We start from the raw sequence: 57,671 nt of genomic DNA, 5'->3' as shown, positions 1-57,671 counted from the left end.
TCATAATTCAATTTCAAATGGGGATCATTGATTTTGATAGTGCCTTTGTAAAGTCCTTTTACAAAATTGCCATTTAAGTCTATGTTTTGATAATTGTACTTATTATAATACAGTTGTGAAACAGTTCCCTTTAAACTCGTATTCAAATACTTTTCAGAAAATCCTGTACCCTTCAGCTCGAGATTTGAACTTAGTCGTCCCAAATCTTTTTGGTCTATAAAAGCGCCCAAATCAAAATTATCGAACACTACATTTCCTGCATAAGAAGCTTTGTCGGTCAAATTCATATTTTCGAGGCTCAAAACAGCATCGACATTTCCCAACTGAGTATTCATTTTAAAGTCAGCGTCCAAGGCTGTGGTGGTGACTTGCGCATCGCCCACCAAATTGATTGTTCCCAATTTCTTCAAAATAACAGGTAATCTCGTCCCTAATACCTTCGGCAAAATCGCCACTAAATCATCATAGTTGGTCGAAAGTTTGGCGAACTTGCCATTCATATAAAATTCTTTCCCTTCACTTGGAAATAGATTTTTAAAATTGATCGTTCCTAAAATTTGCGAACTTTTCGTATCATTCAAATTTAAACTGGATAAAACCAAATTATTCAACGGACCTTTGATGCGACCTTTGATTTTAAATCGTTGGTTTTTTCCCAATTCAGCATAAAATCCTCGTAGATCATTGGTGCCCAAATTGGCTTTTTCTAATTTGATATCGAATTCGACTTTATCGGTAAAATGGGCAAAGTCTTCCAATTCATAATTCATCACCACAGCACCTTTCAAGTTCGATTCCTTGGTCAATAACTCAAGATTTTCAAGCTTGATGTGCTTCGCATTATAACTGAATTTGGTCGACAAATCTTCTACAAAAATACCGCGATGGTCCTGAAATGACAAGGCATTGACAGTTGTACTGACTTCGGCACCATAAATTCTGAGCGCTGTGGCAGCCAAATTAATTTTGGTAAAATTGACATCCGTCGGATTCGCTCTGTTTTCATCGATAAGACTATAGTGACCATTGGTAATTTTAACTTTGGAGGCAGTCATCAAAAAATGGTCTTTCGATGGTGGGGCTCCCGTATCAAAAGCGGCTACAAACCTATCGAGATTGGATTGTTTTTCCTTTTTATAGGTTTTCATATTGAAATACAAGCCATCGGCATCGATATCACCAAAAATCAAATCGACATTCAATAGTTTATCAAAGTCTAAAATGGAGGTTTTTATGCGGTTGGCATAAACCAAAGTGTCATTGTGATGATCCAGAATAAGGACTTTCTTGAATTTAACGCCACCAAAAATGGTCAGTGACACCTGCTCCACATTAATGCTGATTTTATATTTTTCGTTGAGCGCATTGGTAGCATAATGGCCAATAGCAGTTTGAACAAATGGCAAAGCCAGAGCGATACCAAGCAGCAATAAAAGTAGGATTAGTCCAAGAACCGAACGAAATACTATTTTTTTAAATTTTTTGATATCTATTTTGGTTTTAATTTTTTCTAAATTCTAATTTGGCAACACAAACAGCAACTGCTTAACTAAAAATTCTTTAATTTTGGGTCCTCCGTAAACGCTATAGTACGGATTGTCAAATATAATTCAAAATTTGTGCCTTTTTATGCAAAATTCCGAGGTTTTTATTCTTGCGATCGAAAGTTCTTGCGATGACACTGCCGCAGCGGTTTTAAAAAACGACCAAGTCCTATCGAATGTTGTTGCTAACCAATTGATTCACAATCAATACGGAGGCGTTGTTCCGGAACTGGCCTCGCGAGCACACCAACAAAATATTGTACCTGTTATCGATGCTGCTTTGCGAAAAGCAAATATAACAAAAGAGCAACTATCTGCCATTGCATTCACTCAAGGCCCCGGTTTGATGGGTTCGCTATTGGTGGGAAGCTCCTTCGCCAAATCCTTATCTTTGGCTTTGCAAATACCGTTACTAGCTGTAAATCATATGCAAGCGCATATTTTAGCGCACTTTATTGCCGAAGAAGGCTATAACAAACCAACATTTCCGTTTTTAGCACTGACCATCTCCGGTGGGCACACCCAAATTGTAAAAGTCAATGATTTTTTCGATATGGAAATCATCGGCGAAACCACTGATGATGCGGTGGGAGAAGCTTTCGACAAAAGCGCCAAAATCTTGGGTCTTCCCTACCCAGGAGGTCCACTAGTCGATAAATATGCCCAATTGGGCGACCCAAAAGCCTTCGAATTTACCAAACCGAAAGTGCCTGGATTGGATTTTAGTTTCTCAGGATTGAAAACGGCCATTTTGTATTTTATCCAGAAGAAAAAGCTTGAAAATCCGAATTTTGTGGAGGAAAATCTCAATGCTATTTGTGCCTCCATTCAGCATAACATTATCGAAATCTTGATGGATAAATTGAAATTGGCAGTAAAAGAAACGGGTATCAAACAAATCGCTATCGGCGGAGGCGTTTCGGCCAATTCCGGAATTCGAACTACGTTGAAAGCAGCCGAAAGTAAATACGGATGGACAACCTACATTCCTAAATTTGAATACACCACCGATAATGCCGCTATGATTGGAATTGTAGGTTATCAAAAGTTTTTATCCCAAAATTTCGAAACTTCAGCTGTGGTTTCCAAAGCACGAATTCAATTTTAAATTATGCAATTATTTTACAATCCAAATATCGACGAAGCGACCCAAAGTTTTTCCTTTGACAAAGAAGAAAGCAAGCACATCGTGAAAGTTTTACGCAAAAAAGATACCGATATTTTATTTGTCACCAATGGTGCGGGCTTGTTGTTCAAAACCGAAATCACTTTGGCCTCGGACAATAAATGTACGGTGCAAATTCTTGAAGTAGAAAAAGCTACACCTTCCAAATTCCATTTGCATTTGGCTGTTGCCCCGACCAAAATGAATGACCGTTACGAATGGTTTTTAGAAAAAGCAACTGAAATTGGTATTCACGAAATCACACCGATTATCTGTGATCGTTCTGAACGAAAAGTAGTAAATAGCGAACGTTTTGAGAAAATTTTGCTGACGGCAATGAAACAATCCAATGTGTTGTTTCTGCCCAAACTCAACGAAGCCATCAGTTTCAAGGAATTTATAAAACGCAAAAACGAAGGCTTACAACTGATTGCGCATTGTGAAGAAACCGATAAAAAATCATTGAAATCGGTATTGGAACCCAACGAAAATGTTACCTTATTGATTGGTCCCGAAGGCGATTTCTCAGAAAAAGAAATTGCATTGGCATTGGAAAATAATTTCATCCCGGTATCATTAGGAAATACTAGATTACGAACCGAAACCGCCGCTGTTGTGGCTTGTCATAGTGTGGTTTTTGTGAATGAAAGCGCACTAACCCAGCAAGGAGGAATTACAGAATAAATTATAATTTTATTTAAACCTCATAGGTTTTGACAACCTTTGAGGTTTATTTATTTAAAAAAATATGAAAAAAATCTTTTGCTTTTTTCTATTGGTTTCAATGTATGGTTTTTCCCAAGAAATAGCCTTGCTCAAATACAGCGGCGGCGGCGATTGGTATGCCAATCCGACCTCATTGCCCAATTTAATAAAATTTTGCAACGCCAATATCAATACAACCATCAAAACAAAACCAGCTACAGTCACACCCGGCAGTCCTGAATTGTTTTCCTACCCGTTTGTGCATCTCACCGGACACGGCAATGTAGTTTTCAGCGATGCCGATGTTAGTAATTTAAGAAATTATCTGACCTCAGGCGGTTTCCTTCATATTGACGATAATTATGGGATGGATCAATACATCCGCAAAGAAATCAAGAAAATATTCCCCAATACCGATTTAGTCGAAATTCCGGCGAATCATCCCATTTTTCAGAAGCCCTTTCTTTTTGCCAATGGCTTACCTAAAATTCACGAGCACGATGGAAAACGCCCTCAAGCATTCGGTATTTTTCTTGACAATAGACTCGCGCTATTGTACACTTTCGAATGTGATTTGGGCGATGGTTGGGAAGATGCCGAAGTACATAACGACCCGAAAGAAGTTCGTGAAAGAGCCTTAAAAATGGGCGCCAATATTTTGAACTACAGCTTCAATAATTAAATCTCCGAGGCAGTTGTTTTGAATCCTTAAATTCTCCTACCACCCCAAAAGTGGTTTCGAGTCCTGCATTCGACCACAATCAGACCGTTCATACATACCAAGTTCACTGCTAAAAAGCAAAACTAATTGATAATCAATTATTTTATATTGTTAAAAATTTGCTTATCTGCCATTTTATTGTTAAAATTGTCAACACTTTAACTAAACCAATAATTTAAAAACCGTAGTTTATGAAAAAAATCTTATTATCTGCAGCAGCTGTTTTAATGCTATTTTCGTGTCAAAACGAAACCACAGAGACCAACGATCTAGCAGCTAGTGCCACCGGGCGCCGTATGTGCGCCGCACAAGATGTTCTCGAGGCTCAATTAGAAGCCGACCCAACTCTAGCGATCCGCATGAATGAAATTGAAACGTTTACCCAGGCTAGAATTTCGAGACTTAATTCAAATTTCAAATTAGTAAATGGTAAAATTGTCATACCTGTGGTAATAAATGTGTTATACAGAACTGCAACCGAAAATATTTCCGATGCTCAAATCCAATCTCAAATAGATGTGTTGAACAAAGATTTTACCGCAACAAATGCTGATTTTGGCAGTGTTCCTGCAGAATGGTCTGGCATAGCGGCAAATGTGGGAATCACATTCGAATTAGCAGGTATCAATAGAAAAGCTACTACGAAAACGTCTTGGGGAACTAGAGATGCAATGAAAAGCACCAAAAAAGGTGGCTTAGACCCGACTTCGCCAAGCACAACTCTTAATCTTTGGGCCTGTACTATTGGTGGCGGAATTTTAGGTTATGCCCAATTTCCTGGAGGGTCATCTTCAACCGACGGTGTCGTAATTGATTCTAAATATTTTGGATTATCAGGTGCTGGAAGTGCTCCCTACAATCTAGGAAGAACAGGAACTCACGAAGTGGGACACTGGATGAATTTACGCCATATTTGGGGAGATGCTTCATGTGGAAATGACTTAGTAGCAGATACTCCAGTGGCCAAAACGGCTAATTATGGAGATCCAGCATATCCATTTGTAAGCACGTGCTTACCAGTTCACAACGAAATGACAATGAATTATATGGACTATACCGACGATCGTGCAATGTATATGTTTACTAATGGACAAAAAGCAAGAATGGCTGCTATTTTCACTTCGGGTGGACCGAGAGCTGCCATAGGCCAATAATTTTTTAAGTTGCTATCTCTTATAAACTCGCTACATTTAGCGAGTTTTTTTTATCTTTAGCCTCAAATTACAACCACAATGATTACATCCAAAATTATAGCAAATGGTATCCTTAGGGCACTATTTTTTCTGGCGTTAGCTGCCTTGTTCTTGTATTTCATATACCTGACCCAATCGGTATTGATCTATTTGGTTTCGGCCTTAATTCTAACCTTGATTGGGAATCCTATTGTAGATTTCCTAAAAAAGAGATTCAAATTCAAGCATACCTTTGCCACCGTTACGACTCTCTCGCTTTTTATCCTCTGTATTGCGGGTCTGATTTTGATGTTTGTGCCCTTGATTGCCTCACAAGGTCAAAATTTATCCTTACTAAAAACGGTCGAAATTGAAAAAGACATAGCCGAATTGAAGGATCAAGCCTTCCTTTTTTTAGAGAGCCATAATATCGATACTTCTGAACTTATCAAGGAAGCGAAGCTCGGTTCGAAAATAAACTTAAATTTTATTCCTGATTTCTTAAATACCGTTTTAGGAACTATCAGCAGTTTCGGAATAGGTCTAGGCTCGGTTCTATTTATTACCTTTTTCTTCCTCAAAGACCGCGTTCTCTTTGTTACAAGCGCAAAAAAATTGATTCCAGACACCCACGAAGAACAAATTTTAAATTCCATTCATAAGATCAACCATTTATTGTCTCGCTATTTTATTGGCTTATTACTACAATTGAGCATTGTTTTTGTATTGTATGTCATTGTGCTCCTTATTTTCGGAATTCCCAACCTATTTATCATTGCATTTTTATGCGCTGTACTCAATATTGTTCCCTACATCGGCCCATTGATCGCCTCAGTTTTGGCAGCCATTTTAACGATGTTGAGTCATTTAGGTTCCGATTTTCAAACTGTATTATTGCCTACAACCGTCTATGTTTTAATTGGTTTTTGGATTGTGCAACTTATTGATAACAATGTATCACAGCCTTTGATTTTTTCGAAGAGTGTCAGTTCGCATCCTTTAGAAATTTTTTTGGTCATTCTCATAGCCGGTTTTCTTTCCGGAATTTTAGGCATGGTAATCGCTGTTCCTATTTATACCATTTTGAAAGTAATCGGAAAAGAATTTTTGCCCGACAACAAACTGATTCAACTATTTACTAAAAACATCTGATTTTGGATTTCAAACTCTTACATCCCGAAATTCAAGACTTTATCGATAAAAATAGGGATGCCACAATCACAAAATTGGCCTTGCAAAAAAATCCGTTTCCAAAAGTCGATTGGATTGCAATCCTACAGCAAATAGAAGCCAAAACTAAAGTAAAAGACAAATTACCAACTTGGTTTCGTGCGAAAAATATTTTGTATCCGAGTAAAATATCGGTCGAACAAACCTCATCTGAAAAAACCGCTTCGTACAAATCGCAGATTGTTTCCGGAGAAAGCCTCATCGATCTGACCGGCGGTTTTGGCGTGGACGATTTCTACTTTTCAAAAAGAATAAACAAAATCGCCCATTGCGAAATAAACGCTGATCTTTCGGCGATTGTCCAGCATAATTTTGAGCAACTCGATGTCAGGAACATTCAATGTTACACTGGGGATAGCTTAGCCATTTTAGTCGAACTTAGTGCCATTTGGGACTGGATTTACATCGATCCTTCCAGAAGAAATGATGCCAAAGGCAAAGTGTTTATGCTCCAAGACTGTTTGCCCAATATACCCGAAAACCTTGGTAGATTATTTAATTTTTCGAATCAGATTTTAATAAAAACGGCTCCACTCCTCGACATTACAGCTGGTTTAGCTGAATTGACAAACGTAAAAGCCATTCATATCGTGGCTCTCGACAATGAAGTCAAGGAACTGTTGTGGGAAATTCAAAAAGGATATATTGAAAAAACCACTATTAAAACAGTAAATATCGCTAAAGAAAAACAAGATGTTTTCGAATTTGTTATGGACGAGAATTTAATAAGTCCTGACTATGGCTCACCCCAAAAATACCTCTACGAGCCCAACAGTGCCATCATGAAATCAGGAGGATTTGACGAAGTAAGCATTATTTTTAAATTAAAAAAACTCCATAAACATTCACATTTATATACCAATTCTGAAATCATTGATTTTCCTGGCCGAATTTTCGAAATTGAAAACACTTTAAACTATAACAAAGCAGAAATGAAAAATTATATCGAAGGCAAAAAATTCAATATAACAACGCGCAATTTTCCCGAAACAGTCGAGAACCTTCGAAAAAAATGGAAAGTAAAAGAAGGTGGAAATCAATATTGTTTTTTTACAACAGATGAAAATGACAATAAAATAGTTTTAATTTGCAAAAAAATTAAATAATCAATGAAACATTCCATTTTATTACTAATTGCTCTAATCAGTAATTCGATTTTTGCCCAAAAAAACTGCGAATACAGCACCAATGTCAAGGATTCTATTGGCACTTATAAAGCGACTAAAGAATATATTATCTATGAAAAAAATTTCGCTGGAAATAAAAATTACATCTTTTTTTCCTTGTCATCGACCGATGGAACACCTTATTTGAATTTGCAATTTATTCAAAAAAGTAAAGAGTTTATGAAAGCGAATTGTTTTGATAAAAATTCTAAGATTTTCTTCCAATTGAACAATGGGAAAATTGTCACCTTACTTCATATAGACCGAATGGACTGCGGTACTTCGGTGCGAGACAACGAAAATTTTGACAACAGGATTTTGAGTGGAACTTTTATGTTTTTGAAAGGTTCATTCGAAGATTTAAAAAGTGCTCCGGTCAATTTGATGCGAATAAAATATTTAACCGATATTGAAGATTACATTTTTAGAAAAGAATTCACCTCAGAAATGGACAATCAAGTGTACCAACCCGAGACGTATTTTGTCAATTATTTGCATTGTATAGAGAACTAATCACAGTTCCATTTGGCATTCGAAACTGTATCATTTAAGGCGGATTTCAAATTATAATGCCACCATTCTGAATCTAATGCATTAAACCCATTTTGAACCATTGTAGTTTTCAATAAGGTTCTGTTGTCCTTAATTTCCTGTGAAAGATTTTGATAATTATGACTGGCTTCAATACCAAAAAAGTCGAAACTTGTTCCCATATCGAGCTCCTTTCCTTTCGCGTTGACCAAAGTGATATCGACCGCTCCACCTCGATTGTGTATAGAGCCTTTGCTAGGATTGGCTACATAATCGGGATTGGGAACTATCTTCCACATTCTTTTTTGAATATCTAACGGTCTATAACAATCGAATATTTTGATTTTGTAGCCCATTTTCATAAAATCGGCATTGGCGGCCACCATCGCTTTTATTGTTTTCAATCGCAAAAAACACTCAGCACAATCATAGACTTTGGCTTTCAAGAAATTATCAGAGGTTGCGTATTTCATATCATACACAAAATCTTTGGAGTAATCTTTCAAATTGACAAAGGTGGTGTCATTGGCAACAGATTGTTTGGTAACATTATGTGCCGATTGGGATTTGCAAGAATATAAACTCAGAATTGTACAGAAAATAAAAATGGTTTTGGAATACTTCATACAGTATTTGATTTGGATATCAAATACAAAAGTAGGATATATTTGTTAAAAGTAAATACAAACAAAAAAACCACTCGATGGATTGGTTTCTGTGAACGCAGAAGGATTCGAACCTTCGACCGTCCCGATTAAAAATCGGGATGCACTATCCTGAAAAACTATCGATTGAACTCGGCAATTAGTCTTTCAACTCTTGTCCTACTTTTCCATTTCTTGACTTCCAACTCCCTTTTGTATGCCAAGGATTTCGTAGCAAACTCTTCAAAATAAACTACTATCCAGTCTTTAACTTTTGCAGTAAATCCTGAGTGATTAGACAAATGCTTACGCAAACGTTCTTGCAAATTCTCAGAAGTATGACCAATATAATATTGATTTAATTCCTTTGAATATAAAATATAGAAGTAATTCATTTCTTTCTTTAAATGCATACAAACAAAAAAACCACTCGATGGAGTGGTTTCTGTGAACGCAGAAGGATTCGAACCTTCGACCGCCTGCTTAGAAGGCAGGTGCTCTATCCAGCTGAGCTATGCGTCCATTGACAATAAGAGCTGCTCCTAAGAGACAACTTAATATCAGTCGGGGTGGCAGGATTCGAACCTGCGGCCTCCTGCTCCCAAAGCAGGCGCGATAACCGAGCTACGCTACACCCCGAATATTTTATCTAAAAAATATTTTGATTTAATTTCAATATAATAAGAACCTTGCCGGCCTTCCCGCCTTGCGGGACGCGATAACCGAGCTACGCTACACCCCGAAGTGCAAAAAAAGCGGAGAGTAAGGGATTCGAACCCTTGGTACAGTTTCCCATACGCATGTTTAGCAAACATGTCCTTTCGGCCACTCAGGCAACTCTCCAATATAAGAACTTATATTCCTTTTAAGCGGTTGCAAATGTAACTTTCTATTCTATATTTCACAAATAAATACCGCCTTTTTTTAAATGTTTTTTCAATGTGAAATTAAAATCATTAACAATCAAATGTATAGCTTAGATAAAACAGCGTCATCTATTGAATTTATTTACAACGAAGCGAGCACTGATCCATAAATTATTAACTAAAAATCATTCCTGAAAATACAATATTATCAATTTTGTAATTTGGTATTTGCTCAAAATGATTAAATTCGCAACATAAACAAAGAATCTAAGCAATCATGAGCAAAAAAGTCGTTATTGTATCTGCAGTCAGAACTCCAATCGGGAGTTTTATGGGGGGACTATCTACCGTTGCGGCCCCACAATTGGGTGCTGTGGCCATAAAAGGCGCTCTCGACAAAATTCAGCTCGACTGTAATTTGGTCGATGAAGTATTTATGGGACAAGTCATTCAGGCAGGCTCAGGACAAGCTCCTGCCAGACAAGCTGCTATTTTTGCTGGCTTACCCAATACTGTGGCTTGTACTACTGTAAATAAAGTTTGCGCCTCCGGAATGAAAGCGGTGATGATGGCTGCTCAAGCCATTCAAAGTGGCGATGCCGAAATTGTAGTAGCTGGCGGAATGGAAAATATGAGTTTGATTCCGCATTATATGCATTTGCGAAATGGCTATAAATTTGGCCCCGCTGCTATGGTTGACGGAATGCAGAAAGACGGGCTTACCGACGCGTACGACAACAATGCAATGGGCGTTTGTGCCGACTTATGTGCATCTGAATATAAGATTAGCCGTGAAGAACAAGATGCCTTCGCCATTCAATCCTATACACGATCGGCAAAAGCTTGGGAAGAAGGAAAATTTGATGCTGAAATAGTTCCTGTCGCTGTTCCTCAAAGGCGAGGCGAACCCATTATTATTTCAAAGGACGAAGAATATACGAATGTCAATCTTGATAAAATCCCAGCATTGAATGCTGTTTTTACAAAAGGCGGAACGGTCACTGCTGCCAATGCTTCGACCATCAACGATGGCGCTGCCGCAATGGTATTGATGAGCGAAGAAAAAGCTCTTTCCTTAGGATTAAAACCTTTGGCTTATATAAAAAGTTATGCCGATGCTGCTCAAGAACCAAAATGGTTCACCACAACTCCAGCGATGGCTATTCCTAAAGCTTTAGAAAAAGCCAACCTCTCAATAGAAGAAGTGGATTATTTTGAATTTAACGAGGCTTTTGCGGTTGTAGGCTTAGCCAATTCGAAAATACTTGGATTGAATGATACAAAAGTAAATGTAAATGGTGGTGCGGTATCATTAGGTCATCCGTTAGGTTGTTCGGGAGCAAGAATTATTGTTACGCTATTAAATGTTTTAGAACAAAATAAGGGCAAAATTGGTGCGGCTGCAATATGTAATGGCGGTGGCGGAGCTTCGGCTATTGTTATCGAAAAATATTAAATCAATACCAACACAAATCATAACCCTGTTGGAAATGGCCATCCTTTTTTTCTTTAAAAATAAAAAGATTATAGCGAACAGCAGAACTCGAGCGTAGCGAACGGACGAAGTAAAAAGCTCCAAAAAAAATAAAAACCTTAAAACCTAAACTAGTTTAAATGTTCGGAATTTGTAATCTTGCCATCATCCCCCTTCGATTTGATCACAGCGACAGAAGCGAAATTGTTTCACAAGTTTTATTTGGCGAACATTTCGAAATCTTGGAGCAGTACAATCAATGGTCGAGAATAAAATTAGAATTCGACGATTATGAAGGCTGGGTCGATTCGAAACAATACCAACTTATTTCTGAGGCTGAATTTCATCAATTATCCAAAGATGTAATTGTTTTGAATGCGGATTTATTAGAATACATTACAGGTCCAAATAATTTATTACTCCCCATTCCGCTTGGTTCGTCTTTGTCTTTTTTGTCCCACGCTGACATTAATAATGCCAACTTTAATTTTGAAGGAACAAGAATCAGCGGGATAAAATCGAAAAATTGTATTATTAGTACGGCTTTTATGTACCTCAACGCTCCCTATCTCTGGGGCGGAAAAACACCTTTTGGCATCGATTGTTCGGGGTTTACTCAAATGGTTTACAAACTCAATGGCTATCGACTTTTGCGCGATGCTTCGCAACAAGCCTTACAAGGGGAAGCTTTGAGTTTCATTGAAGAAAGCGAAGCTGGCGATTTGGCTTTTTTTGATAATGAAGAAGGCAATATTATTCACGTTGGCATCATTATGGAAGACAATTATATCATTCACGCCAGTGGAAAAATAAGAATCGACCGATTAGACCATCTGGGAATTTTCAATGCCGAAATCAATAAACACACCCACAAACTTCGGGTTATCAAAAAAATAATATAAAAAAAATCCGTCTCAATTTTCAATAATTAAGACGGATTTTTAAGTTAGAATCAGCTGCGCTTTATTTTCCTTCTAACACTTTAATTTTTTCTTTCAAAGCTTTGTATTCAGCACTCATTTCTAATGCGTGATACACGTTCATCAAGGTTTTTGCAACATCTATATTAGTTGAATCTAACTCTACCGCTTTTTCAAGATAAGGAATAGTGCTTTTGAACAAGTCTTCTCTTTGTGTTTTCAAAACATCGTAACGCTTCATATCCTTAGTAGAAGTTCCTAATTTGTTCATTTCATCAATAATTGGTTTTTCGTCTTCCAACTTCAAAGCCGCTAAATTAATATACGCATTCGTATATTTAGGATTGATTTCCATTACTCTTTTGTAATATTTCTCTGCCTCAGCTTTATTTTTGGCATTGGCACTTAGCACTCCTAAATTGAATACTAAATCAGCATCGTTTGGATTTTTCTCTAATGCTTCAGCCACTAATTTTTTGTAGGTTTCAAAGTCTTTGGTTTCCAAATACAAATTAGCTTCAGTCAAAATCAAAGTAGTATCTTCTGGATTTGCTTTTCTAGCGTCAGAAATGGCTTTTTTAGCCTCCTCTGTTTTTCCTTGATCCACTAAAATTAGTGCGATGTTTTTGTAAATTTCACCTCTTTTCGAAGGGATTTTTTCTGTTTTTGGTTTTTCGTGAGTTCCCAATTTCACAGCCAAATCACGTTCTTTAGCGGTATTAAATAAATCTTCTTGATTGGTTAATTTATTCATTGCCAAATAACTTGTCCCTTTGCCAGAATAGTTTAAAGATTTTAGTTCCGCATAGCATTGCAGCGCTGTTGTATAATCTTTACCATTTACATAAGTCGAGGCCGCATAATACAAATTGATGGTGTCTTTTTTGTCTAACAAATAGGCATCGTATAATTTTTTTGCGCCGTCAATATCTTTATCGGCTTTTGTGTCAGCGATAGCACTGTTCAATAATTTGTTTTTAATATCAAAAATGGAAGCCGTAGCTTGAGAGGAATATTTATCTTTTCCAGAAGCTTTTTCCACTGCTAATAAGTCTTGAAATGATTTGGCAGCCAATGATAAATTTTTCCCTTCATCTACTTTTTTATTGGCCAATTCCAAATGAGCGTTTCCGTTTACTGAATAGAAGTGCGCTTTTTCAGCAGCTTCGGCATTGGCTACTAAAGATTCAGCACCATTCAAAATAGTGACTGCTTCTTGCGGATTGCCAGCCTTTAGCGCTTTTTCAGCGGCTTTGATTTGATCTTTTTGAGCAAAAGCAATTACTGAAATCAATAATGCTGACGCTAGAATTACATATTTACTTTTCATGATTTTTGTTTTAAATTTATGCAAAATTACTAAGAAAAACATTTAATGTTTATGATAAAAATCATATCGATTAAATGTTTTCGATTGTTTATTTTTTAATTGTCAGTTTCGTCGTCGTCCTCAGCCTCATCTTCGTCATCTTCAACGATATCGTCCTCCTCGTCTGAATCATCATCCTCGGCAACACCATCCTCTTCGAGCACTTCAAGAACAGGTTTCACTCTTTCGATAGCTTCCGTTTCAATAACATTTCCGTCTTCGTCGACTACTACTTCGGCAACATCGTCTTTCATTACTTTGGTCACCGCAGCAATCGAGTCAGAACCTTTAAGATTGATTAATTTAACCCCTTGAGTAGCGCGTCCCATAACCCTTAGGTCTTCGACAGCCATTCTGATGGTTAATCCTGATTTGTTGATAATCATCAAATCATCGGCATCGGTTACAGCGCTAATTGAAATCAGTTTTCCTGTTTTTTCGGTGATATTCAAAGTTTTCACTCCTTTTCCACCACGATTGGTAATTCTGTAAACGTCTTCCCCATCTTCGTCAACCAATTTGGTTCGTTTTCCGTAACCATTTTCGGTAACTACTAAAATTTGTGAATCGTTGATATTGTCTTTATCTACGGTAACCATTCCGATTACTTCATCGGTTTCGTCTTTCAAAGTAATACCGCGAACTCCCGAAGCTGTTCTTCCCATCGGACGTGTTTTGGTTTCTTCGAAACGAACTAATTTACCCGATTTAACAGCCAAAATAATCTGACTTTCGCCATTGGTCAATTTGGCTTCTAATAATTCATCGCCTTCCTTGATCGTAATAGCTGCAACACCATTGACTCTCGGACGAGAATATTTCTCTAACGACGTTTTCTTCACCTGACCTTGCTTGGTTACCATCACCAAGTTATGACTCTTGATGTAGTCTTGATCTTTTAGGTCTTGAGTGCAGATGAATGCTTTTACCTTATCATCACTTTCAATATTGATTAGGTTTTGAATCGCTCTTCCTTTGGCCGTTTTGCTACCTTCAGGGATTTCATAAACACGCATCCAAAAACATTTTCCTTTTTGAGTAAAGAACATCATATATTGGTGATTCGTGGCTACGAACATATTCTCAAGGAAATCTTGATCTCTTGTTCCGGCACTTTTTTGTCCTACTCCACCTCTATTTTGTGTTTTGTACTCCGATAAATTGGTACGTTTGATGTAACCAGCGTGCGAAATGGTGATGACCACATTCTCATCGGCAATCAAATCTTCGATGCTCACATCGCCACCTGAATATTCAATCATAGAACGACGCGCATCACCGTATTTGTCGCGAATTTCTACCAATTCTTCTTTAATCAAGGCCGTTCTCAAATTAACATCTTCCAATAAAGCTTTCAAATGTTCGATTAATTTCATCAATTCCTCGTATTCCGCTCTTAACTTGTCTTGTTCGAGACCTGTTAATTGACGCAAACGCATTTCGACAATGGCACGAGCTTGAAGATCGGATAGCTGAAATCTTTCGATCAATTTTTCTCTGGCTTCATCGGTATTTTTCGAACTTCTGATTAGCGCAATAACTTCATCAATATTGTCCGAAGCGATAATCAATCCTTCTAAAATATGGGCTCTTTCTTCGGCTTTACGCAATTCGAAACGTGTTCTGCGAATCACCACATCGTGTCGGTGTTCTACAAAATAATGAATCATATCTTTCAGATTCAACATTTGCGGACGCCCTTTCACTAAGGCGATATTATTGACACTAAAGGAAGATTGTAATTGTGTGAATTTATAAAGGGTATTCAACACTACATTAGGCGTTGCATCGCGTTTTAAGATATAAACGATGCGCATCCCGTTTCTATCCGATTCATCACGAATATTGGCAATACCTTCAATTTTTTTCTCGTTGACCAAGTCAGCAGTACGCTTGATCATATCGGCTTTATTGACTTGGTATGGAATTTCGGTTACGATAATACACTCTCTGCCATCGACTTCTTCGAAACCCACTTTGGCACGCATCACAATACGTCCTCGACCAGTTTTAAAAGCTTCACGAACGCCTTCGTACCCATAAATTGTACCCCCTGTTGGAAAATCAGGTGCTTTGATATGCGTCATCAATTCGTCTACTTCGATGTCGTTATTATCGATAAAAGCCAAGGTTCCGTTGATGACTTCGGTCAAATTGTGAGGCGGCATATTGGTTGCCATACCTACTGCAATTCCTGTAGCTCCGTTGATCAACAAAGTAGGAACTCTGGTGGGCATTACTTTTGGCTCATACAAAGTATCGTCAAAATTCAATTGAAAGTCAACGGTTTCTTTTTCGATATCGGCCATAATTTCTTCCGAAATTTTGCGCATTCTTGCTTCTGTATAACGCATGGCAGCAGGACTATCTCCATCGACCGAGCCAAAGTTACCTTGACCATCGACTAACAGATAGCGTAAACTCCATTCTTGAGCCATACGAACCATCGCATCGTAAACTGAAGTATCGCCATGAGGGTGATACTTACCTAAAACTTCACCGACAATTCTGGCAGATTTTTTATGGGCAGATTTTGAAGTCACTCCTAAATCATACATTCCGTAAAGTACTCTTCGATGCACTGGTTTCAAGCCATCTCTAACATCCGGAAGTGCTCTTGACACAATTACTGACATCGAATAATCGATGTAAGCTGATTTCATTTCATCTTCAATGTTAATAGGAATTAACTTTTCTCCTTCAGACATAAGTTGTAATATTTAATAAATTTAATTTAATTTCAAAACGTGCTAATATACGTCATTTCGAAGTTTTCACGCAAACTTTTCGCTACTTATTTCAATGATTTATTAACAAAATGTTCTCGTTTTTTGGTTAATAAATTATATAAGTTTTAACGTTTATTTGTTCTTTTTTTTGTCAATTAGCAAACAGAACCTAGAAGTAGGTATAATTTTTGTTTTACACAGAACAATTCACTAATTTTACAATAGAAATACGAGATAATATGGATGATAATTTTTCGCCAAGAGTAAAAGATGTTATTACTTACAGCAAAGAAGAAGCCTTGCGTTTGGGTCACGATTTCATTGGTACTGAACATCTTATGCTCGGAATTTTGAGAGATGGCAATGGCAAAGCAATTAATATACTGAACAATCTATCGATTGATTTGAATCTTTTGCGCAGAAAAGTAGAGGTTCTAAGTCCGGCAAGCCCAACAATGGATGCCAACAACGAAAAAAAGAACCTTCATCTTACCCGACAAGCAGAGCGCGCCCTGAAAACTACTTTTTTAGAAGCCAAAGTGTTTCACAGCACCTCAATCAGCACCGCACATTTACTATTGTGCATCCTAAGAAACGAAAACGACCCCACAACAAAGCTATTGAATAAACTCAGCATTGATTATGATATAGCCAAAGAACAATATTTAAATATGACACCATCCGAAGAAAATTTTATCGAAAATTTACCCCGAAATGACGCTTACAACGAGGATTCAGGACAAGATGACAGTCTGAAAGAAGGTAGTTTTAATAATCCAGCCAATAAATCGAACAAAAAATCTAAAACTCCTGTTCTAGACAACTTTGGTAGAGATTTAACAGAAATGGCCGAAGAAGGAAAATTAGACCCTGTAGTCGGACGTGAAAAAGAAATTGAACGTGTTTCTCAAATTTTAAGCCGTCGCAAAAAGAACAATCCACTGCTGATAGGAGAACCTGGCGTAGGGAAATCTGCCATTGCCGAAGGTTTAGCCTTGCGCATCATTCAAAAGAAAGTTTCTAGAATATTATTCAATAAACGAGTGGTGACACTTGATTTAGCCAGTCTTGTAGCCGGTACCAAATACCGCGGACAATTCGAAGAGCGTATGAAAGCCGTGATGAACGAACTAGAAAAAAACGACGATATCATCCTTTTCATTGATGAAATCCACACTATTGTTGGCGCTGGCGGAGCAACAGGCTCGTTGGATGCTTCCAATATGTTCAAACCCGCATTGGCCAGAGGTGACATTCAATGTATCGGTGCCACAACCTTGGACGAATACCGTCAATACATCGAAAAAGATGGGGCGCTCGAAAGACGTTTCCAAAAAGTAATTATCGAACCGACCTCGGTGGAAGAGACGATCATTATTTTGAACAATATCAAAGACAAATACGAAGATCACCACAATGTGACGTATAGCCCAGAAGCCATCGAAGCCTGTGTTAAATTGACCAATCGCTATATGTCTGAACGCTTCTTGCCAGACAAAGCCATTGATGCTTTAGACGAAGTGGGATCGCGAGTACACATCACCAATATTGAAGTTCCTGTACAAATTTTAGAATTAGAAAAACTATTAGAAGATGTACGCGAACTGAAAAATGCGGTGGTCAAAAAACAAAAATACGAGGAAGCGGCTAAACTTCGTGACGACGAAAAACGTCTCGAAAAAGATTTGGCTATAGCCCAAGAACAATGGGAAGAAGAATCAAAAAGCAATCGTATCGAGGTGACCGAGGACAATGTGGCCGATGTAGTTTCGATGATGACGGGAATTCCTGTAAATAGAATTGCACAAACCGAAAGCAACAAACTCGCTATTCTGCCGCAATTGATCGAAAATAAGGTCATTGGACAAAAAGAAGCAGTGCTAAAAATTGCCCGAGCTATACAGCGAAACCGTGCCGGATTGAAAGATCCGAATCGACCGATTGGCTCCTTCATATTCTTAGGACAAACTGGAGTAGGAAAAACCCAATTGGCCAAAGTTTTAGCCCGTGAATTATTCGATTCTGAAGAAGCCTTAATCCGAATTGATATGAGCGAATATATGGAAAAATTCGCAATTTCGAGATTGATTGGAGCACCTCCGGGATACGTAGGCTACGAAGAAGGCGGACAATTAACAGAAAAAGTGCGTCGTAAACCTTATTGTGTGGTGCTTTTGGACGAAATCGAAAAAGCGCATCCAGATGTTTTCAATATGATGCTGCAGGTTTTAGACGACGGTTATTTGACCGATAGTTTGGGACGTAAAATCGATTTCAAAAACACGATTATCATTATGACTTCGAATGTGGGTGCCCGCCAATTGAAAGATTTCGGTCAAGGCGTTGGATATGGGACCGCTGCCAAAGTGGCACAAGCCGCTGATAATTCGAAAAGCATTATCGAAAATGCGTTGAAGAAAACCTTCGCACCTGAATTCCTCAACAGAATTGACGATGTAATTGTATTCAATGCCTTAGAAAAAGAAGACATCAATTTGATTATTGAAATCGAATTGCAAAAATTATACGCACGCATCAAAGATTTGGGCTATCAATTAAACCTGTCTGACAGAGCCAAAGCGTTCATCGCAGACAAAGGTTTTGATAGACAGTTTGGCGCAAGACCATTGAAAAGAGCCATTCAAAAATATGTCGAAGACGCCTTGGCAGAAGAAATTATCACTTCTAAAGTAGGCGCTGGTGATGAAATTTTTATGGATTTAGAAGACGATACTTCGCAAGAATTGACCGTTAAAATTCAAAAAACCGAAGAGCCAACGAGCTAGTCTTCTTTTGTAACTAAATTTTAGCCACGAATTATATACATTTCACACATTGATATGTGGATTTTATTTAATTCGTGGCTAATTTTATTATTGTTATTAACTTGAAGTCGATTAATCTTTGAGAGGCTTAAACCACACTCCGACTTCCACGGCATTCGCTTTTAAAAAGCCTAATTCTCTTTAACCACAAATTTCCGTAAAAATGAACCTACCAACAACATCATAATCAACTCAAACATACAAAAAACAAAGACTTTGAATTTACTTCGTCAGTTCGCACATGTGTGAAAATTTGTGGTGGAAACTTTTAAAATAGAATGCCCTGCTCGACTTCGCTCAGTGCAGGCAATAAAAGTTATTTTTATTAATAGAAAGGCGATTTGCTTATCATAGATTTTAAAGCTATGTGTAAATAAAATACCTATGAACACCTTTGCAAATTATTTTTTCAGATCTCTATGTGGTTTAAAATTATTAATCGCATTGAGTTTATTAATGTTATGAAACGATACAATTAGTGCTGAATTCACTCGAATCCATATCATTAAATTGTTTTTTTTTAGGAATGGCAAAACCAAGTTTATTATTCCTTAACGTATTGAAATTGTAATTGACTAAACCTACATTTGTACCCAAAGAACCTATCATTTCCAATCATTAGAGTCCGTCATAAATTGATTTAACCCTAATTTAACATCCAAACTATCGAATTCAATCTATATTTACATTTGATTAAGTTCCTCACAAAACTCATTTATGTTACAAAGCAAAATAATTTTAGGCAGCGAAGAATGGTGTACCTTACCAGAATTAGGTATTCCATCTATTAAAGCCAGAGTCGATTCGGGTGCCAAAACATCGGCTTTGCACGCGATCAATATTGCACCTTTCAAAAAGGAAGGGCAAAACTGGGTCAAATTCGACATCAACCCCATTCAGAATAATGTCAAAACCATCATCCATTGCGAAGCGCTTTTGGTTGATAAAAGAGTCGTCAAAAGTTCTAGTGGTTTTAGAGAGCAGCGCTATGTGATTCAAACCACATTAGATATAGGCAATTCGAAATGGGTGATCGAAATGACCTTGACCAATCGTGATTCTATGGGTTTCCGAATGCTTTTAGGTCGCGAAGCGATGAGCGGCAGGGTTTTGGTCGATCCCGAGCAACAATATCTTTTAGGGCAAACTACACCTGATAATTTAAAAGAAGTTTATAAAAATGCAATAAAAAACAGTTCCGGTTTACGCATCGGATTATTGGCAAGTAACCCTGAATTGTACAGCAACAAGCGAATCATGGAGGCCGGTGAAATGCGGGGTCACGAAATGCACTTTTTGAATATCAAAGAATGCTATATGAAACTCGATGCCAAAACACCTGAAATTCATTATCGTGGCGGTATTATTCTCAATCAATTCGACGCAATAATTCCCAGAATTCGTCCTAGTATTACCTTTTATGGCTGCGCTTTGACGCGTCAATTCGAAGCACTGAATGTGTTTTGTTTGAACTCATCGACTGCCATTACCCAATCACGTGATAAATTATTCTCCTTACAATTGCTTTTGCAAAGCGGTATCGATATTCCAACCACGGGTTTTGCCAATTCTCCCTTAGATACCAACGATTTGATTGCGATGGTTGGTGGCCCGCCTTTAATTGTAAAATTACTCGAAGGAACACAAGGAAAAGGAGTCGTTCTGGCCGAAACCAAAAAAGCTGCCGAAAGTGTCATCAATGCTTTCAAAAGTTTGAATGCTAACATATTAGTACAAGAATTCATCAAAGAAGCTAGCGGAAAAGACCTACGCTTGTTTGTGGTTGATGGCAAAGTTGTGGCAGCTATTCAAAGAGAAGCGATGCCAGGCGAATTCCGAGCCAACATTCATTTAGGAGGAACCGCCTCTGTCATAAAACCTACTCCCGGAGAGAAAAAAATCGCCATACGTGCCGCCAAAGCTATGGATTTGAAAGTTGCGGGAGTGGATATAATTCGCTCTACAAAAGGACCCTTATTACTCGAAGTCAACTCATCGCCGGGTCTTGAAGGTATTGAAGGCGCGACCAATAAAGATATAGCAGGTGAAATGATTTTGGCTATCGAGAAGAATTTTAAATTGAAGTAAAAATTTAAACCATATAAGTCATATAAGAAAACTTAAATGACTTATATGGTACATTAAATTTTAAAACTTCGCAATCGCAATGAATTTGCAATTACCGAAACCGAGCTGAAACTCATCGCAGCCGCCGCAATCATTGGCGATAACAACAATCCAAAAATAGGATACAACAATCCTGAAGCCACTGAAATTCCCAACACATTGTAAATAAACGCAAAAAACAAATTCTGTTTGATGTTTCGCATCACAGCTTGACTCAGGTTTTTGGCTTTGACAATGCCTTGTAAATCACCTTTAACCAAGGTAATCTGGGCACTTTCCATCGCGACATCTGTTCCGGTTTCCATTGCGATGCCTATGTTGGCTTGTGCCAATGCCGGAGCGTCGTTGATGCCGTCGCCTGCCATAGCTACGATTTTCCCTTCGGCTTGCAGGCGCTGGATTGCCACCAGTTTGTCTTCGGGCGAACAATTAGCAATAAAACCAGATAAATGCAATTCCGTGGCGACGGCTTTTGCCGTATTTTCATTATCACCCGTAATCATAATGACTTCCACTCCTTGCCGCATCAATTCGGTTATGGCACTTGCACTAGTGGCTTTTATTTTATCGGAAATGGACACAAAACCCACCGCTATTCCGTCCACGGAAATATAGGAGACTGTTTTGCCCAGTTTTTGTTCGGTACTGATTTTAGTTTCCAAATCCTCAGCGACAGCTGAATTCAGTTGTTCCATCAGCTTTTTATTGCCTAAAGCTACTTTTCTATTGGCTACCGTTCCTGTAACACCTTTGCCGGAAATAGCCTCGAAATCTTTGACTTCGGTTAGCAAGATATTTTTAGTTTTGGCATCATTCACGACGGCTTGCGCCAATGGATGTTCACTGTATTGGTTTAGGGAAGCGATGTAATGCAACAAAGTATCGGCTTCATCATTCACAGAAAAAACTTTTTCCACCGAAGGTTTTCCTTCCGTAATGGTTCCGGTTTTGTCGGTAATCAGGACATTTACTTTGTTCATATTTTCTAAAGCTTCGGCGTTTTTGATCAAAACACCCGATTGGGCGCCCTTGCCTACTCCAACCATCACTGACATAGGCGTGGCCAAGCCCAAAGCACAAGGACAAGCAATAATCAACACTGCTACCGCATTGATAAAACCATAAACCGCTGCAGGTTCAGGGCCAAAATTCGCCCAAATTATAAAGGTCAATGCTGAAATAATAACCACCGTTGGTACAAAATATTTGGCAATCCTATCAGCTAATTTCTGGATAGGCGCTCTCGAGCGACTGGCATTATTGACCATTTGTACAATTTGCGAAAGCAGCGTTTCCGAACCCACTTTTTCGGCTAGCATCACGAATGATGTATTGCCATTGATGGTTCCTGCAATCACCCCATCGCCCCTTGTTTTATCAACAGGAATGGGTTCTCCCGAAATCATCGACTCATCTATAGTGCCTTCGCCATCAGCAATTTTTCCGTCGACTGGGATTTTTTCTCCGGGTTTTACACGCAAGAAATCGCCTTTTTTGATATCGTGAATTGAGATTACTTTGTCTTGTCCATCTAAAACTAAAGTCGCTTCAGTTGGTGCGAGTTTCAGCAGTTCTTTGATAGCTTTATTGGTTTGTCCGTGGGCTTTGGCTTCCATTAATTGGCCTAGCAAAACCAAAGTCAATATCACCACCGAAGCTTCAAAATAAAGCGAAACTGTGCCGTGGTGCTTGAATTCATCAGGGAAATACTGGGGAAATAGAAGTCCCGCCACGCTAAACAAAAAAGCCACGCCCGTTCCAATTCCTATCAGTGTAAACATATTGAGATTCCAAGTCAGCATCGATTTCCAAGCTCTGACAAAGAACATCCAACCTGCATAAAAAACTACAGGAAGCGACAAAACAAATTGTACCCAATTCCATTTTTGGGTTTCCATCAGCTGCAATAACGGATTGTTAGGTACCATTTCCAGCATCGAAATGATAAAAACAGGAATCGTAAAGACCAATGCGATTTTCAATTTGCGCCACAAATCCAGATAGGCTGTATCTTGCTCTTCAACAGCTTGCTTTGGCACTAAATCCAGTCCGCAAATGGAGCAATCGCCGGGATGATCTTGAACAATTTCGGGATGCATCGGGCAAGTGTACTTCGTTTTGGTAGCGGTCAAATCTGGGGCTTTGACCAAATCCATTCCGCATACAGGACAACCAACTTGGGTATCATAGACTGTATCGCCTTCGCAAAACATCGGACAATAGTATTTTCCCGAAGCAGAGCTGGGTAAAGCCAAGGCATTCATTGTGCTGGCTTGTGGTGTGCTGTATATGGAATTGGAAGCATCTATTTCACTAATAACATAATTACCCGCCTTGTACAATGCTTTTTGGAGTTTGAAAAGGGAAACTGATTTTTCAGCTATAATTGTTGCTATTGGTGGCTCTAATGTTACAGTGGCTTCCACAGCTTCCATTTCATTTAAGGCTTTTTCGGCTTTGGTGCGGCAGCCGTTGCAAGACATTCCTGTAATGGTATACGTATTTTTCATTTTGTAGTTCTGAGGTACAAATTTACGAATTTTTGTTTGGGGAAATTATTGTGGTTGCTATAACTTTTGGACGTTGGTACACAGATAAAATCAATAAATCGAACCGGATTGTCTTGGTTGATGCTGTCTTCTAAGGGGACTACTTGCAGCTGGTAGCGGGAAATTCCTTGCCCCGAAGCGTCGGGAGTGTTGCAGTGTTAAATATACAAAATATGTATTTTTCTTACAAGTATTTTAGTATATTTGTAGGGAAGATTACTTCGTCTGTTCGCTATCGCTCGGGTGTGGATGTTTCTTCACAGTCTGAGGTTGGCAGTAATCGCAAAAAAAATCGAAATTCACATTTATTCCGTCCTAAATTCATATATTTGTACGTATAAATATTTTTCGCTATGAATGCTAAACTCACATTAAAGCTTGACCAAGAGATAATTGAAAAAGCTAAACATTATGCGTCTGAAAAAAAATTAAGCTTGTCTAGAATTATAGAAAACTATCTTAATTCTTTGACTTCAGATAAAACAAATAATGACATACAAATTTCGCCATTTGTAAAAAGTCTTTCTTCAGGAATTAAAATTCCAGCTGATTATGATTATAAAAAAGATCGTGCTGATTATTTAGAACAAAAATACAAATGAGCAGAATTTTTTTAGACACTAACGTTATATTAGATTTGTTAGGAGAAAGAGTTCCTTTTTTTGATTCTATTGCTAAAGTTGCTACTTTGGCAGATCAAAAAAAACTTACTATAATTGTCTCACCTCTGTCATTCACGACGATAGATTATGTTTTGAATAAATATGAAAGTTCTGAATCTGTTCTGAATAAACTTCGAAAGTTTAAAATAATCTGTGAGGTTTGTGAGGTTAATGAAGAAACAATTGACAAAGCGTTGAATTCGAATTTCAAAGATTTTGAAGATGCTGTTCAATATTTTACTGCTTTACAAACTAACTGTTCAATAATTATAACTAGAAACGGAAAAGATTTTAAGAATGCTACAATTCCGATTATGACGTCTGAGGAATATTTAAGTAGTATTATATAAAGCGACTACTGCCAAGCGCTGGGTTTCGTTGCGGCTGCAAGCCGCGCACCCGAGCGACTGCGAACGGACGAAGTAATGAAACCGGGGTTGAATCCTTCGAAAAACTCAGGATAGGCTCATTGATTCCAAATCCATCAACGCCTTGGAGTTTTCGTATCATATTTAAAAAGAGTAGTAAGAGGATTTTGAGTCCTCTTTTTTTGCAGATACCTTTTTAAAAAGTGGATAAGTATAAAAGAAAACGTGGAGTTGACTTTTTTATTTAAGACCCGATATAGTGCCAAACTGCAGTCTTGATAACTAATAAATTGCAACTCTTGATTGGATTTTCTTCTTCCCGAAGCATCCCAACTGTTACGAGGTTCGATAAAGCAAATCTGTATTATTCATACAAGTATTTTAGTATCTTTACGGGGCGATTGTGCAAGTTTTTTCACAAATTGTTGTTAGCAGTCCTTGTGGCGCAACCCTTTAACAAAGAAAATCATATAAAAGAAATGCAAAACCTTACAATAAAAAGAATTGAGCAAATTGATGCGTTGCGCGGCTTTGCGTTATTTGGCATTATAATGACCCATATGTTTGAAGGCTATTTGGCAAGTATGACACCGCCTCAGTATCTGGGATTTAATATTGTATATCCGCTAGACCGTTTTGCTCAGGTTGTAATTCAAAACCTGTTTGTTGGAAAATTTTATGCCATATTCTCGATGCTATTTGGACTGAGTTTCTATTTAATTTTAGACCAAAAAAAAGGTTCTAGTTCCTTGAAATTTATCTGGAGATTAGTGCTGTTATTCCTGATAGGATTTATTCACCATATTCATTACAGAGGTGATTTTTTGACCGTCTATGCAGTCTTTGGTTTCGCGTTAATTTTTTTTAGAAAAGTACCAGATAAAATCATTTTGATTCTTGGGTTATTTCTTGCTTTCAACGGGCCTTCTATGGTTACGAATTCCATTTCATTACTTCAAAAATCAAGACAGGAAACAGTCCAAATTATAAAAGAAACTAAAAACATAGCTTTCAATAATTCTGAAAATAATCCCGTTACACAAGCGAATGCTTATTTTGATTTGATCCTTAAAGGTGAATACCGAAAATTGCTTGTGTCTAACAGTACTACTGGCTTTTACAACAAATACAATTACCTAAAATTTAGTGGAAGACTGTGGGTTATACCGGGATTGTTCTTGTTAGGACTTTGGATTGGTCGTAAAAAATGGCACGAAAAAATAGACAAAATCCCATTGGTCAAAATAATTTCAATTTCAGCTTTAATAGGCATACCTTTGACAATAGTAAGTTATTACTTTTCGAAACCAACCAACACCGAAATTATTCATTATGTTGGCTCAATTGCCAAAGATGCTTCTAATATTTTTATGCCTCTTTTATATATCGTTATCTTCCTTTATTTTTTCAAACTTAGTAGCACCAATAAAATAGTTAGTCAATTGATACCGGTTGGTAAAATGGGACTGACCACTTATGTATTGCAATCTGCTTTTGGAATTTTTATTTTCTATGGACTTGGACTTGGACTTTTATTACAGTTATCAGGTACAGTAGCACTTGGCCTTGGATTTGTATTTTTTATCATTCAAATACTATTTTGCAAATGGTGGTTTAGCAAGTATAGGTTTGGTCCTTTGGAATGGCTATGGAGAAGCGGTACAAATGGCAGGTGGCAATCCTTTAAGATTACCGAAATACAAAAAATAGAGTAATGAAATACATTCACCAATTACCAAATACAGCTATTGGCAAGGTAAACTCCTGTCAAATGCAACTAGGCCGAAAGCCTCACTGATTACAAATCCATTAAAATTATGGACTTATCGTTAAATTTGTGGCGAGTCTCGATAGCTATCGGCTAGAAGTGTATCTAATGTCTTCTTTTTTTGATTTTTAAATGCGAATGCCCTAGAATGCAACAACCATAAATTCCATTAGTTAGAAAAAACGTACCTTTGCACAAAATTTACGTTTTATGACCACTTTCGAACAATTCAATCTTCCCAAATCAGTACAAAAAGCAATCGATGATTTAGGATTTACCACACCAACTCCCATTCAGGAAAAAACTTTTTCTGTGATAATGTCAGGACGCGATATGATGGGAATTGCACAAACCGGAACGGGTAAAACATTCGCCTATTTGTTGCCATTATTGAAACTATACAAATTTTCTACTACTCATACACCCAAAATTGTGATTCTGGTTCCAACACGTGAATTGGTTGTTCAAGTGGTAGAAGAAGTCGAAAAACTAACCAAATATATGTCGGTTCGCACCATTGGTATTTTTGGAGGTGTGAACATCAATACTCAAAAAACAACGGTTTATCAAGGTTGCGATATTCTGGTAGGAACTCCAGGACGTGTAATGGATTTAACATTAGACAATGTCATCCGTTTTGAAGATATGCAAAAATTGGTCATCGATGAGTTCGACGAAATGCTCAATTTAGGTTTCCGTACCCAATTGACTGCCATCTTGGCTATGATGCCTAAAAAACGTCAAAACATCTTATTTTCAGCCACAATGACGGATGAAGTAGATGCTGTTTTGAATGACTATTTTGATTATCCTGAAGAAGTTACGCTTTCGGCATCGGGAACTCCATTAGAAAATATTACGCAAATAACTTATAATGTTCCAAACTTCAACACCAAAATTAATTTGCTGAAGCATTTGTTACAGACCAATGAAGATATGAGTCGTGTTTTGGTTTTTGTGAACAATAAGAAAATTTCGGATATGGTTCACACTCGAATCGAGGAAGATTTTGAGGGTCAATTTGGTGTCATTCATTCCAATAAATCCCAAAATTATCGTTTGAGTACGATGGCTGAATTTCAGGCGGGAAATCTACGTGGTTTAATCACTACCGATATTATGGCGAGAGGTTTGGATATTTCGAATATCACCCACGTTATCAACTTTGAAATGCCCGAACTTCCTGAATTGTATATGCACCGTATTGGGCGAACCGGTCGTGCCGATGCTTCTGGAACAGCGATCAGTTTGATTACGCCTCGTGAAGAAGAATCAAAATTTGCCATCGAATTATTAATGAATATGGAATTGCCAGCAGAGACTTTCCCTGAAACCGTAGAAATTTCAACAAAACTCATCGAACCTGAAAAAGACCGACAGCCGATGAAGTTTATGATGAAAAAGGTGAAACTAGAAGGCGATGGTGCATTCCACGAGAAAAGCAAAAAGAACAAAAAAGTCAATTTGGGTGGTCCTGGTGTAACCAAGAAAAAAACACACGGTTCTGTCAATAGAAATATGTTGAAAAACCAAGCCAAGAAGCGTAAGGATAAAAAATAAAAAAGATGACCGCAGATTAACATCCTTACGCCTGTAAGGGGTAGTGTTTTCAGGGGTTAAAGATGATACAATATTTTTAAGTACAACATAAGTACAACAAATCAAAAACTTTTTACAAAACTGTAAATTCCTAATTGATTAAGCTGCGCTTGGCGGTTCATCATTTGATATTCCGCCAACCTCCCGCAGTAATAGTTTTGGGTTGCTTTGGCATACCCATTAATCAAAAGCAAATCATTTAGACATTCTCCTCCTGGTAATATTACATACCCTAATTGCCTGTTCCAGTAGTCATAATAGTTCTCCTGTTCAGTAATGATAGTTACAACCGTTTTGGGCGGTGCAACCGACAAAACGAAGTGCAAGGATTGCAAACCAAATTGGAGCAATAATTGGGCAGGCAAACTGCTTTTCTCTTCATCCTCCATCATCTTCCTATTTAGTTTTACTTCTGGTGCATCCAAGCCATAAAGACGGATTTCTTTTTTCATTTGAGTGAAACGATGGCAAATGATGATGCTATCGCCATCAAGGACTTCTTCAATTTGCCAGTGGGTTTCCACTATGTACGGTGCTTTTGCGTTGTATTGCATTGATTTACAGTATTTTAAGTTATTGATATTCAAAGATAATCATTGAACTTTGTTACTGCAATTGCAAGCAAATATTAACTTTTAAAAATTAGAAAAAATGGCAAGACAGAAAGGTGTTATTAAGTATGTCGGAACTCTTGGAGATATCCGACACTTCAAAATTAAAGGACAAGAAGGTTACTTCGCCGGAATGGTTGGCGGTCCTAGTGGTGATCAGGTAAACACTGCACCAGAGTTCGAGAGAACTCGTGAGAATATGAATGAATTTGGCGCTTGTGCCAAAGCTGGGAAAGCGGTTCGAACTGGCTTATCTCAGGTGATGAAACAAATGGCCGACAGTCAAGTTACAGGAAGATTAACTTCAATTATGAAGAAAATCAACTTGGAAGACCAAACTGAAGCTAGGGGTTACAGAAAAATTGAAATCAGTACCCAACGTAATTACTTGAAAGGTTTCGAGTTTGACAAAAACTCTTCTTTCAATGGCATTTTCAATGCTCCTTACTCATTAACTCATACAGTTGGTAGAGAAAGCGGAGAGTTTGTAGTTGCTGATTTTAACCCAGCTAATTTGGTGAGTGCTCCATCTGGTGCCACACACTTCCGTTTGATTAGCTCTCTTTCAGTAGTGAGTGATTTTGAATATAACGCTACCACAAACAGCTATGATCCTATGGATGCAGCTTTGAATGAGATAAGCGATATTCAATACAGTGACTTTTTGGATTTGTACGCTCCAGTTCCTGCTACAACAATTGTTGCAACTTTACCTAATGGAGCAGTTCCAACGGTAAACACAACCGTTTTGCAGTGCATCGGAATTGAGTTCTACCAACAAGTAGGTGGAAACTATTACTTGTTCTCCAGTGGGAACTGCTTGAAAGTCGAGGACGCTTTCTAGAAAAACCCTTGAAGGATCCCTCGCCAAAAACGAGGGATTTTTTTTATCAACTCCTTAAAACAAAAACAATGGAAAATAAAATAATCAGGGTCGCCCAAGGCAAACAAAGTACATTGAGCCAGTTGTATATCAACGGGATTTTCCAATGTTATTTGTTAGAAGATAAAATCAGGGAAGTGAAGATTGCTTCACAAACTGCCATTCCTACAGGTGTTTTTGAATTAAAACTCAACACTTGGGGAGCAAAAAATGCGGATTACAAGAGAGCTTTTGGAAACCTACACCAGGGAATGATTGAGATTTCGGGATTACCGAATTTCAGTTTTGTCTATATCCACGTCGGAAATACTATAAAAGATACTGCCGGTTGTCCGCTTTGTGGTTTTGGTTTCCAATTTGCTGAAGGCGATTTTCAAGTTACCCAAAGTATAGCAGCTTACAAAATGATTTATCCCAAGTTGGTTGCATTGGCAAAGGATCCTTCTAACAAATTTACCATTGAAAATAATTTTCAATTTTAAAAAGCAAATCCAATGGAAAATATTAATGCCATAGCAGCACTTTTTGGAACACTGATCACCTTGTTACTCTCGGTTGTGGCTTATTTTATCAAGCAATTACACACTGATTTCAAGAGTATGGAGAAAGATTTGATTGAAGTAAAAACGATGGCTTTAATCATCAAAACCGAGTTCAAAAGCGGGAATGATTTACTTAACCAAAAAGTAGAATACATCGAAAAAAGAGTACACAATTTAGAATTATCAATTTTTAAAAATCAAGATTATGAAAAATAATAAAATGAATTTGGCAGAAAGAGTTTTGGCACCAACTCCAAAATGGTTTAAAGTTCTTCGAACAGTTGGGATTGCCTTGGCATCCGTTGGCGGAATTATCATAGCTTCCCCGGTTGCTTTGCCAGTTGGCTTGGTGAGTGCAGCTGGTTATTTGGTTCTGGGCGGAAGTATTATTTCAGTAGTTTCTCAAACTGCTGTAAAATCGGAAGAAGAGCCAATAACAAACCCTTAAAAACGGTTAAAAACCACTTTGAAAGCTCCATTATTTGGAGCTTTTTTCATTTATAGCAGTTAATAAATGTGGATTGCTTTGCTTTTCTCCGTTTTATTTAAGTGGTGCAATCATATTGCACTTATGCGTTAGTTTGCTTGGGAATAAGGTGCAGACAATCCTTGTCCGCAAGGACCAGGATTGTTTTATTTTCTACAATAACGGTATAAAATGGCTCTGCGGATGTCATTTATAAGCATCATATCCTCTTTGTATTGCTTTTCTTTTTTCTCCAGAAGTTTGAGAGCTGCAACATTTTTTTGGTGCTGCTCGTGCTCCATCATCATCAAACTGGCTTGTGGATTGAATTGTTTTTTGAAATCTGGAAGACGCAAAAACGAAATAACCGAACCTACTAAATACTGATGCCAGAATTTTGTTTGCCATAAACTATATGCGATGAAAAAAAGGCTTTCGCAGTCCTCTTCGTTTTGAAAAATGATAACAAAACTGTTAGTAAATGGCGTTTTTTGTGGCTTTCCGCTGTTCATCCCCTTGTTAAGTACAAATAAATGGGGTTTTGTGTAAACGGTGTCTTTTCGGTGGGTCTTGATGATGAAATTTAGCATAACATTCGGCTTTAAAAATGGGTTAGATTTTCAATTTTCCGCAGGGTTTCGGTTGAAAGACCAATGTGCTTCGCTACGCTCCGCCCATTAAATTTTTCAAAAGAAAAAAAAGGAAAAAAAAGAAAGCCATTCGTTCAAGTGGAAGGTTTCAAAAAAGCAAGTTTTTTTGATAAAATACTACCCGATACATCATCGGGAGTGTGGGCGTGAAGTCGGAATTGAATGTTGTTGCGAACCGTTATGGGTGGAGATTTTATCAAAAACCGGAGGCTCGAACTTGCTTTTTTGTAAACCTGGAACTTACCTTTGCCTTCTTTTTTTTTATTTTTTGTTTTGATTTCATTTACCAATCGTCATCGTATAATCGGAAGTTTTTTGAAGGAATGGGAGTTGATTTGGAAGAGGATGGTTTTCGGAAAGTGTGTGGATTTTCAAAACAGAAAAAAGAAATATAAAATCCATTCCTATTATTTTTCTGTTTTAAAAATCCATACTCTTTCTTGGACTTGATTTTGTGGGTATTGAAAATCACTTTACGGAGGTTTTTCTATTATAATGCGAAAGTTTCAAGTGATTTTCAATACTTACAAAAACAATGAAAAAATAATACCTAGTGCGATGGGGCAGTAGCGCAGGCAAGTGTGTGGTTTTTTATTTGCTTACTGGGGTGTTTCTGATTGCTTTTGTGGAAAAGTCGATGCCAAAGACTTGAAAGAAAGACAATGCTTCGGGCTGGTCAACTTTATATTTAGGAACGGTATGGCATCGGCTTTTCCGCTGAAGCAATTACTTCGGGTTTTCTAGCAAATAAAAAACCACACTCTTGCTGGCTTCTTTTGATTTTGTGGGTGTCTCAAATTGCTTATTCCTATGTCGTGAATGTTAGAAATAGAGTTGATAAGCAATTTGAGACACGCACAAAAACAATGCAAATACTTACCGATTTAAACATCAAGTTGCTAAAAACAGTGACCGTGAACGTTCTTGAAATTAGGTAGTTCCGTAAACATTCTTATGAAATGGCGAACGTTGTTAATGACAGTGGCGAAGGATGGTCTTTTTTATTGCAGGCCGGTGCGAGGAAGCAATTAAAAAGACTGTCCTGGAGCCACTGTCTTGCGCGTTGGGTGTGGCGGCTGTTTTACATAAATGATATTATAGCTTCATTGCAAAAACCAAAAAAACAATATAAAAGCTTTGTAATGAACTATAATACTCAATTATGTAACACAGCTTGGGGAAAAAAATTACTGGCGCAAGTTGCGAAGCGTACGTGTTTTTGATAAAAACTGTGCCAGTAATTTTTTTTGGAGCGTTGGCAAAGGAGTGATTACTGAAATGTAAAACTTCCTATTTACCACTGAACGAAAAAAGATATTCTCGTTATTGGAAAAGTAATTAGCGAAATGAAGCAAACAAAGACTTGAGTTTGGGAATACTTGGACTAAATGAAAGTTTTGTGCAGCTGAATGAGATAATGATTAGATAATGCCCCTTTTTTCTAAGTGGTATTTTAAGGATGAAGTATTTTCGTAATCATCATCAAAAGGTATCTGATTTTCTTGTTCTTCCTGAGTTAGTGTATTGTATTTATTCAATTTTTCGTTGTAGTGGTTATCAATAAGTTCTTGTAAATCAATGCAGTTTTGTAAAATGTTTGTTTTGAAGTAAACAGTATAGTCTTTGTGTAAAAGAGAATTTCCAGTTTGCAAGCTTTCTTCAGTGACTATATTAGCACATAATAATATCAATTCGTAATATAAATGTTCATACTTTACTAACCATTTTAATAAATCTATTTCGTTATCAAGATTAATAGATTTAAATTCATCAATCGCTATTTTAGCTTCATTTTCAATTATTAAGAATTTATAAATTTCATTGATATGATAATAAAGCCAGTAAAACGAATAATGATGTTTGTAAAAATTATTTATCCAATTCATAGAATTGTATAATTCTTCATAGCTTTTAATCCAAGTAATTATTTCATCTTTTGAAATTTCACAGTCATTGAGTTGCTTTATTTCATTCAGAGCAGTGATTGATTTATTTTTTAAATAGTTATATGAAGATGAAGGTTTAAAATTTACCTTTTCATCATTATAAACCGTAATATCAAGTTTTCTTTTATTTTCATTGATAACATTCTCATTAGTGCAAAAAACCGAACAAGTGTATATGTCCTTTACTGTGCCGTCTTCTTTTTCTTCAATAATGAAATTAATATAACGATTTGATTTATTTCCAACAAAGGCTATACCTTTTTTATTTTTATTGGTACATTCACCGGAATTACATTTACCCTCATAAGGAATAAGTTTATTGTCTTCTTTTTGGAAATCCTTGAAAACTTCTTTCAGTTTTTGAAGGAAAATTGTTTTGGTAGTATCTTGATAACTAACATTATCTTCTAAAATTAATTCAAGTGCTTCGCTATTCATTGCTGAAATAGCTTTAATAAGACTTGATGTGCCCCTTTTTACAATGGTAACATCGCCTAGTTCTGCAAGTTGTTGTGCTAATTTTAGTTGTTCTGGTGTCATTTATTGATTTTATTTAAATACATAAATTAATTTTTAGTCTAGCATCAAAATATATAAGTAAATTGGTGTTTAATGACTTTAAAATGTTATTATAGTAATTGTAGCAATTATAATTATTGCCCAAGTGATGTAAGCATTTGTTTGTTGTTTTTTAGCAATGGTTTCTAATTTCTTTTCAAAAGCCAAAAGTAAAACTGCTTGTTTGTCTGCCGAATCTTTTAGTTTATCACCGATACTGGTTTCTATATTATCAAGGCTACTTTGTACATTTTGGATAATTGTGGGTATTCCTGAAATATTTGCATCTAATTTATCTAAACGAGTAGGTAGATTTAAATCGTGAATAGCTTTTAGAGAATCAGTAGCTATTTGATTCGTATTTCTAGTTGTTTCTTTATAAGATTCGTGAATTCTTTTGGAAACTAATCTTTCAAATTCTTCTATTTTTAGTTCAATTGGTTTTACTTGCTCATAAAAATCAAATTCAATTAAACTTTTCTTAAACTCGTTTAAAGCCTTATTGGAATTTTCTAAATTAGATATATTAGCATTAAAAGCAACATCTTGTTTTTCGAGAAATGAATTTGTTTTAAATGTAATGTTATCACCGCTTTGGTTTATTTTTTCAGAAATCTGGTTAGTAAAAGAACTTAAGCTCTTGTCTAATGACGAAACAGAAAATTGCCATTTATCGATTATCCCTTTTACGGCTTCATCAACTTTCTTCTCGTTCTTTACAAATCCTTTTATGAACGAATCAGATTCGCCACTAATGATTACTTGAACCTCCTTTATGTTTTTTACCAAATCAATCATTAATTCAGATATTTCCTTACTGCTTTTGGTAACGTCAAGCACTTGATTTCGTGCGGATTCTAATTTTTCTAAATTCTTTTGAATTTCGGTTAAAGATTTTTCTATTGTATTCATATTACATAGTGTATTTGTCAGCTATTTCTTTTAGTTTATTACTGTGAATCATCAATTTTGCTTCTGTTTTTAATTGTTCAAAATTTTGATATTCAATGTCGTTTCCAATATTTGAATTAAAATCAGAAAATAACTTCCAAAATGAAATATCATATTCCATTCGTTCTGCCATTTCAGACATTCCATCCAAATAACTATTCCTAAGTTCAACTTCAAGGTTATTGTTGTTTTTTGTTCCTAAATACAATAAAGTAAAAGCATTTAGTAACAATAAAGTAGGATTACTATCCGTGAGTGATCTTTTTATCAATCGTACAGCACCCTGTAAATGCTTGACATTATCAATTGGAGTTCCTACTCCTATAATTTTGTCTTTTGTAACTTTTAAATATTTTAATACTATTTCTGGATTAGATATTTTACCTCCGTCTGTATCGTTTGTTAAAGAATAGGGTTCTCCATTATCGGCGATATAATTTTTTTTTGCATATTTTGAGTTGAAATAGTAGTATATAAAATCTTTTAAATCCTCGTTTCTTTCTGTCCAGCTTTTACTTTCATCAGCTCCCTCGATGCAGAAATTACGCATATCATCAATGGCTCTTTTTCTTTTTTCTGATATTTTATCATATACAAATTCTGTTAGATATGCCAAACATTTATATATTTCAGTAATAATAGGTATTTCATTAACTTTAACATCATAGTTTTTTGCTTTTTCTAATTCAACTAATGCTCTATCATTGGTATAATATCTCAGCAAAAATTTTCTTAAACCTTCAAAATATAATCCTTCCGCTTTTTTTCTAACTACTATTCTAAATTCTTTTGCACTATAATTTTGTGTAAAATCTTCAATAAGTTCAATGCAACACATTCTGTATATTGCTTTTGAGATATCAGTATCATTGACGCCTTGATTATATGGAACATAAACTATTACTTTTTCATTATCTTTAACTCCTGTGAGACTATCAAGAAAACCCTTTTTAGGTAAACGAATTTTATCTAATTCTACAAAGACATCACTAGAATTAAGAATATTTACCATATTGGTTTTTTCAAAAGTTTCTCCTTTGAAATTAGTATTATAAAAATACATTACGGTTTCATAATCGGCACTTAGGTATTTTAGATATTTTTTGTTTAGTTTTTTATCTTGTTCAGTTAATTTTGTTTTTATTTCCTCTTCTGTTTTCCAACCCTTACTTTCCTGTGAAATGTTTTTAATTTCACACTTTTGGAGATGCGGGCATTTCATAATTTCGCATTGATTGTTTTGAAAAGTACTGTCAGCAAAATCACAATACAACTTTGCCAAATCTTTTGAAGGACTGGCAGTTTCAATATATTCTTTCGGAATTTTTAAGTTGTATTTTTGAATTACCTCTTCCAAACCTCCTTTTTTAAACCAAGAATTTTTAATTATTGGTATAGGAAAGGTATTATCATTAAAATTGTCTTTTATTTTTGAAATTTCATAATCTGATAAAAATATAACTGACAAAGCCATTTTCCTATCTCTTCCTGCTCTTCCTGCTTCTTGAACAAAACTTTCTAAGGAACTCGAATAGTTCATATTCAATGTAAATCGAACATTTGGTTTGTCAATTCCCATACCAAATGCTTTGGTAGCAACCATTATTGGTAATTCATTATTTCGGAATAATTCAAGATTTTGCATCGAACTACCATCGGTGTCTTTGCCTGAAAAAGAACCTATATTTTGGTAAACATCATTTAACTTTGAATGGTTCTGTTGTACTGAAATGCCAGTTCCTTGTGCGTGTGGACAAAAAATAATACCCGCTTGCGGGTATTCGTGTTTTGTTTGAATATAATCAGCAGGCATATTTATAAACAGATCATTGTCTAAATTATCTTCGTTATTTTGCCTTATTAAAAATCTAGTTTTGATTAAATCAATGTTTGAATTTATTTGTAATTCATTGATATAATTAGGAATTTCGGATAAATAATTCTGCAAATAATTGCTTTTCGAGGTATGAACAATTTTGTCATTATTTATATCAATTATTTTAGGCAAACTAGGGTCTAATATTATTCCTTTAAATTTAATATCAAATTCTTTAAAACTGATATCAACTTTTTCGATTTTGTATTGTAGTTCTAACCTATTGGTGTTTTCATAACGAACAGTTGTTTCTGAATCCAATGAGAAGGCACCATTACCTGATAGTTCTCTCTCTACATCTGCCAAAACGTCAAAAGAAGCAGTTGCCGTAAGACCAAAAAGAGAAATAGGGCCATCTTTGGCTTTTACAAAATTATATAGATTTCGACCTAAATGTAGATATGAAAATCTAAAATCGTGTCCCCATTCCGAAACACAGTGCACTTCATCAATTACTCCATAGGAAAAATATACGTTGTATTCGTGCATATTTTTTAACCTTTGTCTGAACTCTAAAATCGCTAAGCGTTCTGGAGATACAAATGCGAATAGCAATTGCGATGATTCCAATTGTGTTTCTCTCTGTTTTTTTTCGCTTGGAGTTGCTGTTGAATTTATAAACGTACAGCAATCAATACCACTACTAATCAAACCATCGTATTGGTCTTTCATTAATGATTTAAGAGGGTCTATTACCAAAGTTATTCCTGGTTGAAGTAGTCCTGCAATTTGATAGGTAAGTGATTTACCTCCTCCTGTTGGTAAAAGACCAATTACAGGAAGATTTTGTAGCGCTCTGTCTAGTATAGGAAGTTGTCCTGGCCTAAATTCATTTTTTCTAAAAAGAAGTTGTAAAAAATAGGTTAGATGCTCTTTTTGTTTTTCGTTTTCTACGAAACCTCCTTGTGAATCTTTTTCTACAAGTTTGTTGTATTTTATTAAACTTGATGTGTAAATCGTTCTGCTGCTTCTTTTTGAATTTGTAGAGCGAACATTAAAGTAACAATTATTTTTGCACTTGTATTTACTAAAAGTAATCTTGTCAATAGATGCAGATTTTAACATTGCCATATCAACCACTAAATCATATATTTTCTCTAAATGAAATGGTTTAACAACAAAATTAACGTTAGCTTTTAAATGCAAAGGAGAGTCTATAAATTCTTCATTGCAGATAATATCTAATTTGATTTCTGGAAATTTTAAATTATTGTATTCCGAACTAAGCTGTGTTAAATGAAAAAAACTGTCCTGTAAATCCTTAAGTGCAATAGCAGCAAAAGGAACATCTTGTTCCTCAACAAGTACATTCCAGGCTTCATTTTCAATAGAAAGATTTCCTGTCAAGATTGCTTCTATTATCATTTTCTGAAAACGAGCAATTGCAATTGGGGAAAGCAATTCTATAAATTCATTTGAAATGTTGTAGCCTGTCGTTTTGTTGTTGAGTATATTTAGAACATCATCAGAGATTTGATCGTAATTAATTGAGTTTTTACTTTTAAAATAAATCTCCCCTAAATTATTTTCTTTTGTTGTATTTTCAAAAGTTTGGCAGAAAGTTTCTTCTATAAATAAGCTCGCCTTTGTAGGTAATCCTCTCGTTATTATATTATTTAATACCGCAAAAATGGAATGAACATCATTATAAACACTTGCGCCAATATCGAAGGGTGCATTAACTTCAAAATTTGAAAAAGCATCAAATAATTTACAATCTGTTTTTCGTCTCGCTGTTTTGTATGCATCTAGTTCGTAGGCTGCGTGAAATTGTACGGATGGATAAAACTCGATAGGAATAAGATTTCCTTTTTGGTTGTATTCTAATTTGTATATTTTACATTTATATGTCCAAGATTTCTCTTTGAAATATCGATTCTCTTGTTCGTATATTATTGGAACATCAAAATAATTATAAAATGCATCTATTCTACGGTTTGTGGCATTAAGAGGTCCAACACTGACAATGTAATTGTCAGATAAAACGCTTTGATCTACTAATTTAGCAAGATGTTTTAAGTCTATTTGAGCAACATCTAAAATATTTGAAAAAATATGGATAACAGGAATTCCAAGCTCACTTTTAAGTTGGTTTTCAGTTATGTTTTCAAAAAAATCGTTAATTGTTGTTATGTTATTTTGATTCTTGAGATAACAATTCGTGTGTTTAAAAGCTCTATCTAATGCTTCTTTTGAAGGCTCGATTAAAGTTACTTTTTTTACATTATTTGCAAATCCAATATTTGCTATAAAATCGAACAGATTTATTGTACCCAATCCTTGTCCACAGCCCCAATCAATTATTTCAAAGCCATTTTTAAAAATTTTAGGCGGTAATTGTTGAAAGGCATCAATTAATTTGGCTTGGTGCATATTTCCAAAAGACCGCAAATATTGACACAAATGTTCGTGGGTATTAAGCAGAGCTACTCCGTGTTGTAATTCTGCCCAAAGTGTATCTTTTTCAAATTGCGTTAAGTGAGAAATGCTATTGTTTGCTAAAGTCCTTATCTTTTGAAAGGAAGGATTTTGTAAGTTTTCTATAGCAGTAAGATATTCGTTCATACCAAAGAATTATTTTCCTGTTATAGTATCGGCTTTTGGGTTCACAGTATGTGATTTGTAATTAGCAAAGGCTGCTTCCTTTGAAGTATTTGCATAACAATAAACGCATTCGTGCGGACAAGTATTGTACTCGCCAATGTCTTTACTCATAATGCAACCACAAGCTTCTCTTTGACCTTTGTCTTTTATCTTTTTTGTTTTCGTTATAGTTGTTGTTGCATCAAATAATGAGGGTTCTATAAATTCTACTCCCAAGAATTTCATTAATTCTTCATCTTGATGAAATAAGTCTATCATTAAATCGTCATCAATACATTTGTTGTGATTGATATCGTATTTATTTAAGTCGAACTTTTCGGCACAAGTTGCTAGTTCTAATCCCCATTTTTTATTTAACTTTTGTAAGCCTTCTGCAAATTCCAACATTGTTTCCAAAGTGAATTCAATATATTGAATATTAGATCTGTTAAGATTATTTTCTACTTTTTTATAAATGCCAATATCAGCAAAGCTAAAAACTAACTTATTGGTGTACTTGAATAATTCATCGCCAATTTTCTCCAGTCTTTTTAACAGCTCCTTTACATCAATTTCGTTTGTCAGCAATAATGGGTCAAAACGCCATACTACTTTTTCTTTTCCAATTCTTTTGGAGAGTTCTTTAAATGTTTCTATTCTACTTTCTAAACGAGGTACTTTGCCTTCAAAACCTTCCTTGTCATAATCATTTAATGAAAATTGAAAATAATAATTTTTGACATTTTTATCCAAGAAATCAAGGTGTTTCATCATTGGTTTTGGATTTTTTGTCCAAAAAACAACTACTCTTGTGTTTTTGAAAGAAACATAAAGAGGTACTCCATTAAAAGGGTTTTTCCATTTCACATAACCGGCTTTCCATCTTTCTACAAACCAATCTGCATAAAATGTTGGGATATCTGTTGAGCGACTGGCTGACACAATTACAGGTGCTTGAGCTAAAACTGTTTCTCCATCATCATTTACTATTTCAACTTTTTGCCAATTCATAGTATTACTCTGAAAGTTAAATTGATTCTTTCTTTTAATGGTTTAGCTGATTTAGGAACTTGATGTTGCCAAAAGTGTTGTAGTTCTCCCTGCATTATTAAAAGACTTCCGTGTTTTAATTCAATCTCCAATTTTTCTTTTGTTATACGATGTCTTAATTGGAACTTTCGTGTTTCTCCAAAATTAGCGGATGCAATTACTGGATTTTTACCCAGTTCTTTTTCTGCGTCAGTATGCCAAGAAATTGAATCGGAACCGCTTCTATATCTATTTAAAAGAACACTATTAAAAACTACTTTGGATTCAGGCTCAATTTTATTTTTAATAGCAAGAATTTCTTCATTCCAGGGAGTAGGACAAAGTGTAATGCCAGAAAACGAATAGGGTTTGTCATTATCACCGTACCAAGCAGTTAGTCTAGGAAAGTCAATATTTTTCCCATATATATTCATAGATTCTTGCTTCCAAATTACTTTTTCTGTCAATGCTTTCAAGTAAAAATCACTTTCAGATTTTGAGAAAAAGTTGGGCAAATAAATAAATTCACCATTAGTGATTTTATTTAAACCCGTTTTAGGAAAAGTATTATCATTTCCATTACCCCCAAACATATCTAATTGCGCCATATACAAATGTAATTAAAATTGATGTTCTTTGATTATGCTTTGATTTAATATTGATTGCACTTTATTGTTTATGTTGATATCAAATGGGATGCTGCTTACCTATTTAAAAAATCAAATCAAAAGAAGCTAAGATTGTTGATTTTAAGATTAAAACTCTTTCGTGTATTTTTCTCTGAGCCAGCTTAAATAAATTACAGCCGGAATAATTTTATTGTAGTTCACTTCATTTATTTTCCATAATGTAAATAAACCCATACCAATCCAACCAGCTGGGCCAATAATAACTCCGATGGCAGTTGATAAAGTTGTATATGCCGCAAAGGGTAAACTCAAACCGATAGCCCCGGATAAAAAACTTAATGAAGAAGAAGCTAATAAATACACCCCAAATCCGGAAATCTGAGCAGCTGTTAATGTTGCAAATACAGTTCCTGATTTGTAAATAATTCCTTTTTCTTTTCTTGTAATTTCAATTAATTCTTTTTCAAACGCTGCTTTTTGCTGTTCCGTCATTTTTAATAAAAAATCTTTTAAGACTTTAGCAGCAATAGCTTTTTCGGTATCTCCATCAGAATTAAATTCATTTTGAATTTTAAGTTTGTCTTTTATTTTATCCAGTATTGACTTATAGGAAAGTTTATCAATAGAAGAATCAAACAATCCTTCACTATTACTTATCAATGCTGGAATAATATCTTCTTTTGAACAAGTATTTAGTTTAAGAATTGCTGAAAGTGTTTGTATTTCATCATTATTCATATTGTTTAAAATCTTATAAATTTCACCCCAATTAAATAGGTTTTTATTATATTTTATCCATAAATAATCGATGTTTTTTTCAATAGCAAGTGCTTCTCGTTCCTGCAAAAGTATCTGATAACTTTCAATTTTGCCTTTTGCCTCTGGGGAAAATTCAAATTTTTTAAATTCTATTCTTTCAGAAGATTTGAGTTTATTTCCATATCTTTTTAAATATAAAACTTCTGTTGGTGTGAAGAGTTTTTCGGGTAAATCTAAAATGAATTCCATAATATTTATTTTTTATTTATTACCTTAAGTTTTATATAGTAAATGAATTTGGCATTGAATATTATTTTGGTTCTAAGTTCAATTTGATTGGGTTTTAACTGGTTTAAAAAAAAATTAAATAGATCAAATTGAAATAAGGTATTCTATCTCGTTTTTATATGATGGATTGTTAATTTTAACCCCTAAACTTTGTTTTGACGCATAGATAATTCTAGAAAGTTTCTCTTTATGACCGATGTCAATTATTTTGAAGTTATCTAATTTATCAAAATCTTCCTGAACAATATTGTTTCCTTTTAACTTTAAAAGGCTGTGAGTTGTAATATCGACTGTTTTAAAAAGCTTAACATATTGAATTTCATTTCTAGTTGAATTGACTTCGATGAGGCAATCTTCTTTTATTAAAAACAAACCAATAAGATTCCCCTCTGTGCTAAAAGCGCCACTATGTAAAAAGCTAAAAGTTTTATCTAATAATGTTCTTACTTCAACTTTATTGACACAACCATTATCATAACATTGAAGAAGAAATCCTTTTTTCATATTGTTATAAATAATTATTTCCTCAGCACTTTTAAAATCTAACATTTTTTTACGGCTGAGTAAATATTTACCATTAATAAAAATGTATAAATATGCTAAGGTTTCAGGTGTTTTATTGTTATAATCAATAATTAACTGATCATTTGAGGATTTTTGGTCAGCATAAAAATCAGGAGATTCCTGGAAAAGAGTAAGCTCAATAGGTTGATCTAACAAAGGGTAATCTTTTGTGTTTTTCCCATTATTACTTTCTTTATTAATATTAAATGTTAATCTTTCAGACACTAAACTATTTTGAAGTTTTCTTTCAAAAAATAAAACTAAATCGTGACCGGTTATTATTCTAGTTTCGTTGCCTTGTCTTTGATAAAAATTATTTTGTAACGGAATTGGTTTTTCATATTCAGGAACAATTATTTCACAATATTCTAAATTAATGGACTTGTGAAATTTAAATTCAATTTGACTATTTACATCTTTATTAAATAAATTTACAATAGCACTTCTGATTTCTCTTTCGTATTTATCGTGGTTTGCTGATGAACCGAAGTATTTGTAATCATTTTCTAAACCAATAATTTCGCCATTGTCATTGACTCCCAAAAACAAGCTACCTCCTTTAGCATTTAGAAAACCTGCAATTGTTTTAATAATAATAAAAGACTGTTTTTCAATATCTATGGTATTTGTACCTGCATAATATATAAATGATGTTTTAAATTCACGATATGAACCTTCTTTACCAAGATTTGTAGGCTCATTTTGTGGTTTTTGAATCTCATTTTCTAGTTCTTTTTCTAATTCAATATCTTCCTCATTTTGTATTGGAGAAATTATAGTATTAAAAGTATTGACTTTTTCATTAGAAAGGTATTCGTAAATTAAATCTTTGGTTCGTTGCAAAATAATTTCATCAGGATTCTCAGAATACAATAAGTTATGTGCTAAAAGTATATTTAACAACTTAGTATTTCCCTTTTCTTTTTCCTCGTTAATGAGTTGAATTAATTCTTGTACACTATCCTTTTTATTATAAAAATTCAAGTATCTATAAATGTCATTAATCGAATCCAGATTTTTAAATAGATTTGTTGTTTTATCATCAATTAGTTCATATTTAAAATTCTTCGTTTTATAATCTTCATTTTTAAATTTATCAATATTTTGAAGATAAGTGATATAAGCGTTAAAATAGTAGGATTTGTTGTTGTAAGAAATTGATGCTAAGAGTTTTAATAATTCAAAATTCTCCAGTTTTTTAATATTATCAACTTCATAAACTATTATACTTTCAATACATATTATTAATTCATAAATAAGTTGAGAATAATTAATGTTGTTATTATCCTCCTCAATAATTTCAGGTATTTTAATAATATTAGTTCTCTCGAGAAACGTTCTTAAGGCTGTTTTTTCATTAAACATTCTCTCTGAATTGGCTATGAATGTTAAATTTAGTTTTTGTTCATTATAATTTATACTTTCAATTTTAAACTTATAAACTTTTCTTTCTTCAAGGGTATTTGAATTTCCCGACTTTTTTATATGTGCATAATGACCATTCTCTGTTATAATGAAAATGTTATTTCCTAAAATACTAAGTACTTTAGCATCTACTAAATCATTTTCATTTACTTCTTTAACGGTTTGTTTCCATACTTCATCTGCAATTGAAAATGACAAACCCTTATCTGAAATATTAATAATTTCAGAATTAAATTCATCACCAGGATTAATAATATCATTTAGGCCATCAAAATGTACATTTGCAACTTCATTAATATGTAATATTCCTTCTCCTTCAAGAGTGGAATCACTTATTTTAACAAATAATGCATTGTTATTTCCTTTTAAATAGTTTTTAGCTATAACAGTGACATTAAGCCCTAATATGTTTTTGTCATTACTATGACTCAGCTTTTTATGATGATTTTCAGTAACTGAATAGTAATTACGCCAATTTGCAATACACTCTTCAATATTGTTGGTGTTTTGTAGTTTTAATTTTAAATCATAAGGTGATGCAACCGCTATTTGATTATTAAAAAAAGTAGCCAATGAATTTAGGTTAATTTCATTTTTGCTATGTACATTTGAAAATTGTTGTCTTGACAAAAGCACCCAACCATTTGATGTACTATAAATAGCGCCATTTAGACTATAAATAAGTTTTGCAGAAAATGAATGATTTACTATTGATACAGATGAATTTTCAAATGAATGTGCATATTTATCTATATCAAATTTTGTAATCATCTCAGGAGAGAGTTCAAGAGGTTCATTTGTAGTTATGCAATTAATTGCCTTATTTAAAAACATTTTTTTTGTGTCAAGATTATCAGCTAAAAAGCTTAAATAGCGACACAATATAGCAGACCTAATTATTGCCTTCTGGTTGCTATTTGTTTTTTTAAATAATAAAATCTGTAATCCTAAAACTTTAATAATATTTTGGAAACCTAGTTTGGCCTCGTCATTAAAATAGTCTGTTTTATTTTGAATAAAATTATAGTTGATTTCTGATCTTTCAAAATATATCCTTTTTTGAAGTATGCTTAATAAATTATTAATATCAACTATGTCTAAAAGGTTCGCTTTTATTAATAATAAAACTATTTCAATAATCTCGTTCGTTTTCTTGTGAATACTATCTTGAGAAGACAGAATTATGTACTTAAAGACATTTATTTTATTCCCTCTTAAATGACCACTCAATCGAAGTATATCTAATACCTCCTGAATATAACTTTCGCTATTTTCATTTATTATTAAATTAAGGGCTTCTCCTCTTGCTTTTGCTTTGTCTAATTGGTCTTCTGCTTTAGTAATAATAAGCTGTCTCTTTTCGTGACCAAATTTTTGAAGAAAATCAGAACCTTCCAACATCCATTCTTCAATATCAATAATGATTTGATTAAACTCAAAGGCTTTCTCTATGAGATTGTATTTGACCAAAGATTGAATGTATGTTTCTAAAAAGCTTAAATAAGAGAAAATCCATAAATTTTCTTTATTTTCATAATCCTCAAAAAGTTGTGTAAAAGGTTGTTTTCTGTATATGTTTTTATTTAATTCTTCTTTGAGTTCAAAAAAATATTTATTTACATTTTGCGATTGATTAATATTTTCAAAAAGTGATTCAACAGTGATGAATACGCCAAGATTTGATACTGATTTTTGGTATAAAACTAAATGTCCTTTTTCGTCTATTTTTCTAAGGTAAAAGGATTGTTTTTCATTAACCCCAATGGAGGCAAAACCAGTACTATCGAACTCGTGAAAGTAAAGTTTATGATAAAAGCCATAAGTATCTTGTAATAAATAAAACTGTGCATTGTTTTTATCGTCAATCTCTAAACTTAAAACTTTAAAATTATAGTATTTATCTTCAGCATAAAGATGTTTGAGTGTGGCATATTTATCTTGAATAAGATAGATTTTATAATCGGTAACCTCTTTTACTAAACAAGTGATTTTATCAGGAAGATTATTTTCATTTTGATAGTCAAAAGCTCTAACTTTAGCGATGTATCCTTGATTTTCTACAATTAATATAGATGTTTTTTCATCAATTATTCTATATCCTTTAACGTTAAAAATATACTTTTCTCCTTGAGTAAATAAGTCTTCTGGGTTTATTTTATTAGTTTCGATTGGAAGTATTTCTATTTCTTTTCTCTTCTTTTCAAGTGATTTAAAAATTAATTGATTTTTTTCTAAATCAATTCTTCCCACAGTTAATTTTATTTTTTTTCCATTTTCAATTTGGGTTTCAAATGACAATGGTATAAATGATGAAAAGTCTTCTGAATTTTCTATTTTAAAACCTTTTTCTCGCTTTTCAACGATGTCAAATTCATATTCTTTGTTTTCGACAAAATCATTTAATACGCTGTAATGAAATTTTGGTTTTTCAGGATCTTCTATAGATGTTATTTGCATTTTAATATTATCCCCAACTAGTTTTGTTATTTTTTTTGAAGGATAGGTTATTCCAGTAGCATAATCTTTTAAAATTGTACTTCTCTCTTTCTGTTCTAATATTAGAAAATCTCTATGTTCATTAATTACTAATTTATTTGAAGAATTTATTCCTTTAAAAATTTTGTCTTTATCTGATTCAGGAATTATTTGATTCTTTTTATTTTCCACATTATAAAATTTATTCGCCAAAATCTGATAAGTATTGTCATCAATTTTTGTATTGGGGTTACATTCTATTTGAATACCCTTAATTTTTAAAAAATCGATTGCTCTCTCAAGAGAAATGTTTAATTCTCTAAGTACTTTATTTATCCGGATGTTTTTTTCTAAATTACTCAAATTCTAATGATTTAAATGAAAAATAATAACTAATCAATTATCCTTAATATTCCCATTCACCGTGACTTACTGGTAAACGGTTTAATTCGTCTTTATAGAGCTTCCATTTAGGTAAGTTTTTGTCCAATTGAGCTAAGAAATTATCGTTGTGATGTCTTTCTATTAAATGTATCATTTCGTGGACAATAATGTACTCTAAACAATAATGAGGTTTCTTCGCCAGTTCCAAATTAATCCAAATTCTTTTTTGTTCAATGTTGCAAGTTCCCCACTTGGTTTTCATTTGTTTTACTCCCCAATCCGATACTGATACTCCAATTATTGGTTCCCATTTTTTTATGAGTTGTGGGATTTGACTTTTTAATTGTTTGCGATACCATTCATTAATGCAATTTTGTCTTTGCTCTACTGTTGCATTTGGTCTGATGAATAAATCAATGTATGTTTTTGTTTTTATTTCTACTCTTGGTGGCGCATTTTGTTCTGTTACTCGCAATAAATATCTTTTGCCTTCGAAATAATGACTTTCCCTTTGCTCAAATATTCTAGGCATTTGTCTGTCTTGCATTTCAAATTTTCGTTGGTTCTTTTTTATCCAGGCTAATTTTGAAATTGCAAATAATTTGACTGCTTCATCATCGACATTTAATGGTGCAGCAATTCGTACCCGACCTGTTGGTGGATAAACCGAAAGGTGCATATTTTTTATGCTCTTTCTAATTACATCAATGGAAAAATTACTTACTTCTATTTGGTGCATTTTAATATTCTCTTTGATTAGAAACTATATCAAATACTTTACTTAACATCAATTCATCATTAATGCCATTGCTTTCCAATACTTGTCTAATTGCTATTTCTACTTTTCTTCTTTTGATGTGTGTACTTCGCCAATCATCATCTTTTGTGTCTCTAATTTGCTGGTCTAATTCGTTTGCCAGTTCTTCGTTTTTATCCAAATTGTCATATAATGCTTGTTTTGGTTTTGTATCAATAGTGGCTGGATAGGTTTTCTTCGTATTAGGTTGAATGCTTCGTGCTAATTCTTCATATTCTTTTAACAGCTCTTCATACGATATCGCTCCTTCTTTTCTCAATCGGATTAACTCTACCAACAAAACACTCATTTTTTCATAATATGCCGGGTTGATTGGCATTTCCTGAATGATTGTTTTTCGCATATTGTTTTCAATAGTTTCACTCATTGCACCTCTGTTTCCTTTAATACTACTAGGAAGTTTATCAGTTGCTTCTTCAATACCATTATCAACTATCAATTGTAAAAGTGTTGCTTCTCCTAAATTAGATAATACACGACTTGGATCTGCTGTTAAATACATATCCAACATTTGGCGCATATCTGGTTCATACTTCTTCAAATCGATATAATCAGAAGAATAGTGTTTGATACTGTTTCTTAATTCTGCGTAGTAGTTTACTTTGTCTTTGATTTTATCGGCTTCTACTTGAGTGTAACCCGCTTCAATTATTTCTGAAGCAATGTTATTATATGCTCTAATTAAAGCCACTACCAATTTATATAAAGTCAAACGTTTTTGTTCGTTGTCTTTTAAGTCGTCTTTGTTTGTTGGGTCACCGCAGAAATAGTGGTAATACTGTTCTAATTGTTTTGGTGCTGGAATGTCTAAGCACAATTGGTGTAATGCTTCAATAGCATCTTCCAAACGTTCTTTTGCTTTTTCTAATCTGTCGGTAAGTAATCCTTTCACATCATCAATATCATATTCATCAAAAGCATCTGATGTGTAATCTGAAATGGATTTATTTAAGTTTTCTAATAGGTTTTTATAATCAACTATATATCCAAACTCTTTGTAATATGGATCGTTTTCTTCTTCTTTGCCTAATCTATTTGTTCTACAAATTGCCTGAAACAAACCGTGGTCTTGCATTTGTTTGTCGATATACAAATAGGTACAATGTATTGCATCAAAACCAGTTAGCAGCTTATCTACAACGATAAGCAATTGCATATTTGCAGGTTCTTCCTTGAATTTCTTTTTAGCAAATTTCTCAAAGCTTTCTGCATCTTTGAAATCATAATCTTTGAGCATTTTTTGGTAGATTTCAAACTGCTCTTTCTTTTCGGTTTCGCCAGCTCCTGTTTCTTCTATTTTTATGCTGTTTTCATTAGGTTCAAAACTGGTAATTATACCGCATTTTTTTATTCCGAAGGATTGGAAAATCTCGTAATAACGACAAGCTTCATAGATACTTCTAGCTACCAAAATTGCATTCCCTCTACCATCTTTTAACCTTGGTTTTGTAATGAAATCCTTTTTGATATCGAAAACTATTTTTTCTAAACGTGTTTTAGTACTTAACACCTTTTGCATCGTACCCCATTTTTGCTTGAGTTCCGCTTTAGGAATATCATTCATACCGTGCGTTACAATTGCAAACCATTCATCAATACCTTTTTGGTCAAAAACGTGTTGGTCCACATCACGAGCTTCGTATAATAAATCTAACACTACTCCATCTCTAACTGCTTCGTCAAATTTGTATGAATGAATGTATCTACCAAAAATTTCTAAACTTTTTTTCTTGTCTTTTTTCAATAAAGGTGTACCCGTAAAACCAATAAAAATGGAATTATCAGGCAAAATAGTTTTCATAGCACTGTGTAGCTCTCCACTTTGAGTTCTGTGGCACTCATCTATAAAAACAATAAAATCTCCTTTGGGTTGAAAATCTTTTGAAATTTTTAGTTCTTCAATAAATTCATTGGCAGCATTGTCTTCTTTACCACCAAACTTATGAACCAGACTGCAAAGCAGTCTTGGTGAAGTATTGTTAAGTCTTGAAATTAAATCGGCACCACTTTTAGTTCTTGTAATGGTTTCACCAACTCCAAGAAATACGCCTTCAATTTGTTCATCTAAATCTGTTCGGTCTGTAACGATTAATAATCTAGCTTTCGGATTGTTTTCTAAAATCCATTTTGCCAACCAAACCATTGTTAAACTTTTGCCACTACCTTGTGTATGCCAAATAATACCGCCTTCTTTTCTTGCGATATATTTTTGTGCTTCTTTTATACCAAAATATTGATTTGGACGACACAGTTTTTTTGTTCCGTGGTCGAATATTACAAAATCGTGAACTATTTCTAGCAATCGTTCTCTGTTACAAAACTGTTCGATGTGCTTGTCTAATAGAATAACATTAGGATCATAGACATCGTTATCTTCTTTCCATTTTAGGAAATATTTTTCTTCTGTTTTGGTTGTACCATAATACAAACCATTACTGTCATTCCCGGCTAATACAAATTGTATGGTTGTAAAAAATGACTTATTGAATAAATGCAGTTGGTTGCTTAAGTTTTGTCTAATTCCTTCACTTGCCGAAACACTTGCTTTCTTTAATTCTAAAACACCTAGAGCTATCCCATTGATGTAGATTACAATATCGGGCCTGCGTTCTTTAGCTCCTCTAATCGTTACTTCTTCGGCGATAGCAAAATTATTATTTAATGGATTTTCCCAATCAATAAAATCAACGTGTTCTGGTCGTTTGATGGCTTCTACTTTTTTGGAAGTACCGTAACGCAATAAGGAATAGACTTCTTTATTAGCTGTAAAAAGGTCGTCGTTAGAATTTATTGTAGCTTCTTTTTTCAAAGCAAATATTGCTTTGTTAATCAGCTCCTCACTATACTTTTTAGTGCCTTGCAGGTATTTACGCAATTCGTCTTCTTCGATATTGCTGTTGCCCTCTCTTTCTTCCCAATTACCTAAATAATCGTATTTCAAAGTATCTTGAAACCATTTCACAATACGGTTTTGTGTTGCTCTTTCTATTTGTCCTACTTTACTCATTGGTCTATCGGTTTATTATTGCGGAAATTCTATCAAGAAAATTTACTTCTTCAGTACTAATTTTTTCATCTGTTAAATTGGAATAATCTATTCCGTCAACTACAAATTGAATGTTGTTTTTTTCTTCAGCATATAAACTATTTGCTTTGTTTCGTTCTTGTCTATAACTATCAAACTCCTTTGAAAAAGGATATAACAAACCACCAGCCACAACATTTTTATTTTGCTTAAAATAAGTAATATAAGTGTGTATTTGAAAAAAGTCTGCTCGATCATAGTCAAAATAAACAAATTCCATTCGTTTGTATTTTGCATCCCAAACCATTACATCATTTCCTCTTTCTAAAACAATATCAGGTATTAGAGTTCTGCTAAAATCATTGTTTTTATAGGTTGTAATTTTATCATTTCTAATTATCCATCCGTCTTTTAAGAAACGCCTTTTTAAAATTGCCCTTAAATACATTTCCCATATTTCAGCAACATCTAAAAAAAAACTTAATCCCTGTTTGTTTTTATCTTCACTATTACCAAAATTCTTTTTTTTAATTATATCCCAAGATAAATCTACAATTGGTTTATATGATAAATAAATATCTCGATACTGTATTTTATTATAATCGTTTTCAGAGATATAGCCGCTATCTATTTTTGTTGTGTATAGTTGCTCTATGGCATTTTTAGAACTCATTGATATCATTTCATTTGTTAAATGATACTCTGATTTCAACATTCTATGCGCATTTTTTAAAATGCTGGTAATTATTTTATTAGGTGTTTTCTCGTGGTACTTACTGATGATTTTTTCTTCGGTGTAAATTGGCAAAATAGATTTTCTGATGTCTAATTTTCCTATTATAGTAGCTCCTTTTTGAAACTTGATGCTGTTGTTTTTAGGAATTCCGTGTTTATTGGCTTTAGATAAAAGATTTAACCACAAAAAAGAAATTAATTTTTTTATGAGATACTGGTATTCTTTTTGCTTTTCTAAATTGTTGTTTGAATGTGGAAGTCTGATATTATACACTTCTTCCAGCATCCTAAAAAGTTGCGTATTCCCAAATCTGGGATTGATGGTAATTTTATATTTTAAATTGTTAAACTCAAAAACTGCTTCGCCAATAAATCTTCCAGCATACCATTTGGCATCACGATAATTAAAATAAGCTATTTCTTCATCCTCATTTTTATCCTTTTTACCAAAATTGAAAATATTTAGATTGTTTTTTTTAGATATAAAATATTGAATTGCTTCGCTGTGTCCTTCCTGATTTTTAAAGGAACAACAATCGTTAGCTTCTAATATGATGGTTTCTAAACTCACAACTAATTTTGATTGTAAATGACTTTTAACTCTTTTAATATTTCATTTTGAACTTCTAATTCCATATTGCCTAGGAAAGAAACTAACATTGGTTCTAATGAAATTTTCCATAAAATATTAGTAGCACCATCACCTCTATATAACTGATATTTTAGCGATTTATAACCTCCAATTTCTTTGTAACTTTTGTAAATCTCCACAATTTCAGCAAAAAAAGTATGACCTATTTGGTATTGTTTCCCTAGCTCTGGTATTGAAGAAATTTTGCGGTTAAGTTGCGTAGCGTTTCTTATAAATCTATTCATTTCGTCTTCCATTCTTAAGTTAGCACCTAAGGTTCTGTTTTTATGGTGAATGATGTTTCTCAATGTATTTTCATCATAACCATAGAAAAACCATAAAAATCTTCTGCGTAAAGCAAAATCTATTCTTTCTAATGAAAAATCAATTTCATTCATTGTACCAATAACATATAGATTTCTTGGAATTGTAAGTTCTAAATCTCCAACACCAACTTGTATAGGTTGGTCTCTATTTTCTAGAGCTGAGAATACTTCTCCAAATAATCTTGATAAATCAATTCTGTTGATTTCATCAAGAATTAATACGTGTGGCATATCGTCGTTTGGTGTAACACCTAAATCGGCTTTTGCTTTCTCACAAATCTTAAAAAGTGTACCTGGTGTTTTTTGGGTATTTCCGTCTTTTAATTGATAACCAGCAATAAAATCTTCATAGGTATAATTAGGATGTAATTGTAGATGGTGAATTCTATTTGTGGTTACATCTGGTTTATCTCTGAAAAAGGTAGTGACATTTGCTTTATTTTTGAGATAAGCATAGGTAATTAAAGCATCAGCCAAGTGCTTTGCTGTAAATGTTTTGCTTGTTCCCGGAGGACCATATAATATTATTGCTTTTTTGTATTGCAAGCCTTGAACTTCCGAAAATCCTTCTTCTGTTAATGAATAATTCCAAATCCTAGCATAGTCAAATTCATAAAAATCAAAATTAGGATGCGTTAATGCTCCCAGTTCTTTTCTGATTAATAGAATTTTATCATCAGTATTTAGACTTTCATCAACTTTTTGTGCTTCGGATAATAAACCCCAAAATGAAATAAGGATTTGATTTTTGTGATTTTCAGAAGCTATTCTTTCATAATTATCAGGATTACCAGCATACGTAAGAATATTGGTTACGGCTAAACTTTTTTCCTGTAATTCAGCTTTAAACGTATCTGGTAAAATATAGGTTGTGTTTTCTGTACCGTATTTTTGGAACAAGCATATATATTCTATCCAGTCTTTAGCTTCCTGAACTGTTGTAATTTCTCCAAGAACAATTTTTTGTCTTATAAAACGAATTAGAATTAAAATGAATTTAATTTCCTCATATTTATTGTTTGTATGCCATTGTCCTGCACTACCAAAACCAACAGGATAAATAGTATCTACTAATTCTTCTTCGGATAGATTAGTAATTCTTTTTACATATCCTTTTTTTGTTGGAATTCTTATATCATCAACAGCAAAAGACCATAACCATTCTGCGTGTGCAAAAACCAATCGAGTAGGTAAATCAGCATTTTTAAATTGATCAGTTACTTTAGCATCAAAACTACCATTGGTATCATTGTAATTTTCGATATAATTAAAGAAACATCCTTTGATGGTATCATCATTTAGAATACCCGTATGAGCACTTAAAATACTATTTCCATCAATTAAAAAATCTTGTATGAATTTATCATAAAATTGATAAATATCTTCGGCGTGGTGTTGTTTCATACTAATCTAATTTTACCTGTTAAAAGGTTCTGCATCATTCCTTGTTTAATACTTTTATATTTCTCCAATTTTGTTTCTAATGCAAGTATTTCATTATCCATATCTAAAAGAACAGATGCTATTTTTGTTTGTTCTTCTTTTGTTGGAGGCATATTTATTGTAATCTGATTTAAATGTACAGGTCCAAAATTTGGTTGTGCACCGCCTGTTATTAAAAGGTCAATTTGATTTTTAAATTGAGAAGACTTTAAATAGATTAATAAAAAATTATAATCTAAATTACTCAATGGTTTAAACCTAATTACACTGGTGTTCATAAGCAATGGTAAATCTTGTTTTCTTACAACTGCTACTTTTCCATAACTATTACCAGAACTTGCTACAACAATATCATTTTCATCAATTTCAAAATGTTCATACATTTTATGGAATTCATCTAACGAAATGTGTCTATCAGTCCTGTCTAAATTTAATAATCCATTTTCTAAATTCGTTACATTAATAACTTTTATCCCTCTTTTAGTAAATTGCCAATTTCTTAGTCCCGGACCTTCTTGAAACCAACATAAATCCTTAAACGATTTTACTTCCCATTTTTCTTTAGGCTGCAATAGTTTTTGCATTGCTCCTTGCTTGATATTGCGTTTTTTTGCAATGACTTTTTCTAAACCTTTTATTAAATTATCTGCATCGGATAAGGCATTGGCTATGGCGGTTTGTTCTTCTAATGTTGGAGGAAGTGGAACAAAAATTGATTTCACATCATCTTTATATAATGCTCCTAAAGTAGAACTTGCATTTTTACTTTTTAATTGAAGTTGGCCTATATTTGATGTAAAATAATAATACAAGTATTTAGAGTCCGTGATTTTATTTAATTTCAATAAATATAAATTAGGAGCAACAGTAGCTTTTTCTGTTTTCATTTCAAATAGGTAGACATTTCCAATATCACCTCTCTTTAAAAAAAGTAATTCACCTCCATACAATGCTGTTTTTTTTAAAAAATTATAAGATGATTTATCTACATATTTGACTTTATTCATACTTGAATTGTTCTCTAGGTCAGTTGATCTAACATACCAGGCATATTCTTCATAATCATATGACTTTACATTTTCAGCTACTGATGAAAAACTGCCATTTGCATCGTAGTCTGTTAATAATTCTATTAAATCTCTGACTGTATAAATTGACCAATCTTGAGGAATTAAACCCAATTCAGTTTTTTTTAAATTACTGTTTACTAACTCCATACAAATCCCATTTTTTGAAGGTGAGCAGTTACTTTGCTTTCTAAATCGGCAACGTCTTTGGTCTGTTTGGGTAGAGGCGTTTCGTATAGTTCAGCTAATTCTTTTATTCGTCCTGTAAGGCGTTGGCTGATACGTTCCATTTCAGATTTTACACTTTTTTCTATGCTAGTCATCCATTTGTCCTCAACTACCAACTGTTTAATTTCATCAATGGTTAGTATTTTGTATTTGGCTAATGCTTTTTTATCTAATTCGGCAGCAGCTTCTTTTATTTTTTTAGTTAGTAGCGCTTGATTCTCTACCAATTTTAAAAAGGTTTTTAGCACCGTAATTTCTTCGGCATTTTCTGCTTTTAGTTTCGGTGTATCAATAGCTTTTAATCGTTTTTGCACTGTTCCTTTGTTGATTTTATCAAAGTCAGAAAAAATGCCTTCTTCAGTATCGTGTTCTTCTTCCAACTCAGTTTGTGTTGCAGCTAAAGCTTCTTTGTCGGCTTCTAGTTTTTGAAGTGCTGTTTTTTCTGGTAAAAAATAACGGTCTATAACTAGTGTTTTTGGAACTAAGTCGCAATCCCAACCTTTATCGGTTTCTACACCAGCTTTGTTTTTAACCAATATTCTATACGGCTCTGCTTTCCAACCATCAACCGCAATGATATAGGTATCATCCTGCATTGTTTCGTTCCAATAGTTCATAACGTGTTGGTATACATCGTATTTATCCATCAATGCTTTACCGGTGTAAGCTGTTAAGATGGCTTCTGAAATGGTGTGAACTACTTGTTTTGGTTTGATACCAGCTGTTAATTGTTTTAGAAAAATAGTGTATTGTGTTTTCCAATCGTTAAACAGCTTGTCCATTTCTTTACTAAATGCCACAAATTCTGGATGATTGAAAATGGTTTGTTTGATATCTTCTTTGGCGATTTTCAGGTCGCTGTAGTTAGGTCGTTTATTAGCAACAAACAATTCTTTTTTTAGCGAAGGATAGACATCCCAGTATTTTTTTAAAGCGTCGATGTCCTCGTTTGGTATTCCACCCAGTAAATGCGCTTCGATGTCTTGAATGTCTTCTACTTCTTGAATGTCTATGTATCTTGGAATATTTAGATTGAAATCGTTTTTCGGGTCGCTAATTTCAGTAATACTTACCAAGCGACTAAACTTTGGTATTTCAGTATGTTTGTTGAAAACATCGGTAATCTTATGTATGTCTTGTTCTCTTAAACGGTTTTTGTTACCATCTTTAAGAAATCCTTTGCTGGCATCAACCATAAAAATCCCTTTTTCATCATCAGTAAGGTCTTTAGTGTTTTCAGCATTTTCCATATCAATGACTATCACACAAGCCGGAATACCAGTACCATAAAATAAATTGGCAGGTAAGCCAATAATACCTTTGATGTAGCCTTTTTGAATTAGACTTTTTCTAATTTCGGCTTCTACATTACCGCGAAACAAAACACCGTGTGGTAAAATACAAGCTGCTTTACCAGTGCTTTTTAATGATTTTACGATATGCAATAGAAACGCATAATCTCCATTTTTGGTTGGTGGAATTTTTCCTTCTTCGAAACGGTTGTAAATGTCGTTAGCTGGGTCAAAGCCATCAGTCCAATTTTTAGATGAAAAAGGTGGATTTGCAACGATATAATCAAATGTTTTTAAATCACCCAATTCATTTTTATGCAACGGATTGGACATTGTGCTTTGTCCTTTTTCTATTACTGCTTCCGGGTTGTTGTGCAAAATCATATTCATACGCGCCAAAGAAGCATTTGCCGTTTCTTTTTCTTGTCCGTATAAATTAACTTTATTATCAGCTTCGGCAGCTACTTTTAGCAATAAGGAACCTGAACCACAAGTTGGGTCATAAACAGTCTGTTTTTCTTTATTTCCTTTGTTTACTTCGATTACTTTTGCCAAAACACGGCTTACTTCGGCAGGAGTATAAAATTCGCCTTTGCTTTTCCCACTTTCAGAAGCAAAGTGTCTCATCAGGTATTCATAGGCATCACCCAATATATCATCGCCTTCAGCTCTGTTCTTGCTAAAATCTAAAGCAGGATTTTCGAAAATAGTAATAAGCCCTGTTAGCTTATCGACCATTTCTTTTCCTTTACCTAACTTTTCTTCGTCTTGAAAACTAATTACATCAATAACGTTAACTAAATCATTTTCTTTAGCCAGTTTGGTAATTGCCATATCCATTTTTTCTCCAATATCCTTTTGTCCTTTCAGACTTTGCATATCTTTGAAACTACCGCCTTCTGGAATAAATATTAAAGCGTTTGGATCATTTGAATATTTATCGCTAACATACTTTACAAACAATAAAACCAACACATAATCTTTGTATTGACTTGGCTCCATAGAACCTCTTAACTTGTCACAACTTGCCCAAAGTGAGCTATATAATTCGGATTTTTTAATTGCCATTCTGTTTTTTTGTTTTTTATTTAGTGTTTTTATTGCGGTGAATTACTATTTCTTACAAATATACTAAAATGCAATGGTAAGAAAAATGAGGAAAACCGTAAACGGATGAAAATAAGTGAAAATAAGTGAAAATAAATTTAGGGTGTAGGGTGTAAGGGAAAAACGGGTAAAACATTTTTTATTTTTTAGGAATAAAAAAAACAGACTAATATGGCTGTATAAGCGCAAACTAATCCGACTGCTTTACTCTATTGCCTTATTATGGTCTGATGTTACCCGAAAGTTT

The 57,671-nt window shown here is 34.3% G+C and carries 40 protein-coding genes and 3 tRNA genes (1 of these 43 cut by a window edge); 19 read left to right on the top strand and 24 right to left on the bottom strand.

Going from position 1 to position 57,671, the window contains the following annotated elements:
- On the bottom strand, positions 1-1,430 hold the start of the coding sequence (locus tag E1750_RS16370) for a translocation/assembly module TamB domain-containing protein (protein ID WP_227873913.1). The gene continues 3,001 nt to the left of window position 1, outside the view; 1,430 of the gene's 4,431 nt are visible here — the first part of the coding sequence; it begins with the start codon at positions 1,428-1,430; its stop codon lies beyond the left edge, outside the window.
- A 199-nt stretch (positions 1,431-1,629) separates the two neighbouring features.
- Between E1750_RS16370 and tsaD the strand changes: the two genes are divergently transcribed.
- From tsaD to E1750_RS16335, 7 genes are all read left to right on the top strand, one after another.
- Positions 1,630-2,652 (top strand): tRNA (adenosine(37)-N6)-threonylcarbamoyltransferase complex transferase subunit TsaD, encoded by a 1,023-nt coding sequence (gene tsaD / locus E1750_RS16365; RefSeq protein WP_133277799.1) that lies wholly within the window; start codon positions 1,630-1,632, stop codon positions 2,650-2,652.
- A gap of 3 nt (positions 2,653-2,655) precedes the next feature.
- The gene (locus tag E1750_RS16360; protein WP_133277798.1) at positions 2,656-3,393 is read left to right on the top strand and encodes a 16S rRNA (uracil(1498)-N(3))-methyltransferase; all 738 of its coding nucleotides are present in this window, start codon (positions 2,656-2,658) and stop codon (positions 3,391-3,393) included.
- Between the two features lie 64 nt (positions 3,394-3,457).
- Positions 3,458-4,096, top strand: coding sequence for a DUF4159 domain-containing protein (locus tag E1750_RS16355; RefSeq protein WP_133277797.1), 639 nt, complete (start codon positions 3,458-3,460; stop codon positions 4,094-4,096).
- Positions 4,097-4,326: 230 nt separating this feature from the next.
- The gene (locus E1750_RS16350; RefSeq protein WP_133277796.1) at positions 4,327-5,289 is read left to right on the top strand and encodes a zinc metalloprotease; all 963 of its coding nucleotides are present in this window, start codon (positions 4,327-4,329) and stop codon (positions 5,287-5,289) included.
- 78 nt (positions 5,290-5,367) lie between these two features.
- Positions 5,368-6,459, top strand: a complete 1,092-nt coding sequence (locus E1750_RS16345; protein ID WP_133277795.1) for an AI-2E family transporter — start codon at positions 5,368-5,370, stop codon at positions 6,457-6,459.
- Between the two features lie 2 nt (positions 6,460-6,461).
- A complete protein-coding gene (locus E1750_RS16340) occupies positions 6,462-7,643 on the top strand; it encodes a THUMP-like domain-containing protein (protein WP_133277794.1) in 1,182 nt (393 codons plus the stop codon).
- 3 nt (positions 7,644-7,646) lie between these two features.
- On the top strand, positions 7,647-8,216 hold the full coding sequence (locus E1750_RS16335; RefSeq protein ID WP_133277793.1) for a hypothetical protein: 570 nt from the start codon (positions 7,647-7,649) through the stop codon (positions 8,214-8,216).
- Here E1750_RS16335 and E1750_RS16330 read toward each other — a convergent pair.
- The 5 genes from E1750_RS16330 to E1750_RS16310 all read right to left on the bottom strand — a co-directional run bounded on the left by E1750_RS16330 (position 8,213) and on the right by E1750_RS16310 (position 9,721).
- Positions 8,213-8,860 carry a M15 family metallopeptidase gene (locus tag E1750_RS16330; protein ID WP_133277792.1) on the bottom strand — a complete coding sequence of 216 codons (648 nt, stop codon included), beginning with the start codon at positions 8,858-8,860 and terminating at the stop codon, positions 8,213-8,215. The two genes, E1750_RS16335 and E1750_RS16330, sit on opposite strands and share 4 nt — an antisense overlap.
- A 158-nt stretch (positions 8,861-9,018) precedes the next feature.
- The gene (locus tag E1750_RS16325) at positions 9,019-9,273 is read right to left on the bottom strand and encodes a GIY-YIG nuclease family protein (RefSeq protein WP_133277791.1); all 255 of its coding nucleotides are present in this window, start codon (positions 9,271-9,273) and stop codon (positions 9,019-9,021) included.
- A gap of 53 nt (positions 9,274-9,326) precedes the next feature.
- A tRNA-Arg gene (locus E1750_RS16320) sits at positions 9,327-9,400 on the bottom strand.
- 42 nt (positions 9,401-9,442) lie between these two features.
- A tRNA-Pro gene (locus tag E1750_RS16315) sits at positions 9,443-9,517 on the bottom strand.
- Between the two features lie 117 nt (positions 9,518-9,634).
- A tRNA-Ser gene (locus E1750_RS16310) sits at positions 9,635-9,721 on the bottom strand.
- A gap of 300 nt (positions 9,722-10,021) precedes the next feature.
- On the opposite strand from E1750_RS16310, the gene E1750_RS16305 reads away from it, so the two are divergent.
- Together E1750_RS16305 and E1750_RS16300 are read left to right on the top strand one after the other, a co-directional pair.
- On the top strand, positions 10,022-11,200 hold the full coding sequence (locus E1750_RS16305) for an acetyl-CoA C-acyltransferase (protein ID WP_133277790.1): 1,179 nt from the start codon (positions 10,022-10,024) through the stop codon (positions 11,198-11,200).
- Positions 11,201-11,358: 158 nt separating this feature from the next.
- Entirely contained in the window at positions 11,359-12,120 is a 762-nt protein-coding gene (locus E1750_RS16300; RefSeq protein WP_133277789.1) for a C40 family peptidase, read from the top strand.
- A 61-nt stretch (positions 12,121-12,181) separates the two neighbouring features.
- Here E1750_RS16300 and E1750_RS16295 read toward each other — a convergent pair whose 3' ends face one another.
- Positions 12,182-13,468 carry a tetratricopeptide repeat protein gene (locus tag E1750_RS16295; RefSeq protein WP_133277788.1) on the bottom strand — a complete coding sequence of 429 codons (1,287 nt, stop codon included), beginning with the start codon at positions 13,466-13,468 and terminating at the stop codon, positions 12,182-12,184.
- A 95-nt stretch (positions 13,469-13,563) separates the two neighbouring features.
- On the bottom strand, positions 13,564-16,215 hold the full coding sequence (gyrA, locus tag E1750_RS16290; RefSeq protein WP_133277787.1) for a DNA gyrase subunit A: 2,652 nt from the start codon (positions 16,213-16,215) through the stop codon (positions 13,564-13,566).
- 260 nt (positions 16,216-16,475) lie between these two features.
- On the opposite strand from gyrA, the gene E1750_RS16285 reads away from it, so the two are divergent.
- Positions 16,476-19,022 (top strand): ATP-dependent Clp protease ATP-binding subunit, encoded by a 2,547-nt coding sequence (locus tag E1750_RS16285; protein WP_133277786.1) that lies wholly within the window; start codon positions 16,476-16,478, stop codon positions 19,020-19,022.
- A 756-nt stretch (positions 19,023-19,778) separates the two neighbouring features.
- On the top strand, positions 19,779-21,149 hold the full coding sequence (rimK, locus tag E1750_RS16280; protein ID WP_133277785.1) for a 30S ribosomal protein S6--L-glutamate ligase: 1,371 nt from the start codon (positions 19,779-19,781) through the stop codon (positions 21,147-21,149).
- Positions 21,150-21,202: 53 nt separating this feature from the next.
- Here rimK and E1750_RS16275 read toward each other — a convergent pair whose 3' ends face one another.
- Positions 21,203-23,698, bottom strand: coding sequence for a heavy metal translocating P-type ATPase (locus tag E1750_RS16275; RefSeq protein ID WP_133277784.1), 2,496 nt, complete (start codon positions 23,696-23,698; stop codon positions 21,203-21,205).
- Positions 23,699-24,090: 392 nt separating this feature from the next.
- Here E1750_RS16275 and E1750_RS16270 point away from each other — a divergent pair, with 392 nt between their 5' ends.
- The 4 genes from E1750_RS16270 to E1750_RS16255 all read left to right on the top strand — a co-directional run bounded on the left by E1750_RS16270 (position 24,091) and on the right by E1750_RS16255 (position 28,095).
- A complete protein-coding gene (locus tag E1750_RS16270; RefSeq protein WP_133277783.1) occupies positions 24,091-24,339 on the top strand; it encodes a DUF6364 family protein in 249 nt (82 codons plus the stop codon).
- Positions 24,336-24,749 carry a type II toxin-antitoxin system VapC family toxin gene (locus tag E1750_RS16265; RefSeq protein WP_133277782.1) on the top strand — a complete coding sequence of 138 codons (414 nt, stop codon included), beginning with the start codon at positions 24,336-24,338 and terminating at the stop codon, positions 24,747-24,749. Before E1750_RS16270 ends, E1750_RS16265 begins: the two co-directional genes overlap by 4 nt.
- 497 nt (positions 24,750-25,246) lie before the next feature.
- Positions 25,247-26,482 (top strand): DUF418 domain-containing protein, encoded by a 1,236-nt coding sequence (locus E1750_RS16260; protein WP_133277781.1) that lies wholly within the window; start codon positions 25,247-25,249, stop codon positions 26,480-26,482.
- A 263-nt stretch (positions 26,483-26,745) separates the two neighbouring features.
- Positions 26,746-28,095 carry a DEAD/DEAH box helicase gene (locus tag E1750_RS16255; RefSeq protein ID WP_133277780.1) on the top strand — a complete coding sequence of 450 codons (1,350 nt, stop codon included), beginning with the start codon at positions 26,746-26,748 and terminating at the stop codon, positions 28,093-28,095.
- A gap of 101 nt (positions 28,096-28,196) precedes the next feature.
- On the opposite strand, the gene E1750_RS16250 is transcribed toward E1750_RS16255, so the two are convergent.
- A complete protein-coding gene (locus E1750_RS16250; protein ID WP_133277779.1) occupies positions 28,197-28,688 on the bottom strand; it encodes a thermonuclease family protein in 492 nt (163 codons plus the stop codon).
- 97 nt (positions 28,689-28,785) lie between these two features.
- Between E1750_RS16250 and E1750_RS16245 the strand changes: the two genes are divergently transcribed.
- The 4 genes from E1750_RS16245 (at position 28,786) to E1750_RS16230 (ending at position 30,618) form a co-directional block, all read left to right on the top strand.
- Positions 28,786-29,589: a hypothetical protein gene (locus E1750_RS16245; RefSeq protein ID WP_133277778.1), complete on the top strand. Its 804-nt coding sequence runs from the start codon at positions 28,786-28,788 to the stop codon at positions 29,587-29,589.
- Between the two features lie 68 nt (positions 29,590-29,657).
- Positions 29,658-30,110 (top strand): DUF5675 family protein, encoded by a 453-nt coding sequence (locus tag E1750_RS16240; protein ID WP_133277777.1) that lies wholly within the window; start codon positions 29,658-29,660, stop codon positions 30,108-30,110.
- Positions 30,111-30,122: 12 nt separating this feature from the next.
- Positions 30,123-30,386 (top strand): hypothetical protein, encoded by a 264-nt coding sequence (locus E1750_RS16235; RefSeq protein WP_133277776.1) that lies wholly within the window; start codon positions 30,123-30,125, stop codon positions 30,384-30,386.
- Positions 30,376-30,618, top strand: coding sequence for a hypothetical protein (locus tag E1750_RS16230; protein WP_227873912.1), 243 nt, complete (start codon positions 30,376-30,378; stop codon positions 30,616-30,618). The genes E1750_RS16235 and E1750_RS16230 overlap by 11 nt, the downstream gene beginning before the upstream one ends.
- A gap of 185 nt (positions 30,619-30,803) precedes the next feature.
- On the opposite strand, the gene E1750_RS16225 is transcribed toward E1750_RS16230, so the two are convergent.
- The 14 genes from E1750_RS16225 to E1750_RS16160 all read right to left on the bottom strand — a co-directional run bounded on the left by E1750_RS16225 (position 30,804) and on the right by E1750_RS16160 (position 57,385).
- The gene (locus tag E1750_RS16225) at positions 30,804-31,226 is read right to left on the bottom strand and encodes a DUF6943 family protein (protein ID WP_133277775.1); all 423 of its coding nucleotides are present in this window, start codon (positions 31,224-31,226) and stop codon (positions 30,804-30,806) included.
- Between the two features lie 1,481 nt (positions 31,227-32,707).
- Positions 32,708-33,772 (bottom strand): hypothetical protein, encoded by a 1,065-nt coding sequence (locus E1750_RS16220; RefSeq protein ID WP_133277774.1) that lies wholly within the window; start codon positions 33,770-33,772, stop codon positions 32,708-32,710.
- 78 nt (positions 33,773-33,850) lie between these two features.
- Positions 33,851-34,702, bottom strand: a complete 852-nt coding sequence (locus E1750_RS16215; protein WP_133277773.1) for a hypothetical protein — start codon at positions 34,700-34,702, stop codon at positions 33,851-33,853.
- Position 34,703: 1 nt separating this feature from the next.
- Positions 34,704-39,182 carry a DEAD/DEAH box helicase gene (locus E1750_RS16210; protein WP_133277772.1) on the bottom strand — a complete coding sequence of 1,493 codons (4,479 nt, stop codon included), beginning with the start codon at positions 39,180-39,182 and terminating at the stop codon, positions 34,704-34,706.
- Between the two features lie 9 nt (positions 39,183-39,191).
- A complete protein-coding gene (locus tag E1750_RS16205; protein WP_133277771.1) occupies positions 39,192-40,211 on the bottom strand; it encodes a DUF1848 domain-containing protein in 1,020 nt (339 codons plus the stop codon).
- Positions 40,208-40,837 carry an alpha-ketoglutarate-dependent dioxygenase AlkB family protein gene (locus tag E1750_RS16200; RefSeq protein ID WP_227873911.1) on the bottom strand — a complete coding sequence of 210 codons (630 nt, stop codon included), beginning with the start codon at positions 40,835-40,837 and terminating at the stop codon, positions 40,208-40,210. Before E1750_RS16200 ends, E1750_RS16205 begins: the two co-directional genes overlap by 4 nt.
- A 147-nt stretch (positions 40,838-40,984) precedes the next feature.
- Positions 40,985-41,866 carry a YaaW family protein gene (locus E1750_RS16195; protein ID WP_133277770.1) on the bottom strand — a complete coding sequence of 294 codons (882 nt, stop codon included), beginning with the start codon at positions 41,864-41,866 and terminating at the stop codon, positions 40,985-40,987.
- Positions 41,867-41,989: 123 nt separating this feature from the next.
- Complete coding sequence (locus E1750_RS16190) at positions 41,990-46,732, bottom strand: ATP-binding protein (protein ID WP_133277769.1); 4,743 nt, start codon at positions 46,730-46,732, stop codon at positions 41,990-41,992.
- Positions 46,733-46,775: 43 nt separating this feature from the next.
- Positions 46,776-47,492 carry a M48 family metallopeptidase gene (locus tag E1750_RS16185; RefSeq protein ID WP_133277768.1) on the bottom strand — a complete coding sequence of 239 codons (717 nt, stop codon included), beginning with the start codon at positions 47,490-47,492 and terminating at the stop codon, positions 46,776-46,778.
- A gap of 1 nt (position 47,493) precedes the next feature.
- Positions 47,494-50,577, bottom strand: a complete 3,084-nt coding sequence (locus E1750_RS16180) for a type I restriction endonuclease subunit R (RefSeq protein WP_133277767.1) — start codon at positions 50,575-50,577, stop codon at positions 47,494-47,496.
- Positions 50,578-50,581: 4 nt separating this feature from the next.
- Positions 50,582-51,901 carry a 5-methylcytosine restriction system specificity protein McrC gene (locus E1750_RS16175; RefSeq protein ID WP_133277766.1) on the bottom strand — a complete coding sequence of 440 codons (1,320 nt, stop codon included), beginning with the start codon at positions 51,899-51,901 and terminating at the stop codon, positions 50,582-50,584.
- A gap of 2 nt (positions 51,902-51,903) precedes the next feature.
- Positions 51,904-53,691, bottom strand: coding sequence for an McrB family protein (locus E1750_RS16170; protein WP_133277765.1), 1,788 nt, complete (start codon positions 53,689-53,691; stop codon positions 51,904-51,906).
- Entirely contained in the window at positions 53,688-54,947 is a 1,260-nt protein-coding gene (locus E1750_RS16165) for a restriction endonuclease subunit S (protein WP_133277764.1), read from the bottom strand. The genes E1750_RS16170 and E1750_RS16165 overlap by 4 nt, the downstream gene beginning before the upstream one ends.
- Positions 54,938-57,385, bottom strand: coding sequence for a type I restriction-modification system subunit M (locus E1750_RS16160; RefSeq protein ID WP_133277763.1), 2,448 nt, complete (start codon positions 57,383-57,385; stop codon positions 54,938-54,940). Before E1750_RS16160 ends, E1750_RS16165 begins: the two co-directional genes overlap by 10 nt.
- Positions 57,386-57,671: the final 286 nt, after the last annotated feature.

Source organism: Flavobacterium nackdongense (assembly GCF_004355225.1).
Classification (GTDB): Bacteria; Bacteroidota; Bacteroidia; order Flavobacteriales; family Flavobacteriaceae; genus Flavobacterium; species Flavobacterium nackdongense.
Note: the sequence above shows the minus strand (reverse complement) of the source record. Positions and strands in the feature narration are given on the sequence as shown.

Excerpts from the sequence above, each read along its gene's own strand:
- E1750_RS16215 (WP_133277773.1), bottom strand. The coding sequence starts at position 34,702 with ATGAATACAATAGAAAAATCTTTAACCGAAATTCAAAAGAATTTAGAA.
- E1750_RS16330 (WP_133277792.1), bottom strand. The coding sequence starts at position 8,860 with ATGAAGTATTCCAAAACCATTTTTATTTTCTGTACAATTCTGAGTTTA.
- tsaD (WP_133277799.1), top strand. The coding sequence starts at position 1,630 with ATGCAAAATTCCGAGGTTTTTATTCTTGCGATCGAAAGTTCTTGCGAT.
- E1750_RS16205 (WP_133277771.1), bottom strand. The coding sequence starts at position 40,211 with ATGAATTGGCAAAAAGTTGAAATAGTAAATGATGATGGAGAAACAGTT.
- E1750_RS16270 (WP_133277783.1), top strand. The coding sequence starts at position 24,091 with ATGAATGCTAAACTCACATTAAAGCTTGACCAAGAGATAATTGAAAAA.
- E1750_RS16305 (WP_133277790.1), top strand. The coding sequence starts at position 10,022 with ATGAGCAAAAAAGTCGTTATTGTATCTGCAGTCAGAACTCCAATCGGG.
- E1750_RS16355 (WP_133277797.1), top strand. The coding sequence starts at position 3,458 with ATGAAAAAAATCTTTTGCTTTTTTCTATTGGTTTCAATGTATGGTTTT.
- E1750_RS16210 (WP_133277772.1), bottom strand. The coding sequence starts at position 39,182 with ATGAACGAATATCTTACTGCTATAGAAAACTTACAAAATCCTTCCTTT.
- E1750_RS16165 (WP_133277764.1), bottom strand. The coding sequence starts at position 54,947 with ATGGAGTTAGTAAACAGTAATTTAAAAAAAACTGAATTGGGTTTAATT.
- E1750_RS16200 (WP_227873911.1), bottom strand. The coding sequence starts at position 40,837 with ATGGCGCAATTAGATATGTTTGGGGGTAATGGAAATGATAATACTTTT.
- E1750_RS16230 (WP_227873912.1), top strand. The coding sequence starts at position 30,376 with ATGAAAAATAATAAAATGAATTTGGCAGAAAGAGTTTTGGCACCAACT.
- E1750_RS16335 (WP_133277793.1), top strand. The coding sequence starts at position 7,647 with ATGAAACATTCCATTTTATTACTAATTGCTCTAATCAGTAATTCGATT.
- E1750_RS16285 (WP_133277786.1), top strand. The coding sequence starts at position 16,476 with ATGGATGATAATTTTTCGCCAAGAGTAAAAGATGTTATTACTTACAGC.
- E1750_RS16170 (WP_133277765.1), bottom strand. The coding sequence starts at position 53,691 with ATGAAACAACACCACGCCGAAGATATTTATCAATTTTATGATAAATTC.
- E1750_RS16185 (WP_133277768.1), bottom strand. The coding sequence starts at position 47,492 with ATGCACCAAATAGAAGTAAGTAATTTTTCCATTGATGTAATTAGAAAG.
- E1750_RS16345 (WP_133277795.1), top strand. The coding sequence starts at position 5,368 with ATGATTACATCCAAAATTATAGCAAATGGTATCCTTAGGGCACTATTT.
- E1750_RS16240 (WP_133277777.1), top strand. The coding sequence starts at position 29,658 with ATGGAAAATAAAATAATCAGGGTCGCCCAAGGCAAACAAAGTACATTG.
- E1750_RS16235 (WP_133277776.1), top strand. The coding sequence starts at position 30,123 with ATGGAAAATATTAATGCCATAGCAGCACTTTTTGGAACACTGATCACC.
- E1750_RS16255 (WP_133277780.1), top strand. The coding sequence starts at position 26,746 with ATGACCACTTTCGAACAATTCAATCTTCCCAAATCAGTACAAAAAGCA.
- gyrA (WP_133277787.1), bottom strand. The coding sequence starts at position 16,215 with ATGTCTGAAGGAGAAAAGTTAATTCCTATTAACATTGAAGATGAAATG.
- E1750_RS16350 (WP_133277796.1), top strand. The coding sequence starts at position 4,327 with ATGAAAAAAATCTTATTATCTGCAGCAGCTGTTTTAATGCTATTTTCG.
- E1750_RS16295 (WP_133277788.1), bottom strand. The coding sequence starts at position 13,468 with ATGAAAAGTAAATATGTAATTCTAGCGTCAGCATTATTGATTTCAGTA.
- E1750_RS16360 (WP_133277798.1), top strand. The coding sequence starts at position 2,656 with ATGCAATTATTTTACAATCCAAATATCGACGAAGCGACCCAAAGTTTT.
- E1750_RS16160 (WP_133277763.1), bottom strand. The coding sequence starts at position 57,385 with ATGGCAATTAAAAAATCCGAATTATATAGCTCACTTTGGGCAAGTTGT.
- E1750_RS16300 (WP_133277789.1), top strand. The coding sequence starts at position 11,359 with ATGTTCGGAATTTGTAATCTTGCCATCATCCCCCTTCGATTTGATCAC.
- E1750_RS16180 (WP_133277767.1), bottom strand. The coding sequence starts at position 50,577 with ATGAGTAAAGTAGGACAAATAGAAAGAGCAACACAAAACCGTATTGTG.
- E1750_RS16275 (WP_133277784.1), bottom strand. The coding sequence starts at position 23,698 with ATGAAAAATACGTATACCATTACAGGAATGTCTTGCAACGGCTGCCGC.
- E1750_RS16195 (WP_133277770.1), bottom strand. The coding sequence starts at position 41,866 with ATGGAATTCATTTTAGATTTACCCGAAAAACTCTTCACACCAACAGAA.
- E1750_RS16250 (WP_133277779.1), bottom strand. The coding sequence starts at position 28,688 with ATGCAATACAACGCAAAAGCACCGTACATAGTGGAAACCCACTGGCAA.
- E1750_RS16260 (WP_133277781.1), top strand. The coding sequence starts at position 25,247 with ATGCAAAACCTTACAATAAAAAGAATTGAGCAAATTGATGCGTTGCGC.
- E1750_RS16245 (WP_133277778.1), top strand. The coding sequence starts at position 28,786 with ATGGCAAGACAGAAAGGTGTTATTAAGTATGTCGGAACTCTTGGAGAT.
- rimK (WP_133277785.1), top strand. The coding sequence starts at position 19,779 with ATGTTACAAAGCAAAATAATTTTAGGCAGCGAAGAATGGTGTACCTTA.
- E1750_RS16225 (WP_133277775.1), bottom strand. The coding sequence starts at position 31,226 with ATGCTAAATTTCATCATCAAGACCCACCGAAAAGACACCGTTTACACA.
- E1750_RS16265 (WP_133277782.1), top strand. The coding sequence starts at position 24,336 with ATGAGCAGAATTTTTTTAGACACTAACGTTATATTAGATTTGTTAGGA.
- E1750_RS16220 (WP_133277774.1), bottom strand. The coding sequence starts at position 33,772 with ATGACACCAGAACAACTAAAATTAGCACAACAACTTGCAGAACTAGGC.
- E1750_RS16325 (WP_133277791.1), bottom strand. The coding sequence starts at position 9,273 with ATGAATTACTTCTATATTTTATATTCAAAGGAATTAAATCAATATTAT.